49 protein-coding genes, 2 pseudogenes and 1 riboswitch are annotated in these 55,329 nt (G+C 64.7%); of the genes and pseudogenes, 32 read left to right on the forward strand and 19 right to left on the reverse strand.

Annotated features, from left to right (window positions below):
- The first annotated feature begins 185 nt into the window (after positions 1 to 185).
- Positions 186 to 1,496, forward strand: a complete 1,311-nt coding sequence (locus ABFX29_RS13585) for a cell division protein PerM (RefSeq protein WP_152228775.1) — start codon at positions 186 to 188, stop codon at positions 1,494 to 1,496.
- 36 nt (positions 1,497 to 1,532) lie between these two features.
- On the opposite strand, the gene ABFX29_RS13590 is transcribed toward ABFX29_RS13585, so the two are convergent.
- Positions 1,533 to 1,976 (reverse strand): hypothetical protein, encoded by a 444-nt coding sequence (locus ABFX29_RS13590; RefSeq protein ID WP_152228774.1) that lies wholly within the window; start codon positions 1,974 to 1,976, stop codon positions 1,533 to 1,535.
- Between the two features lie 39 nt (positions 1,977 to 2,015).
- On the opposite strand from ABFX29_RS13590, the gene purN reads away from it, so the two are divergent.
- A complete protein-coding gene (purN, locus tag ABFX29_RS13595) occupies positions 2,016 to 2,594 on the forward strand; it encodes a phosphoribosylglycinamide formyltransferase (RefSeq protein ID WP_152228773.1) in 579 nt (192 codons plus the stop codon).
- A gap of 105 nt (positions 2,595 to 2,699) precedes the next feature.
- On the opposite strand, the gene ABFX29_RS13600 is transcribed toward purN, so the two are convergent.
- On the reverse strand, positions 2,700 to 4,052 hold the full coding sequence (locus ABFX29_RS13600) for an MFS transporter (RefSeq protein WP_152228772.1): 1,353 nt from the start codon (positions 4,050 to 4,052) through the stop codon (positions 2,700 to 2,702).
- A gap of 303 nt (positions 4,053 to 4,355) precedes the next feature.
- Here ABFX29_RS13600 and purH point away from each other — a divergent pair, with 303 nt between their 5' ends.
- Together purH and ABFX29_RS13610 are read left to right on the forward strand one after the other, a co-directional pair.
- Complete coding sequence (gene purH / locus ABFX29_RS13605; RefSeq protein ID WP_152228771.1) at positions 4,356 to 5,969, forward strand: bifunctional phosphoribosylaminoimidazolecarboxamide formyltransferase/IMP cyclohydrolase; 1,614 nt, start codon at positions 4,356 to 4,358, stop codon at positions 5,967 to 5,969.
- A gap of 172 nt (positions 5,970 to 6,141) precedes the next feature.
- On the forward strand, positions 6,142 to 7,362 hold the full coding sequence (locus ABFX29_RS13610) for an NADP-dependent isocitrate dehydrogenase (protein ID WP_082413390.1): 1,221 nt from the start codon (positions 6,142 to 6,144) through the stop codon (positions 7,360 to 7,362).
- 318 nt (positions 7,363 to 7,680) lie between these two features.
- Here the strand turns inward: ABFX29_RS13610 and ABFX29_RS13615 are convergent.
- The 9 genes and pseudogenes from ABFX29_RS13615 to purU all read right to left on the reverse strand — a co-directional run.
- Positions 7,681 to 8,074: pseudogene (locus tag ABFX29_RS13615) on the reverse strand (Hsp20/alpha crystallin family protein); the annotation flags it as partial.
- Positions 8,075 to 8,263: 189 nt separating this feature from the next.
- Positions 8,264 to 9,733, reverse strand: a complete 1,470-nt coding sequence (locus ABFX29_RS13620; RefSeq protein WP_152228769.1) for a glutamate-cysteine ligase family protein — start codon at positions 9,731 to 9,733, stop codon at positions 8,264 to 8,266.
- A gap of 141 nt (positions 9,734 to 9,874) precedes the next feature.
- Entirely contained in the window at positions 9,875 to 10,990 is a 1,116-nt protein-coding gene (locus ABFX29_RS13625; protein WP_152228768.1) for a Gfo/Idh/MocA family protein, read from the reverse strand.
- A gap of 186 nt (positions 10,991 to 11,176) precedes the next feature.
- Entirely contained in the window at positions 11,177 to 12,259 is a 1,083-nt protein-coding gene (locus tag ABFX29_RS13630) for a substrate-binding domain-containing protein (protein WP_152228767.1), read from the reverse strand.
- Positions 12,260 to 12,326: 67 nt separating this feature from the next.
- The gene (mmsB, locus tag ABFX29_RS13635) at positions 12,327 to 13,619 is read right to left on the reverse strand and encodes a multiple monosaccharide ABC transporter permease (protein WP_152228766.1); all 1,293 of its coding nucleotides are present in this window, start codon (positions 13,617 to 13,619) and stop codon (positions 12,327 to 12,329) included.
- Positions 13,616 to 15,187 carry a multiple monosaccharide ABC transporter ATP-binding protein gene (gene mmsA / locus ABFX29_RS13640; RefSeq protein WP_152228765.1) on the reverse strand — a complete coding sequence of 524 codons (1,572 nt, stop codon included), beginning with the start codon at positions 15,185 to 15,187 and terminating at the stop codon, positions 13,616 to 13,618. The genes mmsB and mmsA overlap by 4 nt, the downstream gene beginning before the upstream one ends.
- Before the next feature lie 242 nt (positions 15,188 to 15,429).
- Positions 15,430 to 16,638 carry an ROK family transcriptional regulator gene (locus ABFX29_RS13645; protein ID WP_152228764.1) on the reverse strand — a complete coding sequence of 403 codons (1,209 nt, stop codon included), beginning with the start codon at positions 16,636 to 16,638 and terminating at the stop codon, positions 15,430 to 15,432.
- Between the two features lie 109 nt (positions 16,639 to 16,747).
- Positions 16,748 to 17,272 carry a gamma carbonic anhydrase family protein gene (locus tag ABFX29_RS13650; RefSeq protein ID WP_152228763.1) on the reverse strand — a complete coding sequence of 175 codons (525 nt, stop codon included), beginning with the start codon at positions 17,270 to 17,272 and terminating at the stop codon, positions 16,748 to 16,750.
- 75 nt (positions 17,273 to 17,347) lie between these two features.
- Positions 17,348 to 18,175 (reverse strand): formyltetrahydrofolate deformylase, encoded by an 828-nt coding sequence (gene purU, locus ABFX29_RS13655; RefSeq protein WP_400488158.1) that lies wholly within the window; start codon positions 18,173 to 18,175, stop codon positions 17,348 to 17,350.
- A 135-nt stretch (positions 18,176 to 18,310) separates the two neighbouring features.
- On the opposite strand from purU, the gene ABFX29_RS13660 reads away from it, so the two are divergent.
- The 6 genes from ABFX29_RS13660 to ABFX29_RS13685 all read left to right on the forward strand — a co-directional run bounded on the left by ABFX29_RS13660 (position 18,311) and on the right by ABFX29_RS13685 (position 24,113).
- Entirely contained in the window at positions 18,311 to 18,853 is a 543-nt protein-coding gene (locus ABFX29_RS13660; protein WP_152228762.1) for a GNAT family N-acetyltransferase, read from the forward strand.
- A gap of 2 nt (positions 18,854 to 18,855) precedes the next feature.
- Positions 18,856 to 18,945, forward strand: a riboswitch (ZMP/ZTP riboswitch).
- A gap of 88 nt (positions 18,946 to 19,033) precedes the next feature.
- Entirely contained in the window at positions 19,034 to 20,317 is a 1,284-nt protein-coding gene (gene glyA / locus ABFX29_RS13665) for a serine hydroxymethyltransferase (RefSeq protein ID WP_387014794.1), read from the forward strand.
- 20 nt (positions 20,318 to 20,337) lie between these two features.
- Positions 20,338 to 21,276, forward strand: coding sequence for a bifunctional methylenetetrahydrofolate dehydrogenase/methenyltetrahydrofolate cyclohydrolase (locus tag ABFX29_RS13670; RefSeq protein WP_152228820.1), 939 nt, complete (start codon positions 20,338 to 20,340; stop codon positions 21,274 to 21,276).
- 125 nt (positions 21,277 to 21,401) lie between these two features.
- Positions 21,402 to 22,337 (forward strand): ABC transporter ATP-binding protein, encoded by a 936-nt coding sequence (locus ABFX29_RS13675; protein ID WP_211372404.1) that lies wholly within the window; start codon positions 21,402 to 21,404, stop codon positions 22,335 to 22,337.
- Positions 22,330 to 23,202 (forward strand): ABC transporter permease, encoded by an 873-nt coding sequence (locus ABFX29_RS13680; protein ID WP_246167600.1) that lies wholly within the window; start codon positions 22,330 to 22,332, stop codon positions 23,200 to 23,202. The genes ABFX29_RS13675 and ABFX29_RS13680 overlap by 8 nt, the downstream gene beginning before the upstream one ends.
- Positions 23,199 to 24,113: an ABC transporter permease gene (locus ABFX29_RS13685; protein WP_152228759.1), complete on the forward strand. Its 915-nt coding sequence runs from the start codon at positions 23,199 to 23,201 to the stop codon at positions 24,111 to 24,113. Before ABFX29_RS13680 ends, ABFX29_RS13685 begins: the two co-directional genes overlap by 4 nt.
- Before the next feature lie 86 nt (positions 24,114 to 24,199).
- On the opposite strand, the gene ABFX29_RS13690 is transcribed toward ABFX29_RS13685, so the two are convergent.
- Complete coding sequence (locus ABFX29_RS13690; protein WP_152228758.1) at positions 24,200 to 24,871, reverse strand: response regulator; 672 nt, start codon at positions 24,869 to 24,871, stop codon at positions 24,200 to 24,202.
- Positions 24,868 to 26,121, reverse strand: a complete 1,254-nt coding sequence (locus tag ABFX29_RS13695) for a sensor histidine kinase (RefSeq protein ID WP_152228757.1) — start codon at positions 26,119 to 26,121, stop codon at positions 24,868 to 24,870. Before ABFX29_RS13695 ends, ABFX29_RS13690 begins: the two co-directional genes overlap by 4 nt.
- Before the next feature lie 125 nt (positions 26,122 to 26,246).
- Between ABFX29_RS13695 and ABFX29_RS13700 the strand changes: the two genes are divergently transcribed.
- Complete coding sequence (locus ABFX29_RS13700; RefSeq protein ID WP_152228756.1) at positions 26,247 to 27,146, forward strand: GAP family protein; 900 nt, start codon at positions 26,247 to 26,249, stop codon at positions 27,144 to 27,146.
- A 77-nt stretch (positions 27,147 to 27,223) separates the two neighbouring features.
- On the opposite strand, the gene ABFX29_RS13705 is transcribed toward ABFX29_RS13700, so the two are convergent.
- Positions 27,224 to 27,745 carry an O-acetyl-ADP-ribose deacetylase gene (locus ABFX29_RS13705; protein WP_152228755.1) on the reverse strand — a complete coding sequence of 174 codons (522 nt, stop codon included), beginning with the start codon at positions 27,743 to 27,745 and terminating at the stop codon, positions 27,224 to 27,226.
- A 179-nt stretch (positions 27,746 to 27,924) separates the two neighbouring features.
- On the opposite strand from ABFX29_RS13705, the gene ABFX29_RS13710 reads away from it, so the two are divergent.
- The 4 genes from ABFX29_RS13710 to ABFX29_RS13725 all read left to right on the forward strand — a co-directional run bounded on the left by ABFX29_RS13710 (position 27,925) and on the right by ABFX29_RS13725 (position 31,006).
- Entirely contained in the window at positions 27,925 to 28,437 is a 513-nt protein-coding gene (locus ABFX29_RS13710) for a hypothetical protein (RefSeq protein WP_152228754.1), read from the forward strand.
- 86 nt (positions 28,438 to 28,523) lie between these two features.
- Positions 28,524 to 29,372: an exodeoxyribonuclease III gene (locus ABFX29_RS13715; protein ID WP_152228818.1), complete on the forward strand. Its 849-nt coding sequence runs from the start codon at positions 28,524 to 28,526 to the stop codon at positions 29,370 to 29,372.
- An 11-nt stretch (positions 29,373 to 29,383) separates the two neighbouring features.
- Entirely contained in the window at positions 29,384 to 30,418 is a 1,035-nt protein-coding gene (gene trpS / locus ABFX29_RS13720; RefSeq protein WP_152228753.1) for a tryptophan--tRNA ligase, read from the forward strand.
- Positions 30,419 to 30,538: 120 nt separating this feature from the next.
- Positions 30,539 to 31,006, forward strand: a complete 468-nt coding sequence (locus ABFX29_RS13725) for a 2'-5' RNA ligase family protein (RefSeq protein ID WP_346038498.1) — start codon at positions 30,539 to 30,541, stop codon at positions 31,004 to 31,006.
- Here the strand turns inward: ABFX29_RS13725 and ABFX29_RS13730 are convergent.
- The 5 genes from ABFX29_RS13730 to sdhC form a co-directional block, all read right to left on the reverse strand.
- The gene (locus ABFX29_RS13730; protein WP_152228751.1) at positions 31,003 to 31,785 is read right to left on the reverse strand and encodes an alpha/beta hydrolase; all 783 of its coding nucleotides are present in this window, start codon (positions 31,783 to 31,785) and stop codon (positions 31,003 to 31,005) included. The genes ABFX29_RS13725 and ABFX29_RS13730 overlap by 4 nt on opposite strands.
- A 106-nt stretch (positions 31,786 to 31,891) precedes the next feature.
- Positions 31,892 to 32,668 carry a succinate dehydrogenase iron-sulfur subunit gene (locus tag ABFX29_RS13735; protein ID WP_152228750.1) on the reverse strand — a complete coding sequence of 259 codons (777 nt, stop codon included), beginning with the start codon at positions 32,666 to 32,668 and terminating at the stop codon, positions 31,892 to 31,894.
- A complete protein-coding gene (gene sdhA, locus ABFX29_RS13740) occupies positions 32,668 to 34,434 on the reverse strand; it encodes a succinate dehydrogenase flavoprotein subunit (RefSeq protein WP_152228749.1) in 1,767 nt (588 codons plus the stop codon). The genes ABFX29_RS13735 and sdhA overlap by 1 nt, the downstream gene beginning before the upstream one ends.
- A 64-nt stretch (positions 34,435 to 34,498) precedes the next feature.
- Entirely contained in the window at positions 34,499 to 34,966 is a 468-nt protein-coding gene (locus ABFX29_RS13745; protein ID WP_152228748.1) for a succinate dehydrogenase hydrophobic membrane anchor subunit, read from the reverse strand.
- A 3-nt stretch (positions 34,967 to 34,969) separates the two neighbouring features.
- On the reverse strand, positions 34,970 to 35,350 hold the full coding sequence (gene sdhC, locus ABFX29_RS13750) for a succinate dehydrogenase, cytochrome b556 subunit (protein WP_055240212.1): 381 nt from the start codon (positions 35,348 to 35,350) through the stop codon (positions 34,970 to 34,972).
- A gap of 228 nt (positions 35,351 to 35,578) precedes the next feature.
- Between sdhC and ABFX29_RS13755 the strand changes: the two genes are divergently transcribed.
- The 17 genes and pseudogenes from ABFX29_RS13755 (at position 35,579) to ABFX29_RS13835 (ending at position 55,296) form a co-directional block, all read left to right on the forward strand.
- Positions 35,579 to 36,727 (forward strand): mannose-1-phosphate guanylyltransferase, encoded by a 1,149-nt coding sequence (locus ABFX29_RS13755; protein ID WP_246167596.1) that lies wholly within the window; start codon positions 35,579 to 35,581, stop codon positions 36,725 to 36,727.
- 204 nt (positions 36,728 to 36,931) lie between these two features.
- Positions 36,932 to 38,137 carry an amidohydrolase gene (locus ABFX29_RS13760; protein ID WP_152228747.1) on the forward strand — a complete coding sequence of 402 codons (1,206 nt, stop codon included), beginning with the start codon at positions 36,932 to 36,934 and terminating at the stop codon, positions 38,135 to 38,137.
- 298 nt (positions 38,138 to 38,435) lie between these two features.
- Positions 38,436 to 39,548: a BMP family lipoprotein gene (locus ABFX29_RS13765; RefSeq protein ID WP_400488034.1), complete on the forward strand. Its 1,113-nt coding sequence runs from the start codon at positions 38,436 to 38,438 to the stop codon at positions 39,546 to 39,548.
- A gap of 124 nt (positions 39,549 to 39,672) precedes the next feature.
- Positions 39,673 to 41,217, forward strand: coding sequence for an ABC transporter ATP-binding protein (locus ABFX29_RS13770; RefSeq protein WP_152228746.1), 1,545 nt, complete (start codon positions 39,673 to 39,675; stop codon positions 41,215 to 41,217).
- Positions 41,214 to 42,581, forward strand: coding sequence for an ABC transporter permease (locus tag ABFX29_RS13775; RefSeq protein ID WP_152228745.1), 1,368 nt, complete (start codon positions 41,214 to 41,216; stop codon positions 42,579 to 42,581). The genes ABFX29_RS13770 and ABFX29_RS13775 overlap by 4 nt, the downstream gene beginning before the upstream one ends.
- Positions 42,578 to 43,867 carry an ABC transporter permease gene (locus ABFX29_RS13780; protein ID WP_152228744.1) on the forward strand — a complete coding sequence of 430 codons (1,290 nt, stop codon included), beginning with the start codon at positions 42,578 to 42,580 and terminating at the stop codon, positions 43,865 to 43,867. The genes ABFX29_RS13775 and ABFX29_RS13780 overlap by 4 nt, the downstream gene beginning before the upstream one ends.
- Before the next feature lie 33 nt (positions 43,868 to 43,900).
- Positions 43,901 to 44,320, forward strand: coding sequence for a cytidine deaminase (locus ABFX29_RS13785; protein ID WP_152228743.1), 420 nt, complete (start codon positions 43,901 to 43,903; stop codon positions 44,318 to 44,320).
- Entirely contained in the window at positions 44,317 to 45,600 is a 1,284-nt protein-coding gene (locus ABFX29_RS13790; RefSeq protein WP_152228742.1) for a thymidine phosphorylase, read from the forward strand. Before ABFX29_RS13785 ends, ABFX29_RS13790 begins: the two co-directional genes overlap by 4 nt.
- A 239-nt stretch (positions 45,601 to 45,839) precedes the next feature.
- Positions 45,840 to 46,484: a DedA family protein gene (locus ABFX29_RS13795; RefSeq protein WP_152228815.1), complete on the forward strand. Its 645-nt coding sequence runs from the start codon at positions 45,840 to 45,842 to the stop codon at positions 46,482 to 46,484.
- Positions 46,485 to 46,517: 33 nt separating this feature from the next.
- On the forward strand, positions 46,518 to 47,669 hold the full coding sequence (locus ABFX29_RS13800; protein WP_152228741.1) for an adenosine deaminase: 1,152 nt from the start codon (positions 46,518 to 46,520) through the stop codon (positions 47,667 to 47,669).
- Positions 47,662 to 48,351, forward strand: coding sequence for a MazG nucleotide pyrophosphohydrolase domain-containing protein (locus tag ABFX29_RS13805; RefSeq protein WP_246167595.1), 690 nt, complete (start codon positions 47,662 to 47,664; stop codon positions 48,349 to 48,351). Before ABFX29_RS13800 ends, ABFX29_RS13805 begins: the two co-directional genes overlap by 8 nt.
- A gap of 117 nt (positions 48,352 to 48,468) precedes the next feature.
- Positions 48,469 to 49,749, forward strand: a complete 1,281-nt coding sequence (eno, locus tag ABFX29_RS13810) for a phosphopyruvate hydratase (protein ID WP_152228739.1) — start codon at positions 48,469 to 48,471, stop codon at positions 49,747 to 49,749.
- Positions 49,750 to 49,887: 138 nt separating this feature from the next.
- Positions 49,888 to 50,607, forward strand: coding sequence for an FtsB family cell division protein (locus tag ABFX29_RS13815; protein ID WP_246167593.1), 720 nt, complete (start codon positions 49,888 to 49,890; stop codon positions 50,605 to 50,607).
- An 84-nt stretch (positions 50,608 to 50,691) separates the two neighbouring features.
- A pseudogene (locus ABFX29_RS13820) lies at positions 50,692 to 51,282 on the forward strand (DUF501 domain-containing protein); the annotation flags it as partial.
- Between the two features lie 9 nt (positions 51,283 to 51,291).
- Positions 51,292 to 52,356 carry a Ppx/GppA phosphatase family protein gene (locus tag ABFX29_RS13825; protein WP_428830569.1) on the forward strand — a complete coding sequence of 355 codons (1,065 nt, stop codon included), beginning with the start codon at positions 51,292 to 51,294 and terminating at the stop codon, positions 52,354 to 52,356.
- Positions 52,353 to 53,789, forward strand: a complete 1,437-nt coding sequence (locus tag ABFX29_RS13830) for a S8 family serine peptidase (protein ID WP_420831144.1) — start codon at positions 52,353 to 52,355, stop codon at positions 53,787 to 53,789. Before ABFX29_RS13825 ends, ABFX29_RS13830 begins: the two co-directional genes overlap by 4 nt.
- Before the next feature lie 124 nt (positions 53,790 to 53,913).
- A complete protein-coding gene (locus ABFX29_RS13835) occupies positions 53,914 to 55,296 on the forward strand; it encodes an NAD(P)/FAD-dependent oxidoreductase (RefSeq protein ID WP_152228737.1) in 1,383 nt (460 codons plus the stop codon).
- The last annotated feature ends 33 nt before the right edge of the window (positions 55,297 to 55,329 follow it).

Genomic DNA, 55,329 nt, shown 5'->3' on the forward strand with positions numbered 1-55,329 from the left:
CCCGCGGCCCCCGCCGGCCCGCCGCCCGCCGCCCCGCCCCGCCGCCCCGCCGTCGCCGCCCGCCACCAAGCGCCACGCCCGGCCCCGATACCAGCCGCCCGCAACTCTTCCCAACGAACTCAGACCTCGACTCACACCCACACCCTCAGCAGCTGGGACCGTTCAGAATGGCACGATAGAAAGCGATGAAACTCTTTAAGCGCCCGAAGAAACCGGGTGTGTTGCCCATGCCTCTCTGGCTGCAGGGAATGTTCGAACTCGGCCAGGCGGCAGTGCTGTCAGCCCTGGTCGTGATCCTGCCGCTGACTGGAGTGTGGGCAGCAAACGGGTTCTCAGACCGGGACTACGCATCCCTGGCACGACTCAGCGGACAAGCCTGGCTGCTGCTGCACGGAGTGCCGCTGTCACTGACATATCCGGCAGGAACCGTAGGCCCGGAAGAATCCGGAGGACTGCTGTCCCTCATCCCGCTGGGACTGACACTCATCCCCTTCTTCCTCTGCTGGAGGGCAGGACGCAGACTTGCCCGCGCCTGCTACACAGACCAGCTCTGGCAGGCACTGCTCGGAGCGCTGGGCACCTACGCCCTGCTCGGAACCGCCGCGGCATACTTCTCCGCAAATGAGGACGTGAGCATCTCCCTGGTTGCCGGTGCGCTGATACCCCTTGTCTCCGCAGGACTCGGAGTCATCATCGGGGCAAGGATGGAAGCCGGATCCTGGGTACGCCTCATCGGAGTGGACCTCACAGACTGGATAGCCAGAACCAGCCAGCACTCACGCTGGGCCGGATCCTACCTGTGGGCAGCTGTCCGGGCCGGAGTCGTCGGAATCGTGGCGGCAGTCGGACTCGCAGCAGTTCTTTTTGTGGTTGCACTGGCAGTGAGCTGGGCAGAGATCGCAACCGTTTACCAAAAGCTCGACGCCGGAATCATCGGAGGCATCGTCCTCACCGTCGCGCAGCTGGGACTGCTGCCAAACCTGGTTCTCTGGACACTCGCCTGGGCATCCGGTGCGGGATTCAGCATCGGAACCGGAAGCATCATCAGTCCGCTCGAAACCACGGTTGGCCCCCTCCCGGCGGTCCCGGTACTGGCAGCCCTGCCCAGCGGCCAGCCGGAATACGCCTACGCAGCACTGCTCATCCCTGTCGTGGCAGGAGTGCTGGCAGGATGGTGGTTCCTGCGCGAAGGAGAGAATCACTTCGATGAATGGATCTCCATCAAGGTCAGCGCCAGGTGGTTCACGGCATCCGTTTCAACCATCTGCCTAGGTGCCGTGATTGGCCTGGTTTCCGGACTCCTGGCAGCTGCAGCCGCACTCATTGCCCGCGGATCGCTGGGCATCGGCAGATTCGTGGACATAGGCCCCGACCCGCTCTGGACCGGAATCTGGATCGCAGCGGAAGTCGCCGTCGGCGTCGTTATTGGTTACGCCGCCGGCCCCTGGCTGGAACGCGAACGCTCGCGGCGACCAGTAACTGCCTCAAAGGCGTAACTACCCGCCGGCCAAAACCAGCCAAACGCAGGACCGTTACGGCTGGGGAAGCATTCCGCCGAACGTCAGGTATTCCTTGGTGCAGGTTTCCGTGGCCTGGACAGTCAGGGCCGACTGCATGCAGGTCTCGTACTTGGCGGTAAGCGGCCACAGAGCCACTTGGGCAGCCAGACCGAGGGTCATGAACGCAGTTGCCGCCAGGCCCATCGAGACCACAATCCGCATAAAAGCGCCCAGACCATACCGGACAACCTTCACCAGAGTCATGACGCCGACCACCACGGCTGCAACACCCAGCACAAGGGGAAGCAGCTTCCAGGGCAGCATCAAGTCGGAACTGAGCAGCATTCCCAGCAGCAGGGCAATAAACACCCACATGTAGGACCGGGCTTCCTTCGACTGTGCCTCAGTGGGCTCCGGTTTGCGGGTAGCCGGCGGAAACGGCGGTCGCGGGCGTACGTCAGGGCCGTCGTTAGTCATGGATTAAGCCTAGGTGACGCTTCGACCTAAGGTTGACACATGCGAATCGTTGTTCTGGTCTCCGGCACAGGCTCCAACCTTCAGGCCGTTCTCGACGCCGTTGCGGCAGGAAAGCTCGACGTCGACATCGCTGCGGTCGGCGCCGACAGGGCCGGAACCTACGGCATCGAACGTGCTGCCGCAGCCGGATACGAAACGTTCGTGGTGAACTTCAAGGACTACCCGGTGCGAGCAGACTGGAACCGCGCGCTGACCGAGAAAGTCGCCTCGTACAATCCCGACGTCGTCCTTTCCTCCGGATTCATGCGGATTGTCGATGAGCATTTCATCGATACGTTCGAGGGACGCTACGTCAACACACACCCTGCGCTGCTTCCGTCGTTCCCCGGTGCGCACGGCGTACGGGACGCACTCGCGTATGGAGTGAAAGTCACCGGCTGCACGGTTCATATTGCCGACGCCGGCGTGGACACCGGTCCGATCCTTGCCCAGGCAGCAGTAGAAGTCCTCGACGGCGATACCGAGGAGACGCTGCACGAGCGTATCAAGGTGCAGGAACGCCAGCTGCTGATCGAGACCCTGCGCAAGATCAGCAAAGAAGGACTCCCAGCGCTCTAAGACGGCGTCTGGACGGCCCGCGGCCGGAGCCGGTTCAGGCACCCCGGAGCCGGTTCAGGCACCCCCCCCAGCTCAGCTGCAGGGACCCTAGTCCACCGCAGAACCCTAGTCCAGCGCAGCACCCCGGGTCTCCGGCGAGAACTTCGCCATCCACAGCACAGCAGCCAGCACCAGCAGCCCGGCCACGGCAAATGAAAGCGGCAGCCCGAGGCACGGCCAAAGCACCGATACAAAAAGCAGCGGTCCGAAACCTGCACCAACCCGCGACGCCGTTGACGCCCAACCAAACCCGCTGGCACGCAGCCGCGTGGGGTAGAGCTCGGAAACATAGGTGTAGAGCACTGGAATGGCCACCTGCACCACAAACCCGTAGATCAAGAGCCATGTCGTTGCGGAAGCCGGAACATCAACCACCAGGGCAACCACCACCAGCGACGCCGCGGCAGCAGGACCTGTAATTCCCAGCAGCCACTTCCGGCCGACCCGCTCCACGAGCAGGGCCGCAGCAACAACACCCAGCAGGCCCACCGCAGCCATGCCCGACGTCGTGAGGAATGCCTTGTACTCGGCATAACCAGCATCGACGAGGATCTTCGGCATCCACTGCAGGGCCAGGTAGTAGACCAGCAAGACCGTCACAAACAGGGACCACGCAGTCACCGTGGATTTCGGATTGCTCCTCCACAATTCGGCAAGCTGGCTGCCGGTGGTCTTCAGGGAGAACTTCTGCACAGGCTCCGGCTCCGGAAGCCGCCACTCGGTCTGGGTTCCTCCCGTACGGCGGATCAGATCATTGATGACGGCGCTGGCCTCCTCGGTGCGGCCCTTGCGGACCAGGAACAGCGGGGATTCCGGAACGGACCTGCGAACCCAGAAGACCAGCAGCGCCGGGATGACCATAATCAGCATGGTCCAGCGCCAGTCCGCGACGGTCGCCATGATGACGGCGGAAGTAACGCCGCAGAGCGCTGCACCTACGGGCCACCATCCGTCCATTGCAGTCAGCACCCGGCCGCGCTGCTTCCGCGGAGTGAACTCACCAACCAGGGCATAGTCCACCGGAACACACCCGCCAAGGCCAACCCCTGCCAGGAACCTGAAGACGCAGAACCACGCGATGTCCGGGGCGAACGCGCCGGCCACCGTGAAGATCGAGAAGATCAGCAGGGTGGCGGTGAAGGCCTGCTTCCGCCCGATCGCGTCTGCAATGGAGCCCCAGAGAAAGGCGCCGATGGCCATTCCCAGCAGGTTCGCGGTGCCGATCCACGCCGCCTGGGCCGGTACGAGGTTCCATTCCTGGGACAACAGGGGGATGAGGACCCCGTTGAGCGTGACATCCCAGGCGTCGAACATAAAGCCCAGCCCGCCGATCAGGAAGATCTTGCCCTGGACGCGCCAGCGCCACGGGAGGTTCTGGACTACTTCATCGCCCGCAGGCAGGGCATGGGTCGTTGTCATCAGGGGGAGGGCCTTCCGCCGGCACTTATAGTCATCAATGCACTAACTGGGGGACACTCTACAACGCCCGGAGCGGGACGGCGGCCGCCGTCCGTAACGTTCGGCGGGCGATGAGCCATCATCCGCAATGTTCGGGCAGGTGAGCCCGGACCCCCAAAACCTGCCGCGTCAAAAGGGTGACGGGCGCGCGCGCGAGTATTACCGGTAGGCCTGCCCCCGGGGAGCCCAAGGCATAAACTCGTCCTTGGGCCGCCCGCAGGCGGCGCGTGCATCGTTCGCCGATACCCAGTTGGAGTGACTTCCGTGAGCAACACCCCCCTTGACCGTGTACCCATCCGCCGGGCCCTCATCTCGGTCTATGACAAGACCGGCCTGACGGAACTGGCCCAGGGCCTCGCCGCCGCTGGAGTCAGCATTGTCTCCACCGGCTCCACCGCAAAGCAGATTGCCGCGGCAGGCATCGAGGTCACCGAGGTTGCCGAGGTCACCGGATTCGCCGAATGCCTGGACGGCCGCGTCAAGACCCTCCACCCGCGCGTGCATGCCGGCATCCTGGCCGACCGCCGCCGGCAGGATCACCGCGACCAGCTGGATGAACTCGGCATCGAACCCTTTGACCTGGTGGTCGTGAACCTTTACCCGTTCGTCGAGACCGTGAAGTCCGGGGCCGCGCAGGACGACGTCGTCGAGCAGATCGACATCGGCGGGCCCTCCATGGTCCGTGCCGCCGCCAAGAACCACCCCTCTGTCGCCGTCGTCGTTGACCCGGCCAAGTACTCCGCTGTCACCGCGGCCGCCGCTGAAGGCGGCTTTGACCTAAACGCACGACGCCGCCTGGCCGCCGAAGCGTTCGCGCACACCGCCGCCTATGACACAGCCGTAGCGAAGTGGACTGCCGCGCAGTTCGGCGACGGCACCGAAGAAGGAGCCGCCTGGCCCGCCTATACCGGCATGGCGCTGGAACGTTCCGAGGTGCTGCGCTACGGCGAAAACCCGCACCAGGCTGCCGCGCTCTATGCGGACCAGGACTCGATGCCCGGCGTCGCCCAGGCAGACCAGCTGCACGGCAAGGCCATGTCCTACAACAACTACGTCGACGCCGATGCCGCCCTGCGCGCCGCTTTCGACTTCGATGAGCCGGCAGTCGCCGTCGTCAAGCACGCCAACCCGTGCGGTGTGGCCGTAGCCTCCCCGGGGGCCGCTGACCCGATCGCCAACGCCCACCTGAAGGCGCACGCCTGCGACCCGGTTTCTGCCTACGGCGGCGTGATTGCGGCGAACCGCACGGTTACCGCCGGCATGGCTGAGACCGTCAAGGACATCTTCACTGAGGTTGTCATCGCGCCGGACTTCGAGCCGGAGGCCGTGGAGATCCTCTCCCGGAAGAAGAACATCCGCCTGCTCACCCTCCCGGACGGCTACGGCCGCAACCCGCTGGAGTTCCGCCAAGTCTCCGGCGGCGTGCTGATGCAGCAGCCGGACACGGTTGAAGCCGAAGGCGATGATCCGGCGAACTGGACCCTGGCAGCGGGGGAGCCCGCTGAAGAAAAGACCCTCGCGGATCTTGTTTTCGCCTGGCGGGCAGTCCGTGCCGCCAAGTCGAATGCCATCCTGCTGGCCCGCGACGGTGCCTCGGTGGGCGTGGGCATGGGCCAAGTGAACCGCGTCGATTCCTGCAAGCTGGCCGTCGAGCGTGCCAACACGCTGGCAGGCTCAGACGACGAGCGCGCCCGGGGCGCCGTAGCGGCGTCGGACGCTTTCTTCCCGTTCGCCGACGGGCTCGAAATCCTGCTGAACGCCGGCGTCCGCGCCGTGGTCCAGCCGGGCGGATCCGTGCGCGACGAAGAGGTTATCGCTGCCGCGAACGCAGCAGGCGTGCCGATGTACTTCACCGGCGCACGCCACTTCTTCCACTAGGAACACTCCAGCCACGCCCGGCCGCGGGCCGCACGGATCATGTCCGCATGCGGCCCGCGGTTTAGGGAGCGCATCTGCGCTGTGGCATAGTTGGACACAGAAACCAGACCCAAAAGCCGGGTCCCCGCATGTCTAAAGCCATGTCCGGACCCCCATTCCACAAGGAGACCGTGTGGCTGACAAAATCAAGGTTGTGGGCTCTGTCGTAGAGCTCGACGGCGACGAGATGACGCGGATCATCTGGCAGTTCATCAAGGACCGCCTGATCAACCCGTACCTGGACGTAGACCTCAAGTACTACGACCTCTCGATCCAGAACCGTGACGCCACGGACGACCAGGTCACCATCGACGCGGCCAACGCCATCAAGGAACACGGCGTGGGCGTCAAGTGCGCAACCATCACCCCCGATGAGGCCCGCGTTGAGGAATTCGGCCTGAAGAAGATGTGGGTTTCCCCGAACGGGACCATCCGCAACATCCTCGGCGGCGTCGTCTTCCGCGAACCGATCATCATCTCCAACATCCCGCGCCTGGTTCCGGGCTGGAACAAGCCGATCATCATTGGCCGCCACGCACACGGCGACCAGTACAAGGCCACCAACTTCAAGGTTCCGGGTGCCGGCACCCTGACCCTGACCTACACCCCGGCCGACGGCGGCGAAGAAATCAAGCAGACCGTTGTCACGTACCCCGAAGAGGGCGGTGTGGCCATGGGCATGTACAACTTCAACGAGTCCATCAAGGACTTCGCGCGGGCATCCTTCGCCTACGGCCTGCAGCGCAACTACCCGGTGTACCTCTCCACCAAGAACACGATCCTGAAGGCCTACGACGGCCAGTTCAAGGACCTGTTCCAGGAAGTCTTCGACGCCGAGTTCAAGGACCAGTTCGAAGCGGCCGGCCTCACCTACGAGCACCGCCTCATCGATGACATGGTTGCCTCCGCAATGAAGTGGGAAGGCGGCTACGTCTGGGCCTGCAAGAACTACGACGGCGACGTCCAGTCGGACACGGTTGCCCAGGGCTTCGGCTCGCTGGGCCTCATGACCTCCGTGCTGATGACCCCGGACGGCAAGACCGTTGAGGCTGAAGCTGCACACGGTACCGTGACCCGTCACTACCGCCAGCACCAGCAGGGCAAGCCCACCTCCACCAACCCGATCGCTTCGATCTTCGCGTGGACCCGTGGCCTGATGCACCGCGGCAAGCTGGACAACACCCCCGAGGTCATCAACTTCGCGCAGACCCTTGAAGACGTAGTCGTCAAGACGGTCGAATCCGGCAAGATGACCAAGGACCTGGCACTGCTGGTCGGACCCGACCAGCCGTACCTGACCACCGAAGAGTTCCTCGCCGCACTGGACGAGAACCTCAAGGTGCGCCTGGGCTAAGACCCACACGCATCCTGGCCGCTGACGCCAGGCAGGCAGAAGCCCCGGTCCTTTTGGGCCGGGGCTTCTGCTTTATGCGTTAGGAGGACGAGCCGCTGTCCATGCCGCCGCTGCCGGAGGAACCGCTGCCGGAACTGAAGCCACCGGAACCGGAACCGCCGGACCCCGAACCGCCCGACCCCGAACCGGAGCCGAAACCGGACCCCGAACCGCTGCTGCCAGCGGGGGAGCCTGAGGAAGAGCCGGAAGACCCGGAAGAGACGGATGAACTTACCGTTTCTGATTCGCCGCTGATGACATTGCTGTCACCCGTGTAGGACGAGGAAACCTCAATCTTGCGGGGCTTCGCCCGCTCGCTCACGGGGATGAACACGCTCAGGACACCGTTTTCGTACTTCGCGGAGATGCCCTCGATGTCGATGCCCTGGCCAAGGTTCAGCTGGCGCAGGAACGTGCCGGATTCTCGCTCGCGGTTCAGCCAAGTGGCTCCCTCAGGTACGTGGATGGTGCGTTCAGCCCGGATGGTCAGCAGTTGGCCATCAACATCCACATCGACCGATCCCGGATCTATGCCGGGCAGGTCTGCGTTCAAGATGTAGTGGTCGCCCTCGCGGTACAGATCAATGGGCATCAGCCGCAGCCGCTGCCGGGGATCCAGAAGGGCGCCTGCCATGCGGTCCAGTTCGCGGAAAGGATCGAATTTCATGGCCATTCTCATCAACTCCTTTTCACCCGTCCCGTTCAGACGGGTGGATGTGTTCTTCACTGACAGGAATAACGAAGGGTCGACTACTTGAGCGGTAACCCGTTTGGGTTGAGTCATGTCCACTCAAGACAGAATTAGGCTAGCACTCGCCATAATCGAGTGCCAGAGGTCATGCAAAAACCCGGCTCCGGGTGATCAATTCACCGGCCAGAGATGAACCGGTTCATTGCTGTGCATATGGTGCCAGTAGCGGCGGGTCATTTCGGCCAGTGCCGAGGTGCGGTCATACCCTTCGCGTTCAAGGTTCGCCAGGACGGATACCTGCCAGGCTGCCCCGTTCTGCTCCGTCCGGGCACGTTCGCGGATGACGGTCAGGTAGCGCTCAATCAGTCCGTCGTCGACACCCAGCTCACGCAGGCCGTCGGCAGCCATGGGAACCAGATGGCGCACTACCAGCTCCGCAACCGGAATGTCCCCGATGCCCGGCCAGTACACGGACGCGTCCAGTCCCAGGCGGGAGCACGCCAGGAAGTTGTCCGCCGCGGTCTTGAATGCCGTACGGGTCCACAGCGGACGGTCTGCGGTCCGCAGCGTCTGGACCAGTCCGTAGAAGAAGGCGGCATTGGCGCTGACATCCAGGACAGTGGGCCCGGCCGGCAGTACACGGTTTTCAAGCCGCAGGTTGGGCGTATGCGTACCCGGATCGTAGATGGGCCGGTTCCAGCGGTACACGGTTCCGTTGTGGAGCCGCAGCTCGGGCAGCAGGGGAGCACCGGCGTCCGTTGAGCCGGAGCTGGCGGAGGAAAGTTCGGGCAGCAGCGCCGGGAAGTACCGGACGTTTTCCTCAAAGAGATCGAAGATGGAGGTGATCCAGCGCTCTCCGAACCAGACCCGGGGCCGAACCCCCTGGTTGCGCATCTCCGGAGGCCGGGTATCGATGGCCTGCTTGAAGAGCTCGATCCGGGTTTCCTGCCACAGCACGTGCTCCAGGAAGATGGGCGAATTGGCGGCGAGGGCAACCTGCGGGCCGGCGATCAGCTGGGCAGCGTTCCACGCCGGAGCAAAGTCCGGCGGGCTTACCTCCAGGTGCAGCTGCAGGGACGTGCAGGCGGCTTCAGGAGCTATGTTCTTGGCGTACTGGGTGAGGGACTCGGAACCGTTGAGCGAGAGGTACACGTCCTCGCCGCGGGCCTGGAGCACGGAAGTGTTCAGCGCGGCGTACCGGGCTCCGGCGCTGATCCAGGCATCGCCGTCGAGCACCTCATTGGTGAGGGTAGGAAGGATGCCCACCATCAGGATGTTGGCGTCCGCCTTGGCGGCGAGCTCGTCAGCGCGGTTGAGCTGGCGGCGCAGGCTTTCCTCGAGTTCCAGCAGGCCCTGCCCGCGGATGGACATCGCGGGATGGTTCATTTCGATGTTGAAGGCGCCCATCTCCGTCTGGAACGACGGATCTGCTATTTCCTCGAGCACCGATGAGTTCCGCAGGGCCGGAGTGAAGTCGTCATTGGTGAGGTTCAGCTCAAGTTCGACGCCGATGCTGGCGGTGTCGGCGAACTGCGCGGTACCCAGAAAACCGGCGAACCGGTCAAGGTTCTCCAGCAGGCGGCGACGGTAGCGGGTCCGCTCTTCGCGGGTGAACGACCTGGCGTTGACCTCTGTTCCCATGGATGAAGATAACCACGCCGGAGTGGGGATGTATAGCGTCCCGGAGGCCCTTATGTGCCCGGCTGCCTGCAGCTTGCCGCAAAAGAAAACCGTCCGTCCGGAAACACTGTGTTCCGGACGGACGGCAACGTGCTGCGAAGCTTATTCGAGCTTGCTGACCGGCTCCAGCGAAGCGAGCCGACGCTCGTCATTGGGGTACCGGACACCGATCTGGGCTCGGACCTCATCGAAGAGCTGCATGGTCTGCAGTGAGTCGGACCATGGCATGGTCGGACTTTCGGTCAGCCCTTCCTGGACGCAGCGCGTGACTTCCCGCAGCTCATAGGTATAGCCGTTGCCAACCTGCTGGAAGCGCTCGGTGCGCGAGGGGCCCATGTGCTGGTGGACGTGCAGTTCCACCGGATTATGCAGGGGAGCGCCGGTCCGGATCCAGCCTTCGCTGCCGCAGATGGTGGCGGTGCGGGGACCGGAGGCGAGCAGGGAGGACGTCAGCTGGGCCTGCGCGCCCGAGTCATAGCCGAGGTTCAGCGCATTCTGGGTATCGACGCCGTCGGCGTTCAGGGTGCCCGAGGCCTGGACCCGCTGGGGGAAGCCCAGCGCCCCGACCGCCAGGGTCAGCGGATAGACCGTAAGGTCCAGCAGCGCGCCGCCGCCGGCAGCGGGATCCCACAGGCGGCTTGCGGGGTCATAGGGGGCGGGGAACCCAAGGTCGGCCTGCACCCACTGGATCTCGCCAAGCTCGCCGCTGGAGATGATTTCCCACAGCCTGTTGATGCAGGGAAGGAACCGTGTCCACACGGCCTCCATCAGGAAGACGCCCCTGCGTCCGGCAACCTCAATCAGGTCTGCCAGTTCCGCGGCGTTGATGGTGATCGATTTTTCGCACAGGACGTGCTTGCCTGCATCGAGGGCTTCACGAGTCAGCTCATAGTGCTGGGCATGCGGGGAGGCGATGTAGACGACGTCGACTTCCGGGTCTGCGAAGAGCTGGCGGTAGCCCTTGCCTCGTGCCTCGTCGTCGTAATAGCTGGCAGCAAAGCCGAAGCGGTGGGCAAATTCGACGGCGGTCGCCTCGGAGCGGGAACTGACCGCCTGCAGGACGGCGTCTTCAAGCCTGGCGATGTCTTCGGTGACGCGGGCCGCGATGCGGCCGGTGGCGACGACGCCCCATCGAAGGGTTCGGCCGGTGGCCTGGACCGGGCTGGGTGCCCCCTGAAGGACGCACGGCGGTGTGCGGATAAACTGCGGGGCGCTCATATTCCTCGGCTCTCATTACGTGGCTTGGCTGCGCAAGTGTCTCGGCAATAGAACTACCTTATGGTCCCTGCCCCCGGCTGCCCAGTCCCGATGCCGAGACGGGCCCGGTTTGCGGGGCCGGTACGGAAAAGCCCGGGCTGCTTCCGTGCGGAAGACAGCCCGGGCCGTACACGTCAGCGCTGTGGACTACTTGACCAGTTCGGCCAGAGTCGGATCGTTGGCGTAAGCCTCGGCAGCGTTGTCCTTGGTGACGATCTGCGGCTCAAGCAGGTAAGCCGGAACAACCTTCACGCCGTTGTCGTAGGACTCGTCGTCATTGATTTCCAGCTCTTCGCCGGCACCGAGACCCTTGACCATGTCGATGGTGTGGTTCACCAGGGCACGGGTGTCCTTGTTGATGGTGGAGTACTGGACGCCTTCCATGATGGACTTCACGGACTCAACCTCGGAGTCCTGGCCGGTGACAACCGGAACCGGCTTGCCGGCAGCTGCAACGGAGGTCAGGATGGCGCGGGCCAGGGTGTCGTTGGGGGAGAGGACGCCGTCAAGCTCTTCGGAACCGTAGGAACCCGAGAGCAGGGTGTCCATGCGCTTCTGGGCGTTCTCGGCCTTCCAGCCCTGGGTAACAGCCTGGTTGAATTCGGTCTGGCCGGAAACAACGTTCAGGTTGCCCGCTTCGATTTCCGGCTTCAGGACGTCCATTGCGCCGTCGAAGAAGACCTGCGCGTTGGCGTCATCGGGGGAACCAGCGAACAGTTCGATGTTCCACGGGCCTTCGGGCTTGTTGGCCTTCATTCCGTCCAGCAGGGCCTGGCCCTGGAGCTGGCCGACCTGGAAGTTGTCGTAGGCGACGTAGTAGTCGACGTTCTCGGTGTTGGTCAGCAGGCGGTCGTAAGCGATGACGGTGATGCCGGCATCCTTGGCTTCCTGCAGCTGCGAACCGAGCTGGGCGCCGTCAATGGCACCGACAACCAGGACCTTGACACCGTTGGTGATCATGGAGCTGATCTGGTTCTGCTGCTCGGAAACGCCGCCGTTGGCGAACTGGACCTGCGGCTCGTAGCCGGCTTCCTTCAGGCCGTCGTTGAACAGGCCTTCTGCGAGGACCCAGTTCTCCGAGGTCTTCTGGGGCAGTGCGACGCCGATTGCCGATCCTTCTTCGAAACCGGCTGCTTCGCCGGAAGCGGACTCGTCGGCCCGGCCGCAGGCGGACAGCGACAGTGCTGCCACCGTGGCGACGACGGCAAATGACTTTGCGAACTTACGCATGGTGTTCCTTCTCTTGATTGGTGGAGCGGTGGTATTTCGTGGTGCGGATTAATGGGCCCGGTGGGGCTTAGGCATCCGTTCCAATGGTGGATTTGGTGCCGGTGGGCATTTCGGGCTTGGGGTTCACGGGAGCCGGGACGGAAAGCTTGTCCTTGGAACCGAAGTTCTTCATCATCATGCCGATGATGGACGGCTTGCCCTGGCTCTTGTTGTAGACGTCCAGTGCGACGGCGATCAGCAGGACCAGGCCCTTGATGATCGAGGTGAGGTCGGCGCCGATGCCGAGGAGCTGGAGGCCGTTGTTCAGCACGGCCATGACCAAGCCGCCGACGATCGACCCAACCACGGTGCCGACACCGCCGGACACCGCGGCTCCGCCGATGAAGACGGCCGCAATCGCGTCGAGTTCCCAGCCGGTGCCGTCGAAGGGACCGGATGCGGTGGAGCGGGCTACGAAGATCATTCCGGCCAGGGCCGCCAGGATGGACATGTTCATCATGACCAGGAAGTTGACCTTCTTGCTCTGCACGCCGGAGAGCTCAGCGGCGTGCAGGTTGCCACCCACTGCGTAGACGTGGCGGCCGATCACGGTCTTGGTCGAGATGAACACGTACAGGATTACCAGGATGGCCAGGATGATGCCGGACACCGGGAAGGAGGTGCCCGGACGGCCGGTGGAGAAGAGGTACGTGGCGTAGAGGATGGCTGCGACCAGCAGGCCGGTCTTGGTAACGGAGACCCAGGCCGGGGGATTCACGGAGCCGATCTTCGCGGTCTTGGCACGGCGGCGGAACTCTCCGACAATCACGAAGGCGGCGAGCAGCAGGCCCAGGAGCAGGGTGAGGTTGTTGTAGCCGGTGTCCGGACCAATTTCGGGCAGGTAACCGGCGCCGATGACCTGGAATTCCTGCGGTACGGGAACGGTGTTGGACTTGCCGAAGTACTGGTTGGCACCGCGGAAGATCAGCATGCCTGCGAGGGTGACGATGAAGGCCGGTATGCCCACGTAGGCCACCCACAGGCCCTGCCAGGCGCCGATGGCGGCACCAATGAGCAGGCCGAGCAGGATGCCCGCCCACCACGGGATACCCCAGTCCCGCATGGCCATGGCCACCAGGATGCCCGTCACGGCTGCAACCGATCCGACTGAGAGGTCAATGTGCCCGGCAATGATCACAAAGACCATGCCCACGGCAAGGATCAGGATGTAGGAGTTGCCGTTGAACAGGTTGATCATGTTCGTGGGCGTCAGGGTCTTGCCGCCGGTCAGCCACTGGAAGAGGCCGATCAGGACGACGAGGGCAAAGATCATGCCGAACTGGCGGCCGTTGCCGCTCAGCAGCTGTTTCATGGCTTTCATGAGAGGGGTCCTTGGGTGGCGAGGTCGGAGGTGTGCTTGCCGGCTGAGGTCATGAGCCTCATGAGGTTTTCCTGGCTGGCTTCAGCCTTGGAGACCTCACCGGTGATGGCGCCTTCGAAGATGGTGTAGATGCGGTCGGAGAGACCAAGGAGTTCGGGAAGCTCGGAAGAAATCACGATCACGCCTTTGCCCTGGTTGGCGAGCTGCTGGATGATCCCGTAGATCTCATACTTGGCGCCGACGTCGATGCCTCGGGTGGGCTCGTCCAGGATCAGCAGGTCCGGGTCCGTGAACATCCACTTGGCTAGGACAACCTTCTGCTGGTTGCCGCCGGAGAGCTTGGAAACGCCTTCGTCCACGGTGGGGGCCTTGGTGCGCAGGCTGCGGCGGTATTCCTCCGCGTAGCGGTACTCCTCGTCCTTGTCGACGACGACGCCCTTGGTGATCTTCCTGAGGTTGGAGGCCACGGTGGTGGCCTTGATGTCATCGAGCAGGTTCAGGCCCAGGGTCTTGCGGTCTTCGGTGACATAGGCAAGTCCGTGGTTGATCGCCTGCGGCACGGTCTTCAGGACGACTTCCTTGCCGTCCTTGATGATCTGGCCGCTGATGAAGTTCCCATAGGACCGGCCGAAGAGGGATCGTGCGAGTTCAGTGCGGCCGGCGCCCATGAGCCCGGCAAAGCCGACAATCTCGCCGCGGCGGACGTGGAAGGTGGAGCCCTTGCAGACCAGGCGGTCCTGGACCGTGGGGTGGCCTACGGTCCAGTCACGGACTTCGAAGAACACCTCGCCGATGTTCGGCGTGTGGTCAGGGAAGCGTGACTCCAGCGAACGGCCAACCATGCCCTTGATAATGCGGTCTTCGTCCGCGCCGTCAACAGCGACGTCGATGGTTTCAATGGACTTGCCGTCGCGGATGATGGTGATCGAATCCGCGATCTGCTCGATCTCGTTGAGCTTGTGGGAGATCATGATGCAGCTGATGCCCTTGGAACGCAGGCCGGCCATCAGGTCCAGCAGGTGCTGGGAATCCGTCTCGTTCAACGCAGCGGTGGGCTCGTCCAGGATGAGGAGCTTGACCCGCTTGCTCAGCGCCTTCGCGATCTCGACCAGCTGCTGCTTGCCAACGCCAATGTCCTTGATCAGCGTCGTCGGGTCTTCATCCAGGCCTACGCGGGCCATGAGTTCGGAAGCCTCGAGGTTTGCCCTGTCCCAGTCGATGATGCCGAAACGCCTGGGTTCATTTCCCAAAAAGATGTTCTCCGCGATGGAGAGTTCCGGAATCAGTGCCAGTTCCTGGTGGATGATGACAATGCCTGCGGCTTCGGAGGAGCGGATGTCCTTGAACTGGACTTCTTCGCCCTGGTAGATGATCTCGCCGGTGTAGGTGCCGTACGGGTACACCCCGGAGAGAACCTTCATGAGGGTGGATTTTCCGGCGCCGTTTTCACCGCAAATGGCGTGGATCTCACCAGCCTTGACGGTAATCGAGACGTCGGAGAGCGCCTTGACGCCGGGAAACTCTTTGGTGATGGAACGCATTTCCAGAATGGTGTGGTTATGCGGCATGTGTGATTTCCCTGCCGTAGGGGCACTGGGCGCCGAGCGCTCCAGTTGCCCGAGCTGCAACTGCTGCTCGCATACGTGCCTCCCGTTGTGACTTCTTTGTCGTGCCGAGACCCAAAAATAAGGGTCGATAGAGAAGTAAACTCGTAATCCGTACTTGTCGTCAAGTCTTGAACACAAGCACCGAAACTTGATGAAAAAACATAGATTCTAAATAAATGACCTGCCGGAAAGAAAGCGGCAGGTCAGAGGACGGCGTCTGCCTGGGCCAGGACCAGGGAAGCGGCGCCGAGCGCCTCCGCCCGGTCGCCCAGCGATGACATCGTGACGGTGGTCGATTCGCCGATCAGCGGTACGGCATGGCGGAGCAGCCCGCGCTCAATCGGGTTCAGGAAAGCGTCGCCCAGGCCGGTGAGGGAGCCGCCGACCACGATCACCTCCGGGTTCAGGGCGTTGGCGATTCCGGCCATTGCCCGTCCCACCGCCATGCCGGCGTCGTCCACCACCCGCAGTGTTGCCGGGTCTCCGGCGGACGCCTGGCTGATGATGTCCGCCGTCGTGACGGGTTCGGCGGCCGCCCGGCTCAGCAGGTCGATCATGGTGGCGGTGGAAGCTACTGTCTCCAGGCATCCGCGGTTGCCGCACCGGCAAATCAGGCCCTGGTCGGAAATCGTGGCGTGGCCAATTTCGCCGGTGATCCCCACATGGCCGTAAAAAAGCGCACCGTTGATGACGAGTCCGGCGCCGATACCCGTGGCGACCTTCACGAAGATGAGGTTCTCGCAGCCGCCGTGCGGCCCCCACGTCACCTGGGCCAGCGCACCCAGGTTCGCGTCATTGTCGATGTAGACCGGTACCTTCAGGCGCCCGGCGAGGTCCTCGCGCATGTTGATGCCCACCCATTCCGGGAGGATGGCTCCGCGGACTACGGTGCCGCTGCGGCGGTCAATCGGCCCGGGGATTCCTACGCCGGCGCCCAGGACCCGGTCGCGGTCCACGCCGGCGTCCCGGAGTACGGAGTCGAAAAGTTCGGCGGCGGCGTCCATGCCTTCATCGGCGCTGTGGCCTGCCGGCAGTGAGATGGAGTCTTCGCCGACGATCCGGTATCCAAGAGTGGCAAGCACCACCCGGACGTGGCGGCGGCCAATGTCGATCCCTGCCGCCACGGCCCCGTTGTCATTCAGCCGGACCGAGAGCGCGCGCCTGCCGGAACTAGTGGTCGGTTCGGTCTTGACCAGCCCCGCCTCGGACAGCTGCCGGACAATGTTGGAAACCGTGGCACTGGAGAGGCCTGTTGAGCGGGAAAGCTCTGCCTGGGTCTGCGGCCCTGCGGCCAGCAGGGCGTCGAGGATCCGCTGCTGGTTGCGGGCACGCAGCGCCGTCTGGGAGCCGGGTTTGGTGCGCCGGCGGGCGGCGGGTAATGCCCTCATCGTCGAGGGTGATTCGGCAGACATAACGTTCAGCGTCCTATATCAAGTGCTTGTCGTCAAGAAGTGAACGCAACCCGTGTCGCGGTGGTCCTCGATCGGTTCTTCCCGGGTGCCGGGGATGGAGAGGGAAGACTCAGCGCCCTGCCAGGGCCTCCCGGTGTTCCGCCGCCATTTCCAGGTAGTGCGCGGCATTGCGCTGGACCGAGGCGAACTCTTCATCGGTCAGTGTGCGGCGCACCTTGGCGGGAACTCCGGCTACCAGGGAACGCGGCGGAACCTGGGTGCCTTCAAGCACCAGGGCGCCGGCAGCCACGAGGGAACCGGCACCAATCACCGCTCCGTTCATGACGGTTGCGCTCATGCCAACCAGGCAATCGTCCTCCACGGTGCACCCGTGTACGACGGCGTTGTGTCCCACACTGACCCGCTCGCCCACCGTAGTGGGGAAGCCGGGATCAGCATGCAGCACCACATTGTCCTGGAGGTTGGTTCCAGCCCCCACCCGAATCGAGTTTGAATCCCCGCGCACGCAGACGCCGTAGAAGGCGCTGGCACCCGGTCCCAGTTCGACGTCGCCAATCAATGACGCAGTTGGCGCCAGGAAGACGGAAGGATCAGTGACGGGCGTCTTGCCGCGGAGGGTAATGATGTGAGCCATGCAACAACTCTAGCGGGAGCCGGCAGCGGTCTGGCCGGCGGGAAGGCCCGCCCGGCCACACCCGGCTCCGGCGGGTTAGTTGAAGACGATGGTCCGGCGGCCGTCCAGCAGAACGCGGTGCTCGGCGTGCCACTGCACGGCCTTCGAGAGGGTGCGGCCTTCCACGCCGGCGCCCAGGGCAGCAAGGCGCTGCGCAGTGCGGGAATGGTCCACCCGGATGACTTCCTGCTCGATGATCGGACCTTCATCCAGGTCCGAGGTCACATAGTGGGCCGTGGCTCCGATCAGCTTCACGCCGCGGGCATGAGCCTGGTGGTAGGGGCGGGCACCCTTGAAGGAGGGAAGGAAGGAATGATGGATGTTGATCGCCCTGCCGGAGAGCTCCTGGCAGAGTTCGTTGCTGAGGATCTGCATGTACCGGGCCAGCACTACCAGCTCAATGTCCAGCTCCGCCATGAGCGCCCGCAGCTGGTTCTCGGCTTCCTGCTTGGTATCAGCGGCGACCGGGATGTGGTGGAACGGCACACCGTAGAACTCGGCCAGGCCGGCGAGGTCCCGGTGGTTGGAGACGATTGCGGGGATCTCGATGGGCAGGTTGCCCGCCCGCTGCTGGAAGAGCAGGTCGTTCAGGCAGTGTCCGTCCTTGGATGCCATGATCAGCGTGCGTACCGGTACGCCTGCGCGGTGCAGCTCCCAGTCCATGCCGAACTGGCCTGCCACCGGGGCGATCCGGGAGCGGACGCCGTCGTAAGTGCCCGGGGCAGTAAAGTCCACGCGCATGAAGAAGGTGCCGGAGTCGGGGCTGCCGTACTGCTGCGACTCCGTGATGTTCCCGCCGGCCCCGGCCAGCGCGCCGGAAACGGCGTGCACGATTCCGGGCCGGTCTGCGCAGGACAGCGTCAGGGTGTAGGCGCCGGGGTCTGCAGCGGCGCCGGCATCGAAGGACGGGGAAACGGGGGACGCCGGCAGTCCGGCAGTGGCATCTTCTCTCACCTTCCCAAGGTTACCGCCCGGGCCCCCACGGCCTAGGCTGGGTGAATGGACGTTACTTTCGCCCCGCTGATGGATACGGAAGAAGAGGAACTGGTCAAATTCCTGACCACCAACAGTTTCCCGTTCCACCGGATCACCGCGCCCTCGGAGGAGCTGGTGCGGAGGCTGCTGCTGGAAGGCCGGTTCGAGTCCGACGGCGTATGCACCTTCTGGGTCTTCGGCGGCAACCACCGGCTTGGCCTGGTGATCCTGGAGGACCTCGACCAGGACTGCGCGTATTTCGACCTGCGCCTGGTGGAGGAGCACCGGGGGGAGGGCAAAGGCGTTCCCGTGCTGGTCGCCCTCACGGACAAGGTCTTCACGGATCATCCGCACCTGCGCCGCTTTGCGGGAAGGATGCGGGAGGACAACATTGCGATGCGCAAGACGCTGCTGCGCTCCGGATTCGTCAAGGAAGCGCACCTCCGTCAGGAGTGGCCCCTGCCGGACGGGCGGCGGGTGGCGGAAGTTGCCTACGGCCGGCTGCGGTCGGACTGGGAAGCCGGAACTGTTACCGGCTTCGAGTGGGAAGACGTGGCTGCACGGTAGGATGTAACCGTCGCGACTGGCGTTGGGTGGGTAACCACCAGGAAGCGGCACAGTGCAGAACATACCGTGGATCGCACGCCTGGGCCTTCGGTCAAGTTGTCATCTGTTTGTCATGCCCGGACCCCGGGGGTGCCCGGCAGGTAGCCTGACCTATAGAACACCCTTCCCCAGGAGATCCACGTGAGACTATCCACCCAGCCCGTCACCAATGCCCCTCTCTCCGAGGTTGACCCGGAGATTGCCGCAGTCCTGAACGGGGAACTGGCCCGCCAGCGGAACACGCTGGAAATGATCGCTTCAGAGAACTTCGCACCGCGTGCCGTCCTGGAAGCCCAGGGCTCCGTCCTGACCAACAAGTACGCCGAGGGGTACCCCGGACGCCGCTACTACGGCGGCTGCGAGCAGGTAGACGTGGCCGAGAACCTGGCAATCGACCGGGTCAAGGCCCTGTTCGGCGCTGAGTTCGCCAACGTGCAGCCGCACTCCGGCGCGCAGGCCAATGCCGCGGCGCTGGCGGCCCTGATCAAGCCCGGCGAGAAGATCATGGGCCTGAACCTGGCCCACGGCGGGCACCTGACCCACGGCATGAAGCTGAACTTCTCCGGCAAGCTCTACGAGGTTGCCGCCTACGGGGTGGACGAGAACACTTACCGCGTGGACATGGACAAGGTCCGCGAGCAGGCACTCGCCGAAAAGCCGCAGGTAATCATTGCCGGCTGGTCCGCCTACCCGCGCCAGCTGGACTTCGAGGCCTTCCGGTCAATCGCCGACGAAGTGGGCGCGTACCTCTGGACCGACATGGCGCACTTCGCCGGACTGGTGGCAGCCGGCCTGCACCCGAGCCCGGTGCCGTACTCCGACGTCGTGACCTCCACGGTGCACAAGACCCTCGCCGGTCCGCGTTCGGGCATGATCCTGGCCAAGGAAGAATTCGGCAAGAAGATCAACTCCAGCGTCTTCCCGGGCCAGCAGGGCGGCCCGCTGATGCACGTCATCGCAGCCAAGGCCGTGGCCTTCAAGGTGGCCGGGTCGGAAGAATTCCGGGAGCGGCAGGAGCGCGTCCTGGAAGGCGCCCGGATCATCGCCGACCGCCTGACTGCCGCAGACGTGGCTGAGCACGGCGTTTCCGTGCTCACCGGCGGCACGGACGTGCACCTGATCCTGGTGGACCTGCGCAACTCCGTGCTGGACGGCAAGCAGGCAGAAGACCTGCTGCACTCGGTGGGCATCACCGTGAACCGCAACTCGATTCCGTTCGATCCTCGCCCGCCGATGGTCACCTCAGGGCTGCGTATCGGCACCCCGGCCCTGGCCACGCGCGGCTTCGGCGCGAAGGAATTCACCGAGGTGGCTGAGATCATTGCTGCGGCGTTGAAGCCAGCTCCGGACACGGAGGCCCTGCGCCGCCGGGTCACCGAACTCGCCGAGGACTTCCCGCTCTACCCGGGCCAGGAGGAATGGTAATCATGGAAAAAAGCACGAATATGGAAGGCTCCGTGGAGACCGCCGAGGAAACCGCGCCCGCAACCGCAAAGATGCTTGACGGCATCCAGGCCGCCAGGGACATCAAGGCAGAACTCACCGAGCGCATCCAGGTCCTCAAGGACGAACACGGCATCACTCCGGGACTGGCCACCGTCCTGGTGGGCGATGACCCGGCAAGCCACTCCTACGTGGGCGGCAAGCACAAGGACTGCGCCCAGGTGGGCATCAACTCCATCCGCCGCGACCTTCCCGTTGACATCAGCCAGGAAGAGCTTGAAAAAGTCATTGACGAGCTCAACGAGGATCCGGCCGTTACCGGCTACATTGTCCAGCTCCCGCTGCCCAAGCACCTGGACACCAACGCCATCCTGGAGCGCATTGCCCCGGAGAAGGACGCCGACGGCCTGCACCCGGTGAACCTGGGCCGGCTGGTGCTCAACGTCTCCGACCCGATGAACTCCCCGCTGCCGTGCACCCCGCACGGGATTGTGCAGCTGCTGGTGCGCAACGGGCTGGTCCTGACCGGAAAGAACGTCCTGGTGATCGGCCGCGGCGTCACGGTTGGCCGGCCGCTGGGCCTGCTGCTGACCCGCCGGCAGATCAACGCCACGGTCACCCTGGCGCACACCGGCACCGTCAACCTGCCTGAGCTCCTGGCTGAGGCCGACGTCGTTGTTGCAGCTGCTGGCTTCCCGGGCATGATCAAGGCTGCCGAGCTGAAGCCCGGCGCGATCGTCCTGGATGTCGGCGTCACCCGGGTAACCGATCCGGAAACCGGCAAGACCACCCTGAGCGGCGACGTCGAAAAGGATGCTGCCTCCGTAGCGTCCTGGATGTCACCGAATCCCGGGGGCGTGGGACCGATGACCCGGGCCATGCTGCTGGCCAACGTGGTTGAAGCCGCGGAGCGCAGCGTAGGAATCCTCCCCGCCGCGTAAACCACCGCCCCGGCGCATCCCGCAGGCCCGTCCTCCCGCAACGGAGGGCGGGCCTGTGCGCGTCCTCGGGCACCCTGCACTATGATTGCCGGGTGCCGCAGATCACAACCTCCAAAACTCCCGCCGTGAGCGGGTTCCAGGGCCCGGTCATCGCCGCGTCGAACCTCACCAAGTCCTACGGGGATTTCACCGCCGTCGACGGAATCAGCTTCGAAGTTCCGGCAGGGGAGTCCTTCGGGCTCCTGGGCCCTAACGGCGCCGGAAAATCAACCACGATGAAGATGATCGGCGGTGTCTCCCGGCGAACGTCCGGTGAGCTGGCGATCATGGGCCTGGACCCGAACACCAACGGCCCGGAAGTCCGGGCGCACCTGGGCGTGGTCCCGCAGCAGGACAACCTGGACGAGGAGTTGCGGGTACGGGACAACCTGCTTGCCTATGGCCGCTATTTCGGCCTGCCCAAGAGCTACCTGCAGCCCAAAGCGGACGAACTGCTGGAATTCGCGCAGTTGACGGACAAGGCCAAGGCCCGGGTGGATGACCTCTCAGGCGGCATGAAGCGCCGCCTGACGATTGCCCGCTCACTGATCAACGATCCCAAGATCCTGCTGCTGGACGAGCCCACCACCGGATTGGACCCGCAGGCCCGCCACATTCTCTGGGACCGGCTCTTCCGGCTCAAGGAAGCCGGAGTCACGCTGATCCTCACCACTCACTACATGGACGAGGCCGAGCAGCTCTGCGACCGGCTGATTGTGGTGGACAAGGGCACCATCATGGCCGAGGGGTCACCGGCAGCCCTGATCCGTACCCATTCTTCCCGTGAAGTGGTGGAACTTCGTTTCGGTTCCGAGCGCAACACGACGGTGGCCGCGGAGCTGGATGGAATCGGGGAACGCATTGAGACGCTGCCGGACAGGGTGCTGATTTACGCCAACGACGGCGAAGCGGCACTTGAGGCGGTCAGCGCCCGCGGGCTGCGCCCCATCACTTCCCTGGTCCGGCGTTCCTCGCTGGAGGACGTGTTCCTCCGCCTCACCGGCAGGAGCCTCGTTGACTGAGCAGCGTACGCACGCAGTGCTGGGGCTGCGGTCTCCGCTCACGCCCGAAGAAACCGCACGAAGGGCCCGCCGTTTCGGTGCCTTCTACTATGCAGAGCACTGGCTGCGGCGGATGCGCGGCTACGGGATCACGGTGCTGGTCACAGCGGTCGGAACCCCGCTTGTCTACCTCTTTGGCATGGGGATCGGACTGGCATCGCTGGTGGACACCGGGACCAACGCGGCGTTCGAAGCCGGAAACGGCACCTCGGTGTCCTATCTGATGTTTGTTGCGCCGGCGCTTCTGGCGACGGCGGCGATCATGGTCTCGAGCGAGGAAAACACCTATACGGTCATGTCCGGCTTCAAATGGCGGCGGACGTACTACGGGCCCAATGCGTCGCCGCTGTCCAGCGGCCAGCTGGTGGACGGGCATGTGCTGGGACTTGGTGTCCGGCTGCTGATCACCTGCGGTGCCTACTTCGGCTTCCTGCTGCTGTTTGGGGCAGCGGGCAACCCGGCCACCGCGTGGCTCATGATTTTTACGGCCATCCTGGGCGGGCTTTCGTTCGGCCTGCCGCTGATGGCCTACAGCGCGTCCATCACTGAGGACCGCGGGCAGTTCGCGATGGTCCAGCGGTTCATTGTCATGCCGCTGTTCCTGTTCTCCGGAACGTTCTTCCCGCTGGACACGCTGCCCCTGGTGATCCGCTGGATCGGCTGGATCTCACCGCTGTGGCACGCCACGGAGCTTGGCCGGCTGTTCAGCTACGGACTTGCCGAGCCTGTTCTCCTGACCGTGGTGCATGTGGCCTACCTGCTGGTCCTCGCAGCGGGCGGCTGGGTCCTGGCACGGCGCACTTTCACCCGGAGGCTGGGCAAATGAGCACTGAACACCGTACCGGCACTGAACACGGTACCGGGGCCCAACACGGTACCGGGGCCCAACACGGTACCGGGGCAGCGGCGTCGGACTTTCTGGCTCCCGGGTCACCGGCGCTGGCGGGGAACCGCTTCCTGGGTTCCCTGTACGCCCGGAACATCCGCGCCGTTTTTGCCCGCGGCCTAAAGGCCACCTGGGGAACCAACTGGTCCATCATGATCAGCGGCTTCGTCGAACCCGTGCTGTACCTGCTCGCCATGGGTATTGGACTGGGCGCGCTGATCGGCACCGTCACCGGCCCGGGCGGGGAACAAATCAGCTATGCCGCGTATATCGCCCCGGCACTGCTGGCTGTATCCGCCATGAACGGTGCGGTTTACGACTCCACCATGAACGTGTTCTTCAAGCTCAACTACGCCAAGCTCTACGAGGGCATGCTGGCCACCTCGCTGGGGCCGCTGGACGTGGCATTGGGGGAGATCCTGCTGGCGCTGCTGCGCGGGGCCATGTACGCCACCGGCTTTACCGCCGTCATGGCAGCCATGGGTTTGGTGACTTCTCCGCTGGCTCTGCTGATGATTCCCGCGGCGGTAGTCGTGGCATTTGGGTTTGCGTCCTTCGGGATGGCGATCACCAGTTACATGAAGACTTTCCAGCAGCTGGACTGGGTCAGCTTCGTCATGCTGCCGATGTTCCTTTTCTCTGCCACCTTCTACCCGCTGAGCGTCTACCCGCAGGCCGTGCAGTGGCTGATCCAGGCGCTGCCGCTGTGGCACGGCGTGGAGATGCTGCGCCAAATCAGTGCCGGAGCGTTCAGCCTGGCTACGGCCGGCCACCTGCTCTACTTCGTGGTCATGATCGCCATCGGCCTGATTGTCACGACCCGCCGGCTCGAAGCGCTGTTCCAGAAGTAACTGCTCCAGCAGTGCTGTTCCAGAAATAACTGTCCCGGGGCAGGGCATCCCTGCCCGCTTTGCGCCCTGCCCCGGATCCGGTCGGGTCAGGGCGTCCGGACACGTGCAGCCAGTGCCGCTTGAAGGCGGGATTCAACGCCGAGCTTGGCCAGCACCCTGGAGACATGGGTCTTCACGGTGGTTTCCGAGATGCCCAGCTTGCGGGCGATGCGGACATTGCTCAGGCCCTCGGCTAGGCAGTCGAGGACTTCCTCCTCGCGCGCCGTCAGCTCCATCTCAGGGGCAGCGGCCTGCCCCTGGGCGGCCGGAGCATCCGGGTCTGAACCGGCACGGCCGGAGACGAAAGCATCCACCAGCCTGCCGGCGACTTCCGGCGCAATGACGGTGCCGCCGTCGTGCACCCGGCGCAGCGCCGCCGTGATTTCCGCCGGTTCGGCCGTTTTGAGCAGGAACCCGGCTGCACCTGCGGACAGCACGCCGAAAAGATAGGAATCGTGGTCGAAGGTTGTCAGGGCAACAACCTTGGCCAGCCCGGCACCGGCAATCTCCCCGGTGGCCTGGACGCCGTCCACCACAGGCATCCTGAGGTCCATGAGCACGACGTGCGGGCCCAGCGCACGGGCCATACGGACCGCGGTGGCGCCGTCGGCGGCTTCGCCTACCACCTCGAACCCGGGTTCGGTCTCCAGCACCATGCGCATGCCCAGCCGGATCGCGGCGTGGTCGTCCGCGAGCAGCACCCGAATGTTCCCGCTCATGCTGTGGTTCCTCCTGCGCTGATCTTTGCCTGGGCCGTAAGCGGTGCTTGAGCGAGGGGCAGCTCGGCTTCCACTTTCCAGCCCGTGCCAGCTGAGGCCGGACCTGCCCAGGCCTTGCCGCCAAGCTGCTCGGCACGTGCCAGCATGCTCGGAATACCGGTGCCGGTCCCTCCTGCGGGCGAATCGGATGCCGGTCCGGCCAGCTTCCCGCCGTCGTCCTCCACCACCAGCCGCAGCCCTGACGGCGTGCGCTCCAGCAGCATGCTAACCCGTGCACCGTCCGTGTGCCGGGCTGCGTTCACCAGCGCCTCCACTGCGATCCGGTAGATGGCAGCCTGCACCGGGGAGGGAAGGTCATCGCTGGCCCGGTTCGTCCAGTCAATGCTCATTCCGGCTGCCCGGTGCCCGGCGACCACCCCGTCCAGGTCCTGGATGCTGCCCGCAAGGGGGCGGGGGACACCAGTGCTGAGGGTGCGGATCATCCCGTTCAGTTCCTCCAGGCCCTTCACGGACTCGTGGCGCACATGGGCCAGCACCTCGGCAGGCAAGGTACTGCCCTGCGGGCTGCGCAGCGCCGCTCCGGACTGAAGGGCAATGGCGGAGAGCCTGGAGGAGAGGACATCATGCAGTTCCCTGGCCATGTCCTGCCGTTCGGCTGCCAGCGCCAGTTCATGTTCGCGCGCGGCCAGGCGTTCCTGGTCCCGGGCAGCGGCCCGGATGGCGGCAGCCCGCGCCGTCTCGCTCTCCGCGAGCTGGCCCGCCTTGCGCAGGTTGGACGCCCACTCCGCGGGGAGCAGGAGCACCATTCCGGTCAGCAGGACGACTGTGACGGCGTCGCGCAGGTCTCCGGTCAGCGACCACACCGCCAGACCCGAGGCACCGCAGAGCACCAGCACGCTTACCTCCGCGGCGCGGGCTGCACGGGCGGATCCAAACAGCACCAGCGAGAAGACCGCCTCGAAGGCCAGGAACAGACCTGCCGTGCTGTTGGCCAGCACCAGAAGCACGGCGGCGGTGAAACAGACCGAAACCATAACGGCAGTGAGCCTGCGGCGCAGCACGACGACGCCGCAGCCCACCAGTGTGAGCAGGGGCCACCACGGCACCAGGGCCGGGAACGCCGCACTGCCGGCGGCCGTCAGGTCCAGGGATTGCATCAGCCAGGCCAGGGCGGCATATCCGAGCGCCAGCAGGGCGTCTTCACGGCGGATCCGGCGGACCGGCGGAGCCTGGCCCCAGGAGGAGTTCATGTTTCCATCCTGACGTGGGCATTGCTTCCGGCCAAGCAGGTTTCGCTGCCGTGGCACTAAAGGATGATGCCCGCTACTCCCAAGGCCGGATTCCTGCGGACCGCAACCGGGGAAAGGTAGTGGCCATGACTCCGGAGACAATCCTTCAGCTGGGCGTACTTGCCCTCGTAGACAGCACCAGCATCGGCACGCTGGTCATTCCCGTGTGGCTCCTGATGCGGCGGGACGCTGAAAGGACTACAGGGAAGGTCGCCACGTACCTCGGTGCGGTAGGCGTGTTCTATTTCCTTGTGGGGCTGCTGCTGCTCTCGGGAGCCGCGGGGCTGGGCCGAGTCCTGGGCGGAGGCGTGGGGTCGCTTCTGGAGCTGCCGGCCGTGCAGGTAGTAATGGTTGCTGCCGGGGCAGGCATGCTCATCTGGTCTTTCAAGGACACTTCTTTTCAGGGCACCCGCGCCCAGACCGCTGTCCAGGCCGGGACGGGGCAGACCGGTACGCAGGCGCCAGGTACGTCCGGCAGCACTGAAACGACTGGCAGTACTGAAACGACTGGCACCACTGAAACGACTGGCAGCATGGAAACGCCCGGCACCACTAGGGCGACCGCCGCTCAACAGCGCTCGCAGGCAACTGAACATCGCTGGCAGCACCGCATTGGCAAAGCCCTGAACTCACGCGGGGGACTGCTGGGACTGGCACTGCTGGCAGGGGTCCTGGAACTTCCCACGATGCTGCCCTACCTGGCCGCGGTCGGGCTGCTGACCTCGTCCGGGATCGGCTGGACTGCCTCGGCCGGAGTGCTGGGCCTCTACTGCCTGGTCATGCTGCTGCCGGCTGCACTGCTGGTGCTTTCCCGCTGGCTGCTGGGCAAACACCTGGACGGGCCGCTTCAGCGGCTGCGGGCGTGGCTGTCCAAGGCATCGGGGGAAGCGGTGCTGTGGATCGTCGGAATCGTGGGGTTCCTGCTGCTCCGGGCAGGGCTGGCCGGACTGTTCCCCGGCGCATCGTGGAACCCGTTTGGCGGCTGACGGGGAAGGAATCCCGCTGGGGCCTTCGTCAGTGTTGGCGCTGCTCAGGTGGAGCGCTCCTTAAGGGTCGGCGCTGCTCAGGTGCCGGGCTCTCCCAGAGCTGCCCGGAATGCCTGGGCGACCCGCTCGCTAAAGAGCACGAACTCCACCCGCTCAATTCCCGTGCCCTGATGGTTCCTGACCGCCCGCACCGCGGTGCGCGCGACGTCGTCCGCGTCCCACCCATAGACCCCGGCACTGATGGCGGGGAAGGCTACCGTCGCAGCTCCCAATTCCTCTGCCACTTGCAGGCTGCTGGAAAAGGCACGGTGCAGCAGTTCGGGATCGGTCTGGCCTGCCACCGCGTTGGGGCCCACGGTGTGGATCACCCAGCGTGCCGGAAGATTGAACGCCTCCGTGGCCACCGCCTCGCCGACCGGCAGCCCGTGCGGATAAACGGACCGGCGGAGCTCGCGGCAGGCCTCGAGCAGTTCAGGTCCGGCTGCCCGGTGGATGGCGCCGTCGACCCCGCCGCCGCCCAGCAGTGATGAGTTGGCGGCGTTGACCACGGCATCGACGTCGCGCGTGGTGATGTCTCCCTGCAGCAGCTCGATCTCCATGAGCCCAGACTCCCAGCCCCGGCCGCGCTCCGGCAACCCCGCCGTCCCTGCCGCGAACCCTGTCATCGAGATGGCAGAAAAGGCTCTTTTCGGCCCCGAAACGGGCCGTAACTGTCATCTCGTTTCGCCGAGGGGGTAAGTCGGAAGGAGGCGGTCCGAAAATTTGAGAGAATAAGGTTATGCAGTCCATCCGTAACGGCAAGACGCCGTCAGCAACTAATCCCGGCCGGGGAATCAGCCGCCAGATGGCCACGATCGGGACCACCGTCATGGTCTTCGTGTTCATTGTTGCCGTGCTCTTCGCCGCCAATGAGAACGACGTCGTTGGCTGGCTGGTGGTGATCATCTCCCTGGGCTGGCTGCTGCTGTTCGCCTTTGTTGTCTTCAGCATCCGCGGTGCAGCCCGCAAGGCGGGCGCCAAGCTTGCCCAGGCGCAGGATTCACTGAACCGTGCCGCCGGCGCGGCTCCCTCCGTGGAGGTCATGGATGAGGCCACCCTCATCCGCGACCAGAAGCTGGATCACAGCTTCAAGATCATCCAGGTCCAGTCAAAGGTGATCCGCGACAACCTCGGCACCGACGCCGACCAGGTTGCACGCGCCATCGAAACGATTGAAATCACCGCGCACAATGCCCGCGGAATGATGAAGAAGGACGACGGCGGTCCGGTCGAGGGCACTGTAGTCGACTAGGCCGCAGGCAGGGGCGCAACCGTACGCGCCCGGCGGCACCGCCGGAAAACGAAAGCTACTTGAGGGGTAAGGTATTTGGCGTGAGCATGGAATCGACCGGGGAGCCCAGCCTGGAACCGGGATCGTCATCACTGAGGATCGCAACCGTCAACGTGAACGGCATCCGCGCTGCCTACAAGCGCGGCATGGCCGACTGGCTCGCCGAGCGCGGCGTCGACATCCTCTGCCTCCAGGAAGTGCGTGCTCCGGACGCGATTGTCCGGGAGCTCCTGGGCAGCGAGTGGCATATCCTGCACGCCGAGGCTGAAGCCAAGGGCCGTGCCGGCGTGGCGATCGTCTCCCGCACCGAGCCCGTAGCCGTGCGCGAAAACATCGGCGAAGACTACTTCGCCCTCTCCGGACGCTGGGTGGAAGCTGACTTCAAGGTCCCCGTGGACGGAGAAGAGAAGCTGCTCACAGTGGTCAGCGCCTATGTGCACTCCGGCGAAGCCGGAACCCCGAAGCAGGATGACAAGTACCGTTTCCTGGACGTGATGGCGGCGCGGCTGCCGGTGCTCGCTGCCACCAGCGACTACGCACTGATCGTGGGAGACCTCAACGTAGGCCACACCACCCTGGACATCAAGAACTGGAAGGGCAACGTCAAGCGGGCAGGCTTCCTGCCCGAAGAACGCGCCTACTTCGACCGTTTCTTCAGCGATGAGATCGGCTACGTGGACGTTGCCCGCAAACTCGCCGGAAACGTGCCCGGACCGTACACCTGGTGGTCCTGGCGCGGCCAGGCCTTCGACAACGACGCCGGCTGGCGCATCGATTACCACATGGCCACTCCCGCCCTCGCCGATCGTGCCGTCAGCGCCGTCGTCGACCGTGCAGCCACCTACGACGCCCGTTTCTCCGACCACGCCCCCGTGGTTGTCGACTACAAGTTCTGAGGCCCCAAAACATGACGCAGTCGCAGACCCCCGCCCGCCAGCGCATCCTTTCCGGAATGCAGCCCTCCGCGGACTCCCTCCACCTGGGCAACTACCTGGGTGCCCTGGTGAACTGGGTGCGCCTGCAGGAGCAGTACGACGCCTACTTCTTCATCCCGGACCTGCACGCGATCACTGTCCCGCAGGACCCTGCGGACCTCCGGCAGCGCACCCGCGTGACGGCCGCGCAGTACATCGCCGGCGGGGTGGACGTGGACAATGCCACCCTGTTCGTCCAGTCACAGGTGCCCGAACACGCACAGCTGGCATGGGTGCTGAACTGTCTCACCGGTTTCGGTGAAGCATCCCGGATGACCCAGTTCAAGGACAAGCAGCAGCGCTTCGGAGCGGACGCCGCAAGCGTTGGCCTGTTCACCTACCCGATCCTGCAGGTAGCGGACATCCTGCTGTACCAGCCCCACGGCGTACCCGTGGGCGAGGACCAGCGCCAGCACGTTGAGCTCAGCCGCGACCTCGCCAAGCGGTTCAACACCCGCTACGGCGAGACGTTCACGGTCCCGGAAGCCTTCATCCAGAAGGAGTCCGCAAAGATCTACGACCTGCAGAACCCGGCGGCGAAAATGTCCAAGTCCGCCGAGTCACAGGCGGGCCTGATCAACCTGCTGGACCCGGACAAGGTAATTGCCAAGCGAATCAAATCGGCGGTGACCGACGACGGCACGGAGATCCGGTTCGACCGGGAAACCAAGCCCGGCATCTCCAACCTGCTCTCCATCTACTCGCTGATCACCGGCCGAAGCATCGACACCCTGGTCAAGGAGTACGAAGGAAAGATGTACGGACACTTGAAAGTGGACCTTGCAGAGGCAGCAACCGAACACATCCGCCCCATCCGGGAGCGGGCCCTGGGGCTGCTGGACGATCCTGCGGAGCTGGACCGGCTGCTGGCCAAGGGCGCGCTGAAAGCCCGGGAAACGGCGTCGGCTACACTTGCCGATGTGTACGAGAAGATCGGTTTCCTCCCACTGGGTTCAACCGCCCGATAAGCGCTCATGGGCTACACGAACTCCACCGTCCAGACCTCATCCGGCGCAGCAAGCGGCGGCAGCGGCCGGATGCCCGAAAGCCCTTGCTGGGTGGGGATTGTGATCCCGGTTCCTGAGCCCATGGCGTCGGAACTCCGTCGTGCGCGGGCCTCCTTCGGGGACCCGATGGCGTCAGTTATCCCGGCCCACATCACGCTGGTAACCACGACGCCGGCACCGGACTGGGCATCGGCCCTCGAGCATGTGCGTGCAGTGACCGCCGCCCAGGCGCCCTTCACGGTCACCCTGCGCGGTGCGGCCTCTTTCCGGCCGGTTACGCCCGTGGTCTACGTGCAGGTGGAAGAGGGGTTCTCCCAGTGCTCGCAGCTGCACAAGGAGCTGCAGTCCGGGCCGCTGGACCACGAGAACATGTACCCCTATCACCCGCACGTCACCGTGGCCCATGACGTTTCCGAGGCCAGCATGGACAACGCGGTGAAGACCCTGAGGGATTACAGCGCGAGCTTCACCGTAGACCGGATTGGCGTCTTCGAACACGATCCGCACGGACTGTGGGTCCTGCGCGAGGAAATGCGGCTGCTGGGCTAGAAGCCCTTTTCCCGGGCCTGCCGCAGGTAGATCCCGGCCCACGCGGCGATGATCCCGGCTGCCCGTGAGGTCTGTTCCCTGTCCGGCATCAGATGGCTGGAGCCCTCCAGAGAGACGAAACTGCGCGGATGGCGCGCTGCATTGAAGATTTCCGAGGCATTCTCGATTCCCACGGTCTCATCAGTGGGGGAGTGCATGATCAGCAGCGGCAGGTCCAGCGATTCAATGCACTCCTTCAGGTCGTGGCTGTGCAGGTCCTCGACGAGTTCCTGCCGGATCGTGAGAGTGCGTCCACCCAGCTCGACGTCGGCGTGGCCCTGCGCGGCGATGTTCTCCAGCTCATCGGCGAACAGGTGCGCCACATGGGAAGGCCTGAACGGGGCACCGATGGTTACCAGGGCAGCCAGGGATTCCTCGCTCGCGGCAGCGGCCAGCGCGGCTGCCCCGCCGAGCGAGTGGCCAATCAGCAGGGTAGGGGGACGGCCTGAGGAGCGCAGGAAGCCAATCGCGTTGTGCAGGTCGGAAACCTTGGTAGTGAACGAACCATCCTCCCAGGAGCCGGTCGAACGTCCCAGCCCGGCGGCGTCGTAGCGGAGGACACCGATGCCCTGCTCCGCCAGCGCCTTGGAGATGCGGGAGGCTGCGGCGCTGTTCTTGCCGAGCGCGAAACCGTGGCAGAACACTGCCCAGCCGAGGGGATCACCGTCCGGAACATCCAGCGTGCCGGCGAGGGTGGTCCCGTTGACACCGGGAAAGGAAACAGATTCGAACTCTGGCATACCTCCCACCCTATCGGGCAGGCCTCGGCACATCCGGTACGCAAAAGGCGGAGGAGCCGGAAGTGGATCCGGTTCCTCCGCCTTTGGAAGCGGGTTGGTTACTGAACTAGATGGAGCGGTTCAGGATGGCCTGCTTGACCTCGGAGATGGCCTTGGTGACCTGGATGCCGCGGGGGCATGCTTCCGAGCAGTTGAAGGTGGTGCGGCAGCGCCACACGCCTTCCTTGTCGTTCAGGATTTCCAGGCGCATGTCACCTGCATCGTCACGCGAATCGAAGATGAAACGGTGCGCGTTGACGATCGCTGCCGGGCCGAAGTACTGTCCATCGGTCCAGAAGACCGGGCAGGAGGACGTGCAGGCAGCGCAGAGGATGCACTTGGTGGTGTCATCGAAACGCTCGCGGTCCTCAGCGGACTGCAGGCGCTCCTTGGTGGGCTCGTGTCCCTTGGAAACCAGGAACGGCATGATCTCGCGGTAGGACTGGAAGAACGGTTCCATGTCCACGATCAGGTCCTTCTCCACCGGCAGGCCCTTGATGGGCTCGACGAGGATCGGCTTGGACGTGTCCAGGTCCTTCAGGAGGGTCTTGCAGGCCAGGCGGTTGCGGCCGTTGATGCGCATGGCATCCGAGCCGCAGACGCCGTGGGCGCAGGAACGGCGGAAGGAGACGGTGCCGTCATGCTCCCACTTGACCTTGTGCAGGGCGTCCAGGACACGGTCCGTGCCGTACATGGTCAGCGTCCACTCGTCCCAGTGGGCCTCGTCAGAGATTTCCGGGTTATAGCGGCGCACCTTCAGCGTGATGTCGAAGGAGGGGATTTCACCGGCCGTGGATTCGGCCAGGTCAATCTTCGAGGCCGGCTCAGCGACTTCCGTTGTCATTAGTACTTCCTCACCATCGGCTCGTAGCGCGTGAAAATGACCGGCTTGGTATCGAGCCGGATGCCGGCCGTGTGCTCGGCGTTGTCGGCTTCATCCACCTTGTAGGCCATGGAGTGAAGCATGAACTTCTCGTCATCGCGCTCCGGGAAGTCCTCACGGAAGTGGCCGCCGCGCGATTCCTCGCGGTGCAGGGCTGCCACGGACATAACCTTGGCCAGTTCCAGCAGGAAGCCGAGCTCAACGGCTTCCAGCAGGTCAAGGTTGAAGCGCTTGCCCTTGTCCTGGACGTTGATCTTCTTGTAGCGCTCTTCGAGGTCAGCGATGTCGGAGAGCGTCTTCTGGATCGTCTCGGCCGTACGGAACACCTGCATGTTGGCATCCATGGTGTTCTGCAGGTCGCGGCGGATCTCGGAAACACGCTCGGTGCCTTCGGAGTTGCGGACAACATCCAGCAGGGCGATCGTGTCTGCTTCCGGATCTTCGGGCAGGTCGACGAAGTCGGCCTGCAGTGCGTACTCGGCAGCGTAGATGCCGGCGCGCTTACCGAAGACGTTGATGTCAAGCAGGGAGTTGGTGCCCAGGCGGTTGGAACCGTGGACGGAGACGCAGGCAACCTCGCCGGCTGCGTAGAGGCCCGGAATCACGGTGTCGTTGTCCTGGAGGACCTCGGCCTTGATGTTGGTGGGGATGCCGCCCATGACGTAGTGCGCCGTCGGGAAGACGGGAACCGGCTCGGTGTACGGCTCCACACCCAGGTAGGTGCGTGCGAACTCGGTGATGTCCGGGAGCTTGGCGTCAATGTGCGCCGGTTCCAGGTGCGTCAGGTCCAGCAGGACGTAGTCCTTGTTCGGGCCGCAGCCGCGGCCTTCACGGACTTCGTTGGCCATGGAGCGGGCCACGATGTCACGCGGCGCGAGGTCCTTGATGGTGGGGGCGTAGCGCTCCATGAAGCGCTCACCCTCGGAGTTGCGCAGGATTGCGCCTTCGCCGCGGGCGGCTTCGGAGAGCAGGATGCCCAGGCCGGCCAGGCCGGTCGGGTGGAACTGGATGAACTCCATGTCTTCCAGCGGGATGCCCTTGCGGAACGCGATGCCCATGCCGTCACCGGTGAGGGTGTGGGCGTTGGAGGTGGTCTTGAAGACCTTGCCCGCGCCGCCGGAGGCGAAGACCACGGACTTGGCCTGGAAGACGTGCAGTTCGCCGGTGGCGAGGTCATAGGAGACGACGCCGGCAACACGCTTCTGGCCGAAGCTGTCTTCAACGGTCAGCAGGTCAAGGACGTAGTACTCGTTGTAGAACTCAACGTTGTGCTTGACGCAGTTTTGGTACAGGGTCTGCAGGATCATGTGGCCCGTGCGGTCTGCTGCATAGCAGGCGCGGCGGACGGGAGCCTTGCCGTGGTCACGGGTGTGGCCGCCGAAGCGGCGCTGATCGATCCGGCCTTCAGGCGTGCGGTTGAACGGCAGGCCCATCTTTTCCAGGTCCAGCACGGCGTCGATGGCTTCCTTGGCCATGACCTCGGCGGCATCCTGGTCCACCAGGTAGTCGCCGCCCTTGACCGTGTCAAAGGTGTGCCATTCCCAGTTGTCTTCTTCTACGTTGGCCAGTGCTGCGCACATGCCGCCCTGCGCCGCTCCGGTGTGGGAACGCGTGGGGTACAGCTTGGTCAGTACCGCCGTCCGAGCGCGCTGTCCGGATTCGATGGCGGCACGCATACCGGCGCCGCCGGCGCCGACAATGACGACGTCGTACTTATGGACCTGCATACCAGATGCTCTTTCTGTTGAAACTGTGTGTAGCTCTTAGGGAGTTGCTGCGGTGCCTGCCGGGCTAGGGAGCGGGGCAGAAGGACGGCAGCTGGTCCAGGGTCGCGTTGGCGGGGCACGGATCGAACGTGAAGATCACGAGGGTGCCAAGCACGATGATGACGACGGTCGCGGAATACAGCACCGTCTTGAGCCACATGCGGGTGGAGTTCTTTTCGGCGTAGTCATTGATGATGGTGCGCACGCCGTTGGTGCCGTGAAGCATGGCGAGCCACAGCATGACCAGGTCCCAGACCTGCCAGAGCGGGGAGGCCCACTTGCCGGCAACAAAACCGAAGTCGACGGCCTTGATGCCGTCGCCAACCATCAGGTTGATGAAGAGGTGCGTGAAGATCAGGATGACCAGCAGGGCACCGGAGATACGCATGAACAGCCACGCGATCATCTCGAAGTTGCCCTTGCCGGACCCGTTGCGGGTGTAGCGGGGGGAGATGCGGCCGGCCCGGGGGGCCTCAATTGAAGGAGTGCTCATGGCTTAGTGACCCCCGAAAACGATGGGAAGGTGGCGGATGGAGAAGCCGATCATGGTCACGACCCAGAGACCGACGACGCCCCAGAGCATCTGGCGCTGGTACTTGGGTCCCTTCTTCCAGAAGTCGATAAGAATTACCCTCAGGCCGTTGAAGGCGTGGAACACGATGGCGGCAACGAGGCCAAGCTCACCGAGGCCCATGATGGGGTTCTTGTACGCTCCGATGACCACGTTGTAGGCCTCGGGCGACACGCGCACCAGCGAGGTATCCAGAACATGGACCAAAAGGAAGAAGAAGATCACCACGCCAGTAATCCGATGGGCCACCCATGACCACTGGCCTTCACGGCCGCGGTAAAGCGTGCCTGCTGGTAACTTCGACACTGAATTTTCCTCCCTGCATCGCAGCGGCGCTAGCGCGTCTTCCACGCAGTGATGACGCCGGTGCGAGAGCACTTAATAGCTCAAGCATAATCTAGGTCCCGTCGGAAGCGGGATCAATTTAGGTTCCCCTATTGTGTGACCTGGCTTACACTCCGCAGTGCGCCGGCCGCAGCACGTGCTCGTGTCTGCGGACATGGCCGTGGGGACTCTCAGCTAACCTTGGCACTGATGAGTACTGAAATGACAAATGTGAACCCGGAATCGGCCGGCGCCGACGTCTTCGACCGCTTTTACGGCGTGATTCCGGCCGGGGGAGTAGGCACACGCCTGTGGCCGCTCTCCCGTGCTGCCGCACCGAAGTTCCTTCATGACCTCACCGGTTCCGGTTCCACCCTGATCAGGGCGACCTATGACCGCCTGGCACCGCTAAGCGAGGACCGGGTGATGGTCGTCACCGGCCAGCTCCACCGCTCCGCCGTCCTGGCACAGCTGCCGGAGATCCAGCAGGAAAACCTCGTGCTGGAGAACGAGCCCAAGGACTCCGCGGCCGCCATCGGGCTGGCCGCAGCGATCCTGTACCAGCGCGACCCCTCGATCATCATGGGATCTTTCGCCGCTGACCAGGTGATTACCCCGGTGGAGGTCTTCCAGGAGACGGTCCGTGAGGCCATCCATACGGCTGCGCAGGGCTACATCGTCACCATCGGCATCCACCCCACCCACCCCTCCACGGGCTTCGGTTACATCAAGGCCGGAGAACCGCTGGAGATCGAAGGTGCGCCCAGCGCCCACTCCGTGGTGGAGTTCGTCGAAAAGCCCTCCGAGGACACCGCACGCGGCTACCTGCGAAGCGGCAACTACAGCTGGAACGCCGGCATGTTCGTGGCGCCGGTGGCACTGATGCTCAAGCACCTGCTGGCAAATGAGCCGGAACTGCATGCCGGCCTGATGGAAATTGCCGAAGCCTGGGATACCGAGAACCGCCGCGAGGTGGTGCTGAGGGTCTGGCCGACACTGCCCAAGATCGCCATTGACTACGCGGTGGCCGAGCCCGCGGCAGCAGCAGGGGACGTCGCCATGATTCCCGGGATCTTCAGCTGGGACGATGTTGGAGACTTCGCCGCCATCGGGCGGCTGAACCCGGCCGCGGAGAACAGCGAGCTGACCGTGATGGGTGACGGCGCGCGGGTGTACTCCGAGGACGCCTCGGGGATCGTCGTGTCCGATACCAAACGCGTGATCGCCCTGATCGGGATCGAAGATGTGGTGATTGTGGACACTCCGGATGCCCTGCTGGTCACCACCAAGGACCACGCCCAGGAAGTTAAGAAGGCAGTGGAGCACCTCAAGGCCAGCGGAGACACGGACGTTCTCTAAGCCGGGTCGCCGACCCTGGGGCCGGGTGCCGGCCCCAGGGCAAGGGCGTCCTTAAGATGGCGTCCTTAAGATAAGGCAGTATCCAAGATAAGGAAGTATCCCAAGCGACAGTGCAGTGGCTTCGGGCTCACGTTTCCGGGCAGTGGGAAGTCTTAAAGTCATCCGGTTCCCGCAGACCAGCACAGGTTGGCTAACCTTGAATACGTGCAGACAACCCCACTTAGCAGCTCACCCGTTCCGTCTATTCGGGGCAGTGTTGCCCCAATACTGGGTGAGCTGATCGATTTTCGGCGGGACCTGCATTCGCATCCTGAGCTCTCGCACAAGGAGTTCCGGACCACTGACCGGATCGTCGAAGCACTGGAAGCGGCAGGCCTGCAGCCCAAACGGCTTGAAAACACGGGAGCCTACGTAGACATTGGCGACGGACCAATCGGACTGGCTCTGCGTGCGGACATCGACGCCCTGCCCGTCCTGGAGGAGACCGCCCTTCCCTACGCTTCGGTGAACACCGGAATTGCGCACGCCTGCGGGCACGACATCCACACCACCGTCATGCTCGGTGCGGCCCGGGTGCTGGCAAAACTCGACGCCGAGGGCTCCCTGGGCGGGCGGATCCGGGTGATCTTCCAGCCGGCCGAAGAGGTTATGCCAGGCGGCGCCCTGTCCGTGATTGAACAGGGAGTGCTCTCCGGTGTGCCTCGGATCCTGGCCCTTCACTGCGACCCGCGCGTCGACGTCGGACAGGTTGGCACGCGTATTGGTGCCATCACCTCCGCCTCGGACACCATCCGCATCGAGCTTTCCGGACAGGGCGGGCACACCTCGCGTCCGCACCTGACCCAGGACCTCGTCTTCGCGCTGAGCCAGATCGCCGTCAGCGTGCCCGCCATTCTTTCCCGGCGGATCGACGTCCGCAGCGGCGTCTCCGTTGTGTGGGGGCAAATCCATGCCGGTTCGGCGCCGAACGCCATCCCCGGCCACGGCTTCATGGCCGGCACCATGCGCTGCCTGGACGCCGAGGCGTGGCATGCTGCCGGTGAACTGCTCGACGACGTCGTGCGCGAAGTTGCTGCGCCCTACGGAGTGGAAGTGGCGCTGGAGCATACCCGCGGCGTTCCGCCGGTCATCAACTCCGAAGCCGAAACGGGCCTGATCGAAGCCTCGGCAAGGGCAGAGCTGGGGGAGGACTCCGTTGTCCTCACCCCGCAGTCCATGGGCGGCGAGGATTTCGCCTGGATGACCCAGGCGATCCCCGGCGCCATGATGCGCCTGGGCACCCGCACCCCGGGCGGGGAGACCTTCGACCTGCACCGCGGAGACTACAACCCGGATGAACTGGCGATCAGCTGCGGCGTCTCGGTCATGGCCGCTGCTGCGGTCCGCGCGGCCCGCGGCCTGCGGCACTAACCAGGCCTGCGGGACGAACCCGCGGCCTGCGGCACTGACCGGGACTGCCGGATAGGCGCCGCGGCCGTTGCCGTGCCGCCGCAACGCCGCCGCAAACCTCCGATTGATAACAACATGTAAACAAATGTTCGCCAGAGCACAGCTTCGCTTAGTGCTGCGGGACACATGCACTATGGTTAGGTCTTGCTGCGCTCCATGAGGGAAGGAGCGCGCACCACACGCACCTGCGAAGGCCTTCCCGTCCGGCGGGCCAAGACGCAGCTAAGGCGGTGGAACACTTTTCTTTTCTGGAGGAACATTGAAGAATTTCCCGCGCGGCTTCAAGCGCAATGCCGGTGTATCCGTCGCCATGCTGGGCGCATCGGCGCTTCTGCTGGCCGGCTGCGGTGCCGCCCCGGAAGAAGACTCCGCATCCAGCGGCGAGGCAAGCGCCAACGGCGACTTCCTGGCCTGCATGGTTTCGGACTCCGGCGGATTCGATGACCGCTCGTTCAACCAGTCCGGCTTCGAAGGCCTGAAGGCTGCCGAAACTGACCTGGGCATCCAGGTGAAGACCGCCGAGTCCCAGTCGGAGACCGACTTCGGCCCGAACCTGGACTCCATGGTTGTCCAGAACGGCTGCAACATCACTGTCACCGTCGGCTTCCTCCTGGCCGACGCCACGAAGGAAGTGGCCGAGGCCAACCCGGAGAGCCACTTCGCCATCATCGATGACGAGTCGATTGACCTGGATAACGTCAAGCCGATCATCTACGACACGGCCCAGGCTGCATTCCTGGCCGGCTACGTAGCTGCCGGCACGTCGGAGACCGGCAAGGTTGCCACCTACGGCGGAATCAACATCCCCACCGTGACCATCTTCATGGACGGCTTCGCTGACGGCGTCGCCTACTACAACGAAGAGAACGGCACCGACGTCGAGGTCCTGGGCTGGAACAAGGCCGACCAGACCGGTTCCTTCATCGGCAACTTCACCGACACCGGTGCAGGCAAGACCACCACCGAGAACTTCATCAACGAAGGCGCCGACATCATCATGCCGGTCGCCGGACCGGTGGGTACCGGAACGCTCGACGCCGTTGTCGAAGCCAACGCTGGCGGCGGCACCAACAAGGTGATCTGGGTCGACTCCGACGGTTACGAGACCGCCGGCAACGGCAAGGAATACATCCTGACTTCCGTCATGAAGCTCATGGGCCAGGCAGTCGAAGACGTCATCACCTCTGACGTCGAAGGCAACTTCGACGCCGAGCCGTACGTCGGCACCCTGGAGAACGGCGGAGTCACCCTGGCTCCGTACCACGACCAGGAAGATGCTGTTCCTGCAGACGTCAAGACCGCAGTGGACGAGATCAAGGCCAAGATTATTTCCGGTGAAATCACCGTAGAATCCGCCGCCAGCCCCAAGTAAGGGGCCAGGCCGCATCAAACGGACCGCTGTTCGTCCAGCTGGACGGACAGCGGTCCGTTCTGTTCCGGGTAACCTTCCTTTGGGAGTACCCAAACACTCAGACACAAACAGATTGGTTGGGGTTGTGAAACTCGAACTCAAAGGCATCACCAAGCGCTTCGGCACTTTGGTTGCCAACGACCACATAGACCTGGTGATCGAGCCGGGACAGGTGCACAGCCTGCTCGGTGAGAACGGAGCGGGCAAGTCCACGCTCATGAACGTCCTGTACGGCCTCTACGAACCCACAGAGGGCCAGATCCTGGTCAACGGAAAACCCGTTGTCTTCTCAGGACCGGGCGATGCCATGGCAGCCGGAATCGGTATGGTGCACCAGCACTTCATGCTGGTGCCCGTGTTCACCGTTGCGGAGAACGTGGCGCTGGGCAACGAAACCACCCGCGCCGGCGGTTCGCTGAACCTTGAAACCACCCGCTCACGCATCCGCAAGATCTCGGAGCAGTACGGGTTCGATGTTGATCCCGACGCCGTTGTGGAGGACCTGCCGGTCGGCGTGCAGCAGCGCGTGGAAATCATCAAGGCCCTGATCAGGGACGCTGAAGTCCTGATCCTGGATGAGCCCACCGCTGTGCTCACTCCCCGGGAGACCGATGAACTGCTGGCGATCATGCGCCAGCTCTGCGACGACGGCAAATCCGTTGTCTTCATTTCCCACAAGCTGCGCGAGGTCAAGGCCGTCTCCGACGTGATTACCGTGATCCGCCGCGGCAAAGTGGTCGGCGACGCCCCGCCCAGCGCCTCCACCACGGAGCTCGCGTCCATGATGGTGGGCCGTTCGGTCAGCCTGAACCTTCAGAAGGAACCGGCCAAGCTCGGCGAAGCAACCTTCCAGGTCCGTGACCTGGTGGTGCTCTCCGATACCGGCCAGGCCGTGGTGGACCACCTCAGCTTTGAGATCGCCCAGGGCGAGATCCTCGCTGTCGCCGGTGTCCAGGGCAACGGACAGACTGAACTTACCGAAGCCATCATGGGCCTGCAGGAACACGTCACGGGATCGATCAAGCTCGGGGGTGAGGAACTCGTTGGCAGGAGCGTGGCCCAGATCATCGACGCCGGCGTGGGCTTTGTGCCCGAAGACCGCAGCGTGGACGGGCTTGTGGGTACGTTCACCGTCGCGGAGAACCTGGTCCTTAACCGCTACAACAAAGCTCCGTTCGCCAGGGGCCTGTCCATGCGTCCGGCCGTCGTGGCCGAAAACGCGGCGGAGAAGATTGATGAGTTCGACATCCGCACGCAGTCGGCCGAAGCCGCTGCAGGCACCCTGTCCGGCGGCAACCAGCAGAAGGTGGTCATGGCCCGGGAACTGTCCCGGCCGCTGTCCCTGTTTATCGCCTCCCAGCCCACCCGCGGCGTCGACGTCGGATCCATCGAATTCCTGCATAAGCGGATCGTGGCGGAACGCGACGGCGGTACGCCGGTCATGATCGTGTCCACGGAACTGGACGAAGTCCTGGAACTGGCAGACCGGATCGCCGTGCTGTACAGCGGCCGGCTTATGGGCATTGTTCCGGGTAACACGTCGCGCGATGTGCTGGGCCTGATGATGGCCGGCATGAGCGCTGAAGATGCACTTTCGCACCAGAGCGAGATCGAGGGAGGGGCGCAGTGAGCCCGGAGGAAGCAAACAGGCAGCCGGGCGATCCCGCCCCCCGCAAGGAGGAAGCAGCTGCCGATGAAACACGGCTGCTGAATGCTGCCGAAACCGCCGGCGGGGCCCTTCCTCCGCCTGCCGTGCCCGTGCCCGAGACCGAGCTCCACCCGGAGACCGGCAGCGAATCCCTCCTGCGCCGCATCGTTACCGGCAATGCGCTGGTTTCGGTGCTGTCCGTGCTGATGGCACTGGTGGTCGGCGGCCTGCTGATCGCCCTCACCGATGAGGAAGTCGCGGATGCCGCAGGCTACTTCTTCAACAGACCCGGCGACATGCTGGGCGCGGCCTGGTCCGCGGCGTCGGGGGCGTACATTGCCCTCTTCCAGGGCTCGATCTTCAACTTCGAAGCTGACACGTTCTCCCGGATGATCTACCCGCTGACCCAGACACTGACAGTGGCGACACCGCTGATCTGTGCGGGCCTCGGCGTCGCCCTCGCTTTCCGTGCGGGCCTGTTCAACATTGGTGCGCAGGGCCAGATCCTCATTGGCGCCACCCTGGCAGCCTGGGTTGGCTTCAGCTGGCACCTGCCCGTTGGCCTGCACCTGCTGGTCGTCATTCTTGCCGGTGCTGTCGGCGGTGCGCTCTGGGGCGGCATTGCCGGCCTGCTGAAGGCACGGACCGGTGCACATGAAGTGATCGTGACGATCATGCTGAACTACATCGCGATCCAGCTGGTGCTCTTCCTGCTCACCACCCCCGGATTCCAGCGCCCCGGCTCCACCAACCCCATCAGCCCGCAGCTGGATTCGACCGCGATGTTCCCGCCGCTGTTCGGCTCCGGGTTCCGCCTGCACTGGGGTTTCATCATGGCGATCGCCGCCACGGTGTTCATCTGGTGGCTGCTGAACCGGTCCACTGTGGGCTTTGAGCTCCGCGCAGTCGGCGCCAACCCCGCGGCTGCCCGCAATGCCGGCATCAACACCACTAAGGGCTACGTCATCGTGATGCTCATTGCTGGTGCACTGGCCGGCCTGGCCGGCGTGGCGCAGGTATCGGGTACCGAAAAGGTGCTCACCTCCGGTGTCGCTGCCAGCTTCGGCTTTGATGCCATCACCGTGGCGCTGCTGGGCCGCTCCTCACCCTGGGGAACCTTCGCGGCAGGCCTGCTCTTCGGTGCGTTCCGCGCAGGCGGCGTCACCATGCAGACCAGCACCGGAACCAACATCGACATTGTGCTGGTTGTCCAGTCGCTGATCGTCCTGTTCATCGCCGCGCCGCCGCTGGTTCGGTCCCTGTTCCGGATTCCGCCGCCCGGAGCGTTCAAGACCTCCGGCAAGCGCACCACCAAAAAAGCCGATGCAGCGCAAGGAGCAGCATGAGCACCGCAACAACTCTCGCCTCCAAGGGCCAGCCGGCTGATGTGAAGGCCATCCGCAGCTGGAAGACTCCGGTGATCCTGGGTGTCCTGGCAATCCTTGGTTTCTTCATGTTCGGGCTGGGCTCGCCGTCCAGCGAAGTGACATTCCGCTTGACGGACGCCAACGCAGCCATCCAGCTCCCCAACATCGTGGTGTCGGCACCCGTCCTGGGCTGGATCGCCTCGGTGGTCCTGCTCGCATCCGCCGCGTACGCCTTTATCCTGGTCAACCGCTACCAGCACGTCCCCGGCTGGCTGATCGCGGTGTTCACTGTGTTCTTCATTGCCGCATTCCTGACCTGGGCAGTGGGCAGCGCCCGCAACCCAAGTGTGGCGCTGTATGGACTCCTGGCCGGTTCCTTCACCCTGGCCTTCCCGCTGATTTTCGGATCACTCTCGGGCGTGCTGTGTGAGCGGTCTGGCGTCGTGAATATTGCCATTGAAGGGCAGTTGCTGTTCGGCGCCTTCGCCGCCGCCGTTGCAGGCTCCCTGTCCGGCAACGCGTTCGTGGGGCTCTTCGCGGCAGCCATTGCCGGTGTGCTGGTTTCCCTGGTGCTGGCGGTGTTCAGCATCAAGTACATCGTGAACCAGGTGATCGTCGGCGTCGTGCTGAACGTGCTTGTCTCCGGCCTCACCGGGTTCCTCTTCTCCACCGTGCTCAGCGCGGATTCGGCAAAGTGGAACTCGCCCCCTCGCCTGGACAAGATCGCGATCCCGCTGCTTTCGGATATTCCGATCCTGGGCCCGATCCTGTTCGACCAGTCCGTCATTGGCTACCTGATGTACGTTGCCGTCGCGGCGATCTACTTCGGCCTCTTCCACACCAAGTGGGGCCTGCGGACCCGTGCAGTGGGCGAACACCCCAAGGCCGCGGACACCGTGGGCATCAACGTGAACCGCATGCGCTTCTGGAACGTGCTGCTCGCCGGTGCCGTAGCCGGCGTCGGCGGCGCATTCTTCACGCTCGTTGCGGTCTCTTCCTTCAACCGGGACATGACCTCCGGGCAGGGCTACATCGCCCTGGCGGCGCTGATCCTGGGCCGCTGGAACCCGATCGGTGCGCTGTTCGCGGCGCTGCTGTTCGGCTTCGCATCCAACCTGCAGTCCGTGCTGAGCCTGCTGGGTACCCCGGTGCCCAACCAGTTCCTGGCCATGCTGCCGTACGTGGTAACCATCTTCGCCGTCGCCGGCGTTGTAGGTAAGTCACGCGGTCCTGCAGCCAGCGGCATTCCCTACATCAAGAGCTGATCCCCACCCCCACAAGGACAAGAGGACACATAGATGAACGCAGTTACCCCTGCGCCTGAAATCTGGGACGTCCTGCAGGACGCGGCCCGTGCGGCCATGTCCCACGCCTACGTTCCCTACTCCCGCTACCCTGTGGGAGCGGCCGCGCTGACCGATGACGGCCGGATTGTTTCCGGCTGCAACATCGAGAACGCAAGCTACGGCCTGACCCTCTGCGCCGAATGCTCCATGATCAGCCAGCTGAACATGACCGGCGGCGGACGCCTGGTGGCCTTCACCTGCGTGGACGGCCAGGGGGAAATCCTCATGCCGTGCGGACGCTGCCGCCAGCTGCTCTACGAATTCCGGGCACCTGGCATGCAGCTGCTGACCGTCAGCGGAATCCGGACCATGGACGAAGTGCTGCCCGATGCTTTCGGACCCCAGCACCTGGAAGGGCAGGCAGGCAAATGAGCGAACGTTTTGACACCGTGGACATCATCCGCGTGAAGCGGGACCGGGGCACGCTGAGCCCGGAACAGATCGACTGGACGATCGACGCGTACACCCGGGGCGTGATTGCCGACGAGCAGATGGCCGCCCTGAACATGGCGATCCTCCTCAACGGCATGAACCGCGAGGAAATCTCCCGCTGGACCGCTGCGATGATCGCGTCCGGCGAACGGATGGACTTCTCCTCCCTGGGCAAGCCGACGTCGGACAAGCACTCGACCGGCGGCGTGGGGGACAAGATCACCCTGCCGCTGGCTCCGCTGGTTGCCGTCTTCGGCGTGGCCGTGCCGCAGCTCTCCGGGCGCGGCCTGGGCCACACCGGCGGAACGCTGGACAAGCTCGAGGCCATTCCCGGCTGGCGTGCTGCGCTCAGCAACGACGAGATGATGGCTCAGCTCGCAGACGTAGGAGCAGTCATCTGTGCGGCCGGGGCAGGCCTGGCGCCGGCAGACAAGAAGCTCTACGCACTGCGCGACGTGACCGCCACGGTGGAAGCCATCCCGCTGATCGCCTCCTCGATCATGAGCAAGAAGATCGCTGAGGGAACCGGCTCGCTGGTCCTTGACGTCAAGGTAGGTTCCGGCGCGTTCATGAAGAACGTCGACGACGCCCGCGAACTGGCGCAGACCATGGTCACACTTGGTAAGGATGCCGGGGTCAACACTGTGGCGTTCCTCACTAACATGTCCACTCCGCTGGGCCTGACCGCCGGAAATGCGATCGAGGTCCAGGAATCCGTGGAGGTGCTCGCCGGCGGTGGTCCGTCCGACGTCGTCGAACTGACCGTGGCGCTGGCGAAGGAGATGCTCGCTGCGGCGGGCCAGCCCGACGCCGATCCGGCGGCAGCGCTGAAGGACGGCCGTGCGATGGACGTGTGGCGCCGGATGATCTCTGCCCAGGGAGGTGACCCGGACGCTGAACTGCCCGTGGCGAAGGAATCGGAGACCATTGTGGCCTCCGCAGACGGTGTTCTCACCAAGCTTGACGCCCTCTCGGTGGGCGTTGCTGCCTGGCGCCTCGGTGCCGGACGCGCGCGGAAGGAAGACGCCGTCCAGGCCGGAGCGGGCGTCCGCCTGCACGCCAAGCCGGGCGACACGGTCAAGGCCGGCCAGCCGCTGATGACGCTGCTGACGGACACGCAGGAGAAGTTCGAGCGGGCGAAGGAAGCCCTTGAAGGGGCTGCCGTGGTTTCCCCGCAGGCCGCCGGCATCCCGCCGCTGATCATCGACCGGATCGGCTAGCTGCCCATATCTTCACCGAGATAGCAGAAACTGCCCGTATGAGCCTTCATACGGGCAGTTTCTGCTATCTCGATGGGGGAGGACGCCGGGGAAAGGCCCGGGACTCAGGGTTCATGCAGGGTGACTCAGGGTGTTTTGGGGGACTTGCCCGGTGACGGGCACTGTTGCGGAAGTGGCATCGTTGTAGATACAGATACCGACCCAAGGAGTGCCGCCCATTGGACGTGCTAAACGCCGTAATGGACACCATCAACGACTTCGTCCTTACCTACTCAGGCGCCCCCTGGGTTTACCTGGTCCTCTTCGCCTGTTGCCTGCTGGACGGCTTCTTTCCCCCGATCCCGAGTGAATCGCTGGTAGTTGGCCTTTCGGCACTGGTGTTCCTGGACGGCGGCCCCAACGTCTGGCTCATCGCCGTCTCAGCTGCGGCGGGTGCCTTCATCGGGGACAACATCGCCTACGCCCTGGGCCGGACCCTGCGCACTGACAGGTTCCGCTGGATGCGGGGACCCCGGATGCAGCGGGGCTTCGTCTGGGCCGGCCGCGAACTGGAGAAACGGGCGGTGTCCCTGGTCCTGATCGCACGGTTCATTCCGGTGGGCCGGGTGGTGGTCAACCTGACAGCCGGAGCCACCCGTTACCCGCGGCGCATGTTCGTGGCGCTGACGGGAATGTCGGCAATCCTCTGGGCTGCGTATTCGGTAGCGATTGGTGCCCTGGCCGGTGCCTGGTTCAAGGAGAACCACCTGCTCGCCGTCGTCGTGGCCATCGCCGTCGCCATGGTACTGGGCCTGATCATCGACCGGATCATTGCCAAACTCCGCGGACCGACGCCCATCCGGACCCGCCAGCCGCTGGAAGCCGGAGTCAACTCCGAGCCTTAAGCGCTCCGGGTGCCGCTCACGTAGAGTTGGCGTGTGACTGAGCCCATTACGAATCCCGCTGCCCTTTCCAGTTTCGACATCCGTGTTCTGCCCAAGGTATCGCTGCATGACCACCTCGACGGCGGGCTGCGCCCGGCCACCATCGTGGAGCTTGCCGAAGCCGTTGGACACGCGCTGCCGTCCACAGACCCCGTTGCCCTGGGGGAATGGTTCCGCGAATCAGCCAACTCCGGTTCCCTGGTGCGTTACCTGGAAACGTTTGACCACACCATCGCCGTCATGCAGACCCGCGAAGGCCTGGTCCGCGTTGCCCGTGAGTTCGTCGAGGACCTCGTTGACGACGGCGTGGTGTACGCCGAAGTCCGCTGGGCACCCGAGCAGCACCTGGCCGGCGGCCTGAGCCTGGATGAAGCCGTTGAGGCCGTGCAGGAAGGCCTTGAAGCAGGCGTGCAGGCGGCTGAGGCCGCAGGCAGCCTGATCCAGGTTGGCCAGCTGATCACCGCCATGCGCCACGGCGACCGCGGCCTGGAAATCGCCGAACTTGCCGTCCGCCACCGCGACCGCGGAGCCGTCGGCTTCGACATCGCCGGCGCCGAGGACGGCTTCCCGCCCTCGCGTTTCAAGGACGCCTTCACCTACCTGGCCGAGCAGATGTTCCCGGTGACCGTCCACGCAGGCGAAGCCGCCGGCGTGGAGAGCATCTCCGACGCCCTGGTTCATGGCCGCGCACTGCGCCTGGGGCACGGCGTGCGGATTGCCGAGGACATCGAAGTGGACTTCGAAGACGAAGAAGCGCCCGACGCCGGTGAGGACGCCTCCGTTGGCATGGTCACCCTGGGGAACGTGGCGGCCTGGGTCCGCGACCGGGGGATCGCCCTGGAGATCTGCCCTTCCTCGAACCTCCAGACTGGTGCCGTTGAATCCTTCGGGCCGGACATCGAGTCCCATCCGATCGACCTGCTGTTCCAGACCGGCTTTGTGGTCACCGTCAACACGGACAACCGGCTCATGAGCGGCGTCAGCCTGACCGACGAGTTCGAGCTGCTGGCAGCCACCTTCGGCTACGACCTGGACGATCTGCTGGAGCTGACCCTGAACGCAGCCAACGCCGCGTTCCTGCCGCTGGAAGAACGCGCGGTGCTCGCCGAGTACATCACCGATGGCTTCAGCAACGCACGTGACTGATTCCCCGAACGGCAGCGGCAACCTGGGTCCGGCGTTTTCCCGCCTGGCCCAGGTTGTTGCGCAGCTGCGCGAACGCTGTCCCTGGACCGGAGCCCTGAGCCACGAATCCCTCCTCGAGTACCTGCTCGAGGAGAGCTATGAGGTTATTGAAGCAGTCGAGGCCGGGCATACCCGGGCCGAGGACGCACAGGAACTTGGCGGAGAGCTTGGCGACCTGCTCTTCCAGGTGCTGCTGCACGCCCGCCTCCAGGAGGAATCCGGCAACTTCTCGATTTCCGACGTCGTCACCGGCCTGACGGACAAAATGATTCGCCGCAATCCGCATGTGTTCCGCCCCGACGGTTCCCTGCAGGACTCCACCACCGGGGACACCGAGGAAATCGAGCAGGCATGGGACGCGGTGAAGAAACTGGAAAAGCACCGCAGCACCCCGTTTGAAGGTATTCCCGCCGCCCTTCCGGCGTTGGCGCTGGCCGCCAAGACACAGCAGCGTGCACGGCGTGCCGGGCTCACGGTGCCGGAAACCGTGTCCGGTGTGCCGGACTTCGAGGGCGAGGATGAGCTGGGCGACCTGCTTTTCGAAACCGTCCGCCGGGCCGCGGAACGGGGCATCGACCCGGAGGCTGCCCTCCGCCGCGCTGTCCGCCGGTTTACGGCACAGGGCCCCGGCGCTGCCGATTGACGCATCGAGGCCTTACTCCCACGCCGGATTCCACTAGGCTTGGACCAGACAGCGTGGTCCCCGTCATAGGCCTGGCTGTAGTTACCAACCCAAGTTCCAATGAACAGGAGCATTCCCATGGCCATCATTGATGCCATTCACGCACGCGAGATCCTCGATTCCCGCGGAAATCCGACCGTAGAGGTCGAGGTACTGCTCGACGACGACACCTTCGGCCGGGCAGCAGTTCCCTCCGGCGCTTCGACCGGCGCCTTTGAAGCCAACGAACGCCGTGACGGGGAGAAGGACCGCTACCAGGGCAAGGGCGTGCTCCAGGCCGTCGAAGCCGTGATCGACCAGATCCAGCCGGCGCTCCTGGGCTTTGATGCTGCAGACCAGCGGGCCATCGACCAGGCCATGATCGACCTGGACGGCACCGAGAACAAGTCCGGTCTGGGGGCCAACGCCATCCTGGGCGTCTCCCTCGCAGTCGCCCGCGCAGCTGCCGAATCGGCTGCCCTGCCGCTCTACCGTTACCTGGGCGGCCCGAACGCGCACATCCTGCCCGTTCCGCTGATGAACATCCTCAACGGCGGCTCCCACGCAGACTCCGACGTCGACATCCAGGAATTCATGATCGTTCCCCTGGGTGCCGAAACCTACTCCGAGGGCCTGCGCTGGGGCGTTGAGGTCTACCACAACCTCAAGTCCGTGCTGAAGGAGCAGGGCCTGTCCACCGGTCTTGGCGACGAGGGCGGCTTCGCGCCGAACCTGCCGTCCAACCGTGCGGCCCTGGACCTGATCCTCGAAGCAATCAAGCGTGCCGGCTACGAGCCCGGCCGCGACATTGCGCTGGCCCTGGACGTCGCCTCCTCCGAGTTCTTCAAGGACGGCGCGTACGTCTTCGAAGGCCAGAACCGCAGCGCCGGGGAAATGTCCTCGTACTACGAGGAACTGGTCCGGGATTACCCGCTGGTCTCCATCGAGGACCCGCTGGACGAAAACGACTGGGAGGGCTGGAAGGCCCTGACCGCGAGCATCGGGGACAAGGTCCAGCTGGTGGGCGATGACCTGTTCGTCACCAACCCGGCCCGCCTGGAGACCGGTATCAAGGAAAACGCCGCCAACTCCCTGCTGGTCAAGGTCAACCAGATCGGCACCCTGTCCGAGACCCTGGATGCCATCACCATGGCCCAGCGTGCCGGCTACACCACCATTACTTCGCACCGTTCCGGCGAAACCGAAGACACCACGATCGCTGACATCTGCGTGGCCACCAACGCCGGCCAGATCAAGACCGGTGCTCCGGCCCGTTCCGAGCGCGTAGCCAAGTACAACCAGCTGCTGCGCATCGAGGAAGAGCTCGACGACGCCGCACGCTACGCAGGGCGCAGCGCTTTCCCGCGTTTCACGGCCTAATAACACCGCCTCCGGTGGGTACCCTCGATAGTGGGGGTGCCCACCGGTGCTGTGTTCGGTCCTGCATGGTCCTTCCCTGCACTGCAGGCGCCGCCGGCAGGCAGGAATCCGGAAGAGCCCGCACAAGACAGGAGCAGCATGTCCACCCGACGCCCGAAGGTTCCCAGGCCCGCCGGCCAGCCCGGCGCAGCTCCGCGGCGCTCCGGCTCTTCAGGGGAAATACGCGCCACCGGTTCCTCAGGGACCGCCGGTGCCAGGGAAACCAGGACATCAGCCGCAGCAGGGACCCCGGGACGGAAACCACCGCAGCCGCAGTCCGCCCGGCCCGCCAAACCGGCCAGGGCGGCCAAGGCCAGGCCCGCTGATCCGTCAGAGGCCCGCGCCGCTGCCCGCCAGGAACTGGCTGCGGAAATCCGCCGGGATGTCCCCGCCGCCGACACCACCGCCGCTCCAACCCGGACCGAAGCCAGCCTCAAGCCCGTCCCCGCGAAGTCGTTCTCCGGGCGGCTGCTCGCCCTGGGCATCGTGATGGTGGTCATCACCGTGCTGCTGGCACCATCGGTCCGTACCTTCCTGCAGCAGCGCGCAGAGATCGCGGCACTTGAGGCCGAGATTGCCCGTGAGCAGGAGACCGGACGGGAACTTCAGGAAACGCTGTCCCGCTGGGAAGATCCGGCCTTCATCAAGGCACAGGCCCGGGAACGCATCTTTTTGGTGATGCCGGGGGAGACCCGCTACCTCGTCAAGGGCGAGAATGGTGTGGAGGACGTGGAAGAGGCAGCAGCGCAGGCTCCCCAGGACCTGGAATGGGTCGATGCCCTCTGGGATTCGGTGGTCCGCTCCGCCACCGCGCCCTGACCCTTCCGCCGGGCACAGTAGGCTGGTGCATTGGAACATCATCATTTCGGGTCCGGTGCGGACCCCCAGGAAGGACCTTCCGGCATGACCCCAGAGCAGCTCACCCCGACCCAGGAAGACCTGGAGACCCTGAGCCGTCAGCTTGGACGTCCGGTCCGCGACGTCGTCGAAATCGGCGCCCGCTGTGTCTGCGGTAACCCGCTGGTGGCTACCACCGCCCCGCGTCTGAGTAACGGGATTCCTTTCCCCACCACGTACTACCTGACGCATCCGGTCATCACGGCTGCAGTTTCCCGTCTCGAGGCAGCAGGCCTCATGACGGAAATGACCGCGCGGCTGGAACAGGATCCGGAACTTGCCGAACGGTACCGGCAGGCACACGAGGCCTACCTCAAGGTCCGCAACGAGATCGGCGAACGGACCGGAACGGGGCCGGTGCCGGAAATCGACGGGGTTTCGGCAGGAGGCATGCCTACCCGCGTGAAGTGCCTGCATGTCCTGGTGGGTCACTCGCTGGCCGCCGGGCCCGGCGTCAACCCGCTGGGGGACGAAGCGCTGGACGCTGTCTCTGAATGGTGGACCCGCGACCGCTGCTATTGTGTTGGCGCATGGGACACCAGCAGTCCTGCACCCTCGCGTGACCTGAGCCGCCACACCAAGACCCAGGGCCTCTCTGCACAGGAACTGGACCGGAAACGGGCTGCCCGGCGTGCGGCCCTGCAGGCTGAACGGCAGGCAGCAGCAGGGGAGCAGGAGGACAGCATGGAACACCCGGAAGAAGCAGGAATGCCGGGCGGGGTTGTCCGGGTAGCGGCAGTGGACTGCGGCACCAACTCGATCCGCCTCCTGATCGCGGACGCACGGACAGAGAACGGGACCACCCGGCTCACCGACGTCGTGCGCCTGATGCGCATTGTCCGCCTGGGCGAAGGCGTTGACGCAACCGGGCGCCTTTCGGACGCCGCACTTGAACGCACCTTCGCAGCCGCCGACGAATACGCCGGGCTGATCCGCGAACACGGGGCACAGAGAGTGCGTTTCGTCGCTACGTCTGCGACCCGCGACGCCGAAAACCGCCAGGAGTTCACCGACGGCATCCGCACCCGGCTGGGTGTTGAACCCGAGGTCATTTCCGGAGACGAGGAAGCAGCCCTGTCCTTTGCCGGAGCCGCAAGCGTGCTGGCCGGCGAATCAGGAGCCCGGACCGTCGTCGTGGACCTGGGCGGCGGCTCCACCGAATTCGTCCTGGGGATCGACGGCGAAGTGCTTGCCGCCAAGAGCACGGACATGGGCTGCGTCCGGTTCACCGAACGCCACCTTGTCTCCGACCCGCCCACGGAGGCGGAGATCGCCCTTGCCCGAGGCGACGTCCTGGACATGATCGCCCAGGTCCTGGAAACCGTTCCGCTGGCCACCGCCGACCGGCTCATCGGCGTAGCCGGAACCATCACCACGGTGAGCGCACATGCGCTGAAGCTGCCGGAGTATTCCTCCGAAGCGATCCACGGCACCGAGCTCAGCAGCGGAGCGGTGGACCACGCTGCTTCCTCGCTGATCCATATGAGCCGTGCCGAGCGCGCCGCTCTTCCGTACATGCACCCCGGGCGGGTGGACGTCATCGGTGCCGGTGCGCTGATCTGGCAGACCATCGTGGACCGCATGGAGGAACTGACTGACGGGCGAGTGGCCTCCGCGATCACGTCGGAGCACGACATCCTTGACGGCATAGCCCTGAGCGCGCTTCGGTGAGCGGGGAAGCAGGACGGCGCCGGAACCCGGGCGCCGCGTTCAAGCGTGCTGTGGGTGCCGGGACGTTTTCCCTCACCGCCGTGATCCTTTTTCAGCTGGCTGTTCCCCAGGCCGCGCACGCGGACGAGTGGCGGGACAAGCAGTACTGGCTTGCCGATTACGGAATTACCGAAGCCTGGAAGAAGTCGCAGGGCGAAGGCGTCAAAGTCGCCATCATCGACACGGGCATCGACACCAGCCATCCCGATCTCTCCGGAGCGGTCACCGGGGGAGCGGACGTATCCGGCGCCGGGGATCCTTCGGGAGCCCGTGGCCTGGGCATTAATCCCGAGCACGGAACCCTGGTTGCCACCCTCCTGGCCGGACGCGGGCACACCGCCGAAGCTGCGGAAGGCGAGGAGCCTGCGGAGGAAGCGAAAGAATACACCGGCCCCGGCAACGGCCCGGACGGGATCATGGGGGTGGCCCCGAAAGCGGAAGTGCTCTCGGTGTCCGCCTGGATCGGCGGCGCCAACCCCGGCGGCATTCCCATTGACGACCAGCTGCCAAATGCGGTCCGCTGGGCCGTGGACAACGGTGCCAAAGTCATCAACATGTCCCTGGGCTCATCCTCGACGGCGTGGCCGGAAAGCTGGGACGACGCCTTCCTCTACGCCGAACAGAACGACGTCGTTATTGTCGCTGCGGCCGGAAACCGGGGCATCGGAATGACCCAGGTAGGGGCACCGGCAACAATTCCGGGTGTGCTGACTGTTGCCGGACTCGACCGGCAGGGAAAGGCCAGCTGGGATTCCTCCTCCGAAGGCATCAGCATCGGCGTAGCTGCGCCTGCCGAGAACCTCGTGGGCGGCCTGCCCGGCGGACCCTCGCGCTATGCCGAGTGGTCCGGAACCTCAGCCGCTGCACCGCTGGTTTCCGGCGTTGCGGCCCTGATCCGCTCCGCCTACCCGGAGCTCACCGCCGCGCAGGTGATCAACCGCATCATCACTACGGCCAGGGACAGCGGTGCCCCGGGCAGGGACACGCTGTACGGCTACGGCATTGTTGACGCCGCCGCCGCACTGAACTCGGACGTTCCTGCCGTAGCGGGCAACCCGCTGGGGACCATCGAAGAATGGATCCGCATCCACCGCCGCGGAGAGGCACCGGCCGCAGACGCCCCCGCGCCGCCGCCGGGCCAGAGCCTTCCGGATATTCCGGAGCCGCAGGTTCCGGAAGCAGCAGACCCGCGGGCCGGGAACGACCCGCTCCCTGCAGGGCTGGTCCTCGGTTTCGGCGGCCTGATTCTGCTTGTAGGGGCCGGCGGAGCCATAGCCGTCCTTCGAGTGAAACGCTCGGCCCAAACCGGGCAGCCGGACCCCGAACCCGCAACGGACGACGAGGCACGCGAAGATGACCTTGAACACCCGGCGGCACCGGCTCCGCAGCGCTAGCGGCATGCTGGCAGGCGTATTCAGCACCTGGCCTGTGAAAGCCGTCCACGGCTGCGGCGAAAGGTAAAGAAATCTATTCGTGCGACTTAGTGAAGACTTTCACAAGTCGGGTAGGATGTTGCCCATGGCATCGCAAACACAATTCTCTGATCGTCCCCGCGTTCTGGTGGTTGGCGGTGGCTACGTCGGTCTGTACGTAGCCAAGAACCTCCAAAAGAAGGTCAAGGCCAACGGCGGGATCGTTACGGTAGTGGACCCGCTGCCGTACATGACCTACCAGCCCTTCCTTCCCGAGGTAGCCGCCGGCACCATCAACGCCCGCAACGCGGTTGTTTCCCACCGCATGCACCTGAAGGACACCGAGCTGATCTCCGGCAAGGTCGTGGCCATCAACCACGCCACGCACACCGCAACGGTGGAGCCCGCAGACGGCGGCGCACCGTTCGAACTCAGCTACCGCGACGTCGTCATGGCTGCCGGTTCCGTGACGCGCACCTTCCCGATTCCGGGCCTCGCCGAGGTTGGCATCGGTATGAAGACCATCGAAGAAGCCGTTGAAATGCGGAACAAGGTGCTCGAGCGCATCGAAACCGCATCCCTCATGACAGACCAGGCGGCCCGCGCACGCGCGCTGACCTTCGTCGTCGTCGGCGGCGGCTTCGCCGGCATCGAGACCATCACCGAAATCGAAGACATGGCACGCGGCGCCGTGCGCGAGAACAACCGCCTCAAGCGTGAAGACCTGCGCTTCGTCATGATCGAAGCAATGGGCCGCGTGATGCCCGAGGTCAAGCCCGACCAGGCCGAATGGGTTGTCGCCTCCATGCGTGAGCGCGGCATTGAAGTCCTGCTCAACACCTCGCTGGCCAGCGCCGAAGGCGGCCTGCTGAAGCTCATCAACATGGCAGACAAGTCCCCGGCCGGTGAATTCGAAGCGGACACCCTCATCTGGACCGCCGGTGTTCAGGCCAACCCGATGGTTCGCGCCACCGACTTCCCGATCGACGACCGCGGCCGCGTGCGTGCCAACGCCGAACTGCGGATCACCGGCGACGACGGCCCCCTGGAAGGCGCATGGGCGGCCGGCGACGTTTCGGCTGTGCCGGACCTCACCGGTGGCGGCGTAGGCGGCTTCTGCGTTCCGAACGCCCAGCACGCAGTTCGCCAGGCCAAGCGCCTGGCCAAGAACCTGCTTGCCGACCGCTACGGTGAGGGCCAGGTTGTTGAATACCGCCACAAGAACCTCGGCGCTGTAGCCGGCATGGGCCAGTACAAGGGCGTTGCCAACATCATGGGCTTCGGCATGAAGGGCCTCCCGGCCTGGCTGGCCCACCGCGGATACCACGGCATGGCCATGCCGATGTTCGAGCGCAAGTTCCGCGTGATTTCCGGCTGGGCCTCGAACTTCTGGTTCGGCCGCGACTTCACGCAGCTGATGCACCTGAAGAACCCGCGCAAGGCATTCGTGGAGGCGGCAACGCCTGCCAAGAAGCCCGCAGCCAAGTAAGTACAGCGAAACTGCCATACAGCGGCGGCCGAC

Source organism: Arthrobacter gandavensis, from assembly GCF_039528575.1.
GTDB lineage: Bacteria > Actinomycetota > Actinomycetes > Actinomycetales > Micrococcaceae > Arthrobacter_B > Arthrobacter_B citreus_B.

Bases quoted from the DNA above. Each gene is read 5' to 3' on its own strand.
- eno (WP_152228739.1), top strand. From the start codon at position 48,469: ATGGCCATCATTGATGCCATTCACGCACGCGAGATCCTCGATTCCCGC.
- ABFX29_RS13690 (WP_152228758.1), bottom strand. From the start codon at position 24,871: ATGAGCGGGAACATTCGGGTGCTGCTCGCGGACGACCACGCCGCGATC.
- ABFX29_RS13795 (WP_152228815.1), top strand. From the start codon at position 45,840: ATGGACACCATCAACGACTTCGTCCTTACCTACTCAGGCGCCCCCTGG.
- trpS (WP_152228753.1), top strand. From the start codon at position 29,384: ATGACGCAGTCGCAGACCCCCGCCCGCCAGCGCATCCTTTCCGGAATG.
- ABFX29_RS13670 (WP_152228820.1), top strand. From the start codon at position 20,338: ATGGAAGGCTCCGTGGAGACCGCCGAGGAAACCGCGCCCGCAACCGCA.
- ABFX29_RS13790 (WP_152228742.1), top strand. From the start codon at position 44,317: ATGAGCGAACGTTTTGACACCGTGGACATCATCCGCGTGAAGCGGGAC.
- sdhA (WP_152228749.1), bottom strand. From the start codon at position 34,434: ATGCAGGTCCATAAGTACGACGTCGTCATTGTCGGCGCCGGCGGCGCC.
- ABFX29_RS13625 (WP_152228768.1), bottom strand. From the start codon at position 10,990: ATGAGCGCCCCGCAGTTTATCCGCACACCGCCGTGCGTCCTTCAGGGG.
- purN (WP_152228773.1), top strand. From the start codon at position 2,016: ATGCGAATCGTTGTTCTGGTCTCCGGCACAGGCTCCAACCTTCAGGCC.
- ABFX29_RS13735 (WP_152228750.1), bottom strand. From the start codon at position 32,668: ATGACAACGGAAGTCGCTGAGCCGGCCTCGAAGATTGACCTGGCCGAA.
- ABFX29_RS13660 (WP_152228762.1), top strand. From the start codon at position 18,311: ATGGACGTTACTTTCGCCCCGCTGATGGATACGGAAGAAGAGGAACTG.
- ABFX29_RS13600 (WP_152228772.1), bottom strand. From the start codon at position 4,052: ATGACAACGACCCATGCCCTGCCTGCGGGCGATGAAGTAGTCCAGAAC.
- ABFX29_RS13630 (WP_152228767.1), bottom strand. From the start codon at position 12,259: ATGCGTAAGTTCGCAAAGTCATTTGCCGTCGTCGCCACGGTGGCAGCA.
- ABFX29_RS13645 (WP_152228764.1), bottom strand. From the start codon at position 16,638: ATGTCTGCCGAATCACCCTCGACGATGAGGGCATTACCCGCCGCCCGC.
- ABFX29_RS13785 (WP_152228743.1), top strand. From the start codon at position 43,901: ATGAACGCAGTTACCCCTGCGCCTGAAATCTGGGACGTCCTGCAGGAC.
- ABFX29_RS13700 (WP_152228756.1), top strand. From the start codon at position 26,247: ATGACTCCGGAGACAATCCTTCAGCTGGGCGTACTTGCCCTCGTAGAC.
- ABFX29_RS13755 (WP_246167596.1), top strand. From the start codon at position 35,579: ATGAGTACTGAAATGACAAATGTGAACCCGGAATCGGCCGGCGCCGAC.
- ABFX29_RS13725 (WP_346038498.1), top strand. From the start codon at position 30,539: ATGGCGTCGGAACTCCGTCGTGCGCGGGCCTCCTTCGGGGACCCGATG.
- ABFX29_RS13715 (WP_152228818.1), top strand. From the start codon at position 28,524: ATGGAATCGACCGGGGAGCCCAGCCTGGAACCGGGATCGTCATCACTG.
- ABFX29_RS13745 (WP_152228748.1), bottom strand. From the start codon at position 34,966: ATGAGCACTCCTTCAATTGAGGCCCCCCGGGCCGGCCGCATCTCCCCC.
- mmsB (WP_152228766.1), bottom strand. From the start codon at position 13,619: ATGAAAGCCATGAAACAGCTGCTGAGCGGCAACGGCCGCCAGTTCGGC.
- ABFX29_RS13780 (WP_152228744.1), top strand. From the start codon at position 42,578: ATGAGCACCGCAACAACTCTCGCCTCCAAGGGCCAGCCGGCTGATGTG.
- ABFX29_RS13730 (WP_152228751.1), bottom strand. From the start codon at position 31,785: ATGCCAGAGTTCGAATCTGTTTCCTTTCCCGGTGTCAACGGGACCACC.
- ABFX29_RS13835 (WP_152228737.1), top strand. From the start codon at position 53,914: ATGGCATCGCAAACACAATTCTCTGATCGTCCCCGCGTTCTGGTGGTT.
- ABFX29_RS13705 (WP_152228755.1), bottom strand. From the start codon at position 27,745: ATGGAGATCGAGCTGCTGCAGGGAGACATCACCACGCGCGACGTCGAT.
- ABFX29_RS13585 (WP_152228775.1), top strand. From the start codon at position 186: ATGAAACTCTTTAAGCGCCCGAAGAAACCGGGTGTGTTGCCCATGCCT.
- ABFX29_RS13590 (WP_152228774.1), bottom strand. From the start codon at position 1,976: ATGACTAACGACGGCCCTGACGTACGCCCGCGACCGCCGTTTCCGCCG.
- ABFX29_RS13815 (WP_246167593.1), top strand. From the start codon at position 49,888: ATGTCCACCCGACGCCCGAAGGTTCCCAGGCCCGCCGGCCAGCCCGGC.
- ABFX29_RS13710 (WP_152228754.1), top strand. From the start codon at position 27,925: ATGCAGTCCATCCGTAACGGCAAGACGCCGTCAGCAACTAATCCCGGC.
- ABFX29_RS13685 (WP_152228759.1), top strand. From the start codon at position 23,199: ATGAGCACTGAACACCGTACCGGCACTGAACACGGTACCGGGGCCCAA.
- ABFX29_RS13620 (WP_152228769.1), bottom strand. From the start codon at position 9,733: ATGGGAACAGAGGTCAACGCCAGGTCGTTCACCCGCGAAGAGCGGACC.
- ABFX29_RS13695 (WP_152228757.1), bottom strand. From the start codon at position 26,121: ATGAACTCCTCCTGGGGCCAGGCTCCGCCGGTCCGCCGGATCCGCCGT.
- ABFX29_RS13650 (WP_152228763.1), bottom strand. From the start codon at position 17,272: ATGGCTCACATCATTACCCTCCGCGGCAAGACGCCCGTCACTGATCCT.
- mmsA (WP_152228765.1), bottom strand. From the start codon at position 15,187: ATGCCGCATAACCACACCATTCTGGAAATGCGTTCCATCACCAAAGAG.